This window comes from Pseudazoarcus sp. NS36, from assembly GCF_059703705.1.
The window spans coordinates 387,303-435,138 of sequence record NZ_BAAKJA010000002.1 but is presented as its reverse complement, the minus strand read 5'-3'; the positions used below and the strand labels follow the sequence as shown (position 1 = coordinate 435,138).

46 protein-coding genes, 1 pseudogene and 1 riboswitch (1 of these 48 running past the window's edge) are annotated in these 47,836 nt (G+C 66.2%); of the genes and pseudogenes, 19 read left to right on the top strand and 28 right to left on the bottom strand.

Annotation, left to right across the window (positions count from 1 at the left end; translation table 11 throughout):
- Positions 1-156, top strand: a 156-nt coding sequence (locus AC6H0R_RS05220) for an integrase core domain-containing protein (RefSeq protein WP_497580285.1), incomplete at its 5' end; no start/stop codon positions are given.
- A gap of 203 nt (positions 157-359) precedes the next feature.
- Complete coding sequence (locus tag AC6H0R_RS05215; RefSeq protein ID WP_497580273.1) at positions 360-1,496, top strand: polysaccharide pyruvyl transferase family protein; 1,137 nt, start codon at positions 360-362, stop codon at positions 1,494-1,496.
- A 22-nt stretch (positions 1,497-1,518) separates the two neighbouring features.
- Here the strand turns inward: AC6H0R_RS05215 and AC6H0R_RS05210 are convergent, their stop codons facing one another.
- Both AC6H0R_RS05210 and AC6H0R_RS05205 read right to left on the bottom strand, forming a co-directional pair.
- Positions 1,519-3,726, bottom strand: a complete 2,208-nt coding sequence (locus AC6H0R_RS05210) for a lipopolysaccharide kinase InaA family protein (RefSeq protein WP_497580272.1) — start codon at positions 3,724-3,726, stop codon at positions 1,519-1,521.
- Positions 3,723-4,337, bottom strand: coding sequence for a lipopolysaccharide kinase InaA family protein (locus AC6H0R_RS05205; protein ID WP_497580271.1), 615 nt, complete (start codon positions 4,335-4,337; stop codon positions 3,723-3,725). Before AC6H0R_RS05205 ends, AC6H0R_RS05210 begins: the two co-directional genes overlap by 4 nt.
- 147 nt (positions 4,338-4,484) lie before the next feature.
- On the opposite strand from AC6H0R_RS05205, the gene rpoH reads away from it, so the two are divergent.
- The 3 genes from rpoH to AC6H0R_RS05190 all read left to right on the top strand — a co-directional run bounded on the left by rpoH (position 4,485) and on the right by AC6H0R_RS05190 (position 8,249).
- Entirely contained in the window at positions 4,485-5,330 is an 846-nt protein-coding gene (gene rpoH / locus AC6H0R_RS05200) for an RNA polymerase sigma factor RpoH (protein ID WP_497580270.1), read from the top strand.
- 59 nt (positions 5,331-5,389) lie between these two features.
- On the top strand, positions 5,390-7,222 hold the full coding sequence (gene msbA / locus AC6H0R_RS05195) for a lipid A export permease/ATP-binding protein MsbA (RefSeq protein ID WP_497580269.1): 1,833 nt from the start codon (positions 5,390-5,392) through the stop codon (positions 7,220-7,222).
- A gap of 106 nt (positions 7,223-7,328) precedes the next feature.
- On the top strand, positions 7,329-8,249 hold the full coding sequence (locus tag AC6H0R_RS05190) for a glycosyltransferase family 2 protein (protein WP_497580268.1): 921 nt from the start codon (positions 7,329-7,331) through the stop codon (positions 8,247-8,249).
- A 10-nt stretch (positions 8,250-8,259) separates the two neighbouring features.
- Here the strand turns inward: AC6H0R_RS05190 and AC6H0R_RS05185 are convergent, their stop codons facing one another.
- The 16 genes from AC6H0R_RS05185 to cobT all read right to left on the bottom strand — a co-directional run bounded on the left by AC6H0R_RS05185 (position 8,260) and on the right by cobT (position 25,242).
- Positions 8,260-9,753 (bottom strand): hypothetical protein, encoded by a 1,494-nt coding sequence (locus AC6H0R_RS05185; RefSeq protein WP_497580267.1) that lies wholly within the window; start codon positions 9,751-9,753, stop codon positions 8,260-8,262.
- Entirely contained in the window at positions 9,750-11,660 is a 1,911-nt protein-coding gene (locus tag AC6H0R_RS05180) for a polysaccharide biosynthesis protein (protein ID WP_497580266.1), read from the bottom strand. The genes AC6H0R_RS05185 and AC6H0R_RS05180 overlap by 4 nt, the downstream gene beginning before the upstream one ends.
- 89 nt (positions 11,661-11,749) lie before the next feature.
- Positions 11,750-12,760 carry an MraY family glycosyltransferase gene (locus AC6H0R_RS05175; protein WP_497580265.1) on the bottom strand — a complete coding sequence of 337 codons (1,011 nt, stop codon included), beginning with the start codon at positions 12,758-12,760 and terminating at the stop codon, positions 11,750-11,752.
- The gene (locus tag AC6H0R_RS05170) at positions 12,757-14,187 is read right to left on the bottom strand and encodes a lipopolysaccharide kinase InaA family protein (RefSeq protein ID WP_497580264.1); all 1,431 of its coding nucleotides are present in this window, start codon (positions 14,185-14,187) and stop codon (positions 12,757-12,759) included. The genes AC6H0R_RS05175 and AC6H0R_RS05170 overlap by 4 nt, the downstream gene beginning before the upstream one ends.
- Positions 14,184-14,933, bottom strand: coding sequence for a lipopolysaccharide kinase InaA family protein (locus AC6H0R_RS05165; protein WP_497580263.1), 750 nt, complete (start codon positions 14,931-14,933; stop codon positions 14,184-14,186). The genes AC6H0R_RS05170 and AC6H0R_RS05165 overlap by 4 nt, the downstream gene beginning before the upstream one ends.
- Positions 14,930-15,748, bottom strand: a complete 819-nt coding sequence (rfaP, locus tag AC6H0R_RS05160; RefSeq protein ID WP_497580262.1) for a lipopolysaccharide core heptose(I) kinase RfaP — start codon at positions 15,746-15,748, stop codon at positions 14,930-14,932. The genes AC6H0R_RS05165 and rfaP overlap by 4 nt, the downstream gene beginning before the upstream one ends.
- Positions 15,745-16,869, bottom strand: a complete 1,125-nt coding sequence (locus tag AC6H0R_RS05155; RefSeq protein ID WP_497580261.1) for a glycosyltransferase family 4 protein — start codon at positions 16,867-16,869, stop codon at positions 15,745-15,747. Before AC6H0R_RS05155 ends, rfaP begins: the two co-directional genes overlap by 4 nt.
- Entirely contained in the window at positions 16,866-17,951 is a 1,086-nt protein-coding gene (gene waaC, locus AC6H0R_RS05150; protein ID WP_497580260.1) for a lipopolysaccharide heptosyltransferase I, read from the bottom strand. Before waaC ends, AC6H0R_RS05155 begins: the two co-directional genes overlap by 4 nt.
- Positions 17,951-19,024, bottom strand: coding sequence for a lipopolysaccharide heptosyltransferase II (gene waaF, locus AC6H0R_RS05145; RefSeq protein WP_497580259.1), 1,074 nt, complete (start codon positions 19,022-19,024; stop codon positions 17,951-17,953). The genes waaC and waaF overlap by 1 nt, the downstream gene beginning before the upstream one ends.
- On the bottom strand, positions 19,021-19,971 hold the full coding sequence (gene rfaD, locus AC6H0R_RS05140; RefSeq protein ID WP_497580258.1) for an ADP-glyceromanno-heptose 6-epimerase: 951 nt from the start codon (positions 19,969-19,971) through the stop codon (positions 19,021-19,023). The genes waaF and rfaD overlap by 4 nt, the downstream gene beginning before the upstream one ends.
- Positions 19,968-20,933, bottom strand: coding sequence for a D-glycero-beta-D-manno-heptose-7-phosphate kinase (gene rfaE1, locus AC6H0R_RS05135; RefSeq protein ID WP_497580257.1), 966 nt, complete (start codon positions 20,931-20,933; stop codon positions 19,968-19,970). Before rfaE1 ends, rfaD begins: the two co-directional genes overlap by 4 nt.
- An 81-nt stretch (positions 20,934-21,014) precedes the next feature.
- Positions 21,015-21,734: a diguanylate cyclase domain-containing protein gene (locus tag AC6H0R_RS05130; protein ID WP_497580256.1), complete on the bottom strand. Its 720-nt coding sequence runs from the start codon at positions 21,732-21,734 to the stop codon at positions 21,015-21,017.
- Positions 21,735-21,800: 66 nt separating this feature from the next.
- Positions 21,801-22,823 (bottom strand): nicotinate-nucleotide--dimethylbenzimidazole phosphoribosyltransferase, encoded by a 1,023-nt coding sequence (locus AC6H0R_RS05125; protein WP_497580255.1) that lies wholly within the window; start codon positions 22,821-22,823, stop codon positions 21,801-21,803.
- A 57-nt stretch (positions 22,824-22,880) separates the two neighbouring features.
- Positions 22,881-23,432 carry an alpha-ribazole phosphatase family protein gene (gene cobC, locus AC6H0R_RS05120; RefSeq protein ID WP_497580254.1) on the bottom strand — a complete coding sequence of 184 codons (552 nt, stop codon included), beginning with the start codon at positions 23,430-23,432 and terminating at the stop codon, positions 22,881-22,883.
- Entirely contained in the window at positions 23,417-24,187 is a 771-nt protein-coding gene (locus AC6H0R_RS05115) for an adenosylcobinamide-GDP ribazoletransferase (RefSeq protein ID WP_497580284.1), read from the bottom strand. The genes cobC and AC6H0R_RS05115 overlap by 16 nt, the downstream gene beginning before the upstream one ends.
- Positions 24,188-24,201: 14 nt before the next feature.
- A complete protein-coding gene (gene cobT / locus AC6H0R_RS05110; RefSeq protein ID WP_497580253.1) occupies positions 24,202-25,242 on the bottom strand; it encodes a nicotinate-nucleotide--dimethylbenzimidazole phosphoribosyltransferase in 1,041 nt (346 codons plus the stop codon).
- Positions 25,243-25,380: 138 nt separating this feature from the next.
- Here cobT and bluB point away from each other — a divergent pair, with 138 nt between their 5' ends.
- Entirely contained in the window at positions 25,381-26,106 is a 726-nt protein-coding gene (gene bluB / locus AC6H0R_RS05105; RefSeq protein WP_497580252.1) for a 5,6-dimethylbenzimidazole synthase, read from the top strand.
- On the opposite strand, the gene cobU is transcribed toward bluB, so the two are convergent.
- Complete coding sequence (cobU, locus tag AC6H0R_RS05100; RefSeq protein ID WP_497580251.1) at positions 26,096-26,620, bottom strand: bifunctional adenosylcobinamide kinase/adenosylcobinamide-phosphate guanylyltransferase; 525 nt, start codon at positions 26,618-26,620, stop codon at positions 26,096-26,098. The genes bluB and cobU overlap by 11 nt on opposite strands.
- A gap of 52 nt (positions 26,621-26,672) precedes the next feature.
- Positions 26,673-26,902: riboswitch (cobalamin riboswitch) on the top strand.
- A 115-nt stretch (positions 26,903-27,017) separates the two neighbouring features.
- Between cobU and AC6H0R_RS05095 the strand changes: the two genes are divergently transcribed.
- From AC6H0R_RS05095 to cobO, 4 genes are read left to right on the top strand one after another with little or no spacing between them, the layout of a single operon-like run.
- On the top strand, positions 27,018-28,961 hold the full coding sequence (locus AC6H0R_RS05095; protein ID WP_497580250.1) for a TonB-dependent receptor: 1,944 nt from the start codon (positions 27,018-27,020) through the stop codon (positions 28,959-28,961).
- A 24-nt stretch (positions 28,962-28,985) separates the two neighbouring features.
- On the top strand, positions 28,986-29,966 hold the full coding sequence (locus AC6H0R_RS05090) for a FecCD family ABC transporter permease (RefSeq protein WP_497580249.1): 981 nt from the start codon (positions 28,986-28,988) through the stop codon (positions 29,964-29,966).
- Positions 29,966-30,742: an ABC transporter ATP-binding protein gene (locus tag AC6H0R_RS05085; RefSeq protein ID WP_497580248.1), complete on the top strand. Its 777-nt coding sequence runs from the start codon at positions 29,966-29,968 to the stop codon at positions 30,740-30,742. The genes AC6H0R_RS05090 and AC6H0R_RS05085 overlap by 1 nt, the downstream gene beginning before the upstream one ends.
- Before the next feature lie 32 nt (positions 30,743-30,774).
- Positions 30,775-31,383, top strand: coding sequence for a cob(I)yrinic acid a,c-diamide adenosyltransferase (gene cobO / locus AC6H0R_RS05080; protein ID WP_497580247.1), 609 nt, complete (start codon positions 30,775-30,777; stop codon positions 31,381-31,383).
- 15 nt (positions 31,384-31,398) lie between these two features.
- Here cobO and AC6H0R_RS05075 read toward each other — a convergent pair whose 3' ends face one another.
- Genes AC6H0R_RS05075 through cbiB form a run of 4 tightly spaced genes read right to left on the bottom strand, consistent with a single transcriptional unit; the run spans position 31,399 to position 34,551 of the window.
- The gene (locus AC6H0R_RS05075; protein WP_497580246.1) at positions 31,399-31,701 is read right to left on the bottom strand and encodes a hypothetical protein; all 303 of its coding nucleotides are present in this window, start codon (positions 31,699-31,701) and stop codon (positions 31,399-31,401) included.
- Positions 31,702-31,754: 53 nt separating this feature from the next.
- Positions 31,755-32,636, bottom strand: coding sequence for a cobalamin-binding protein (locus AC6H0R_RS05070; RefSeq protein ID WP_497580245.1), 882 nt, complete (start codon positions 32,634-32,636; stop codon positions 31,755-31,757).
- Entirely contained in the window at positions 32,633-33,628 is a 996-nt protein-coding gene (gene cobD, locus AC6H0R_RS05065) for a threonine-phosphate decarboxylase CobD (RefSeq protein WP_497580244.1), read from the bottom strand. The genes AC6H0R_RS05070 and cobD overlap by 4 nt, the downstream gene beginning before the upstream one ends.
- Complete coding sequence (gene cbiB, locus AC6H0R_RS05060; protein ID WP_497580243.1) at positions 33,625-34,551, bottom strand: adenosylcobinamide-phosphate synthase CbiB; 927 nt, start codon at positions 34,549-34,551, stop codon at positions 33,625-33,627. The genes cobD and cbiB overlap by 4 nt, the downstream gene beginning before the upstream one ends.
- A gap of 54 nt (positions 34,552-34,605) precedes the next feature.
- On the opposite strand from cbiB, the gene AC6H0R_RS05055 reads away from it, so the two are divergent.
- A complete protein-coding gene (locus AC6H0R_RS05055) occupies positions 34,606-36,060 on the top strand; it encodes a cobyric acid synthase (protein WP_497580242.1) in 1,455 nt (484 codons plus the stop codon).
- A 210-nt stretch (positions 36,061-36,270) separates the two neighbouring features.
- Here the strand turns inward: AC6H0R_RS05055 and AC6H0R_RS05050 are convergent.
- Positions 36,271-36,627: pseudogene (locus AC6H0R_RS05050) on the bottom strand (endonuclease domain-containing protein); the annotation flags it as partial.
- A 161-nt stretch (positions 36,628-36,788) separates the two neighbouring features.
- Here AC6H0R_RS05050 and cobA point away from each other — a divergent pair.
- Positions 36,789-37,640 carry a uroporphyrinogen-III C-methyltransferase gene (gene cobA, locus AC6H0R_RS05045; RefSeq protein ID WP_497580241.1) on the top strand — a complete coding sequence of 284 codons (852 nt, stop codon included), beginning with the start codon at positions 36,789-36,791 and terminating at the stop codon, positions 37,638-37,640.
- A gap of 17 nt (positions 37,641-37,657) precedes the next feature.
- On the opposite strand, the gene AC6H0R_RS05040 is transcribed toward cobA, so the two are convergent.
- The gene (locus AC6H0R_RS05040; protein WP_497580240.1) at positions 37,658-37,927 is read right to left on the bottom strand and encodes a ComEA family DNA-binding protein; all 270 of its coding nucleotides are present in this window, start codon (positions 37,925-37,927) and stop codon (positions 37,658-37,660) included.
- Between the two features lie 386 nt (positions 37,928-38,313).
- Here AC6H0R_RS05040 and AC6H0R_RS05035 point away from each other — a divergent pair, with 386 nt between their 5' ends.
- A complete protein-coding gene (locus AC6H0R_RS05035) occupies positions 38,314-39,450 on the top strand; it encodes a M48 family metallopeptidase (RefSeq protein ID WP_497580239.1) in 1,137 nt (378 codons plus the stop codon).
- Here the strand turns inward: AC6H0R_RS05035 and AC6H0R_RS05030 are convergent.
- The 3 genes from AC6H0R_RS05030 to AC6H0R_RS05020 all read right to left on the bottom strand — a co-directional run bounded on the left by AC6H0R_RS05030 (position 39,439) and on the right by AC6H0R_RS05020 (position 43,152).
- Positions 39,439-40,320: a cobalamin-binding protein gene (locus AC6H0R_RS05030; RefSeq protein WP_497580238.1), complete on the bottom strand. Its 882-nt coding sequence runs from the start codon at positions 40,318-40,320 to the stop codon at positions 39,439-39,441. The genes AC6H0R_RS05035 and AC6H0R_RS05030 overlap by 12 nt on opposite strands.
- Positions 40,320-41,477, bottom strand: coding sequence for a DNA polymerase IV (dinB, locus tag AC6H0R_RS05025; RefSeq protein WP_497580237.1), 1,158 nt, complete (start codon positions 41,475-41,477; stop codon positions 40,320-40,322). Before dinB ends, AC6H0R_RS05030 begins: the two co-directional genes overlap by 1 nt.
- Before the next feature lie 82 nt (positions 41,478-41,559).
- A complete protein-coding gene (locus tag AC6H0R_RS05020; protein WP_497580236.1) occupies positions 41,560-43,152 on the bottom strand; it encodes a sensor domain-containing diguanylate cyclase in 1,593 nt (530 codons plus the stop codon).
- Positions 43,153-43,300: 148 nt separating this feature from the next.
- On the opposite strand from AC6H0R_RS05020, the gene AC6H0R_RS05015 reads away from it, so the two are divergent.
- The 6 genes in view from AC6H0R_RS05015 to AC6H0R_RS04990 are tightly spaced (at most 53 nt apart) and all read left to right on the top strand, a layout consistent with a single transcriptional unit that may run on beyond the window.
- Entirely contained in the window at positions 43,301-43,705 is a 405-nt protein-coding gene (locus AC6H0R_RS05015) for an FKBP-type peptidyl-prolyl cis-trans isomerase (RefSeq protein WP_497580235.1), read from the top strand.
- Positions 43,706-43,735: 30 nt separating this feature from the next.
- The gene (locus AC6H0R_RS05010; RefSeq protein ID WP_497580234.1) at positions 43,736-44,401 is read left to right on the top strand and encodes an alpha/beta hydrolase; all 666 of its coding nucleotides are present in this window, start codon (positions 43,736-43,738) and stop codon (positions 44,399-44,401) included.
- Positions 44,398-45,543: a methyltransferase gene (locus tag AC6H0R_RS05005; RefSeq protein ID WP_497580233.1), complete on the top strand. Its 1,146-nt coding sequence runs from the start codon at positions 44,398-44,400 to the stop codon at positions 45,541-45,543. Before AC6H0R_RS05010 ends, AC6H0R_RS05005 begins: the two co-directional genes overlap by 4 nt.
- Before the next feature lie 45 nt (positions 45,544-45,588).
- Positions 45,589-47,427 (top strand): EAL domain-containing protein, encoded by a 1,839-nt coding sequence (locus AC6H0R_RS05000; protein WP_497580232.1) that lies wholly within the window; start codon positions 45,589-45,591, stop codon positions 47,425-47,427.
- 53 nt (positions 47,428-47,480) lie between these two features.
- On the top strand, positions 47,481-47,804 hold the full coding sequence (locus AC6H0R_RS04995) for a rhodanese-like domain-containing protein (RefSeq protein WP_497580231.1): 324 nt from the start codon (positions 47,481-47,483) through the stop codon (positions 47,802-47,804).
- A 12-nt stretch (positions 47,805-47,816) separates the two neighbouring features.
- Positions 47,817-47,836, top strand: partial view of a TolC family outer membrane protein gene (locus tag AC6H0R_RS04990; RefSeq protein ID WP_497580230.1) — the start only. It continues 1,276 nt past the right edge of the window; only the first 20 of its 1,296 coding nucleotides appear in the window; the start codon lies at positions 47,817-47,819; its stop codon lies off the right edge, out of view.

Below are 47,836 nucleotides of genomic sequence, written 5' to 3'. Positions count from 1 at the left end.
ATCCGAATTGCCGCGTGGCGCAGGGACTACAACGAATGCCGACCACACAGTGCCATCGGCAATAACACCCCGGCGGAGTTTGCCGCCAACTGGCGCGCCGGGAAGCAGCAACAAAAGGAAGAAACACTCATCTCAACCCCAGGGCCTACTAAGTAGGCAGCGGTACTAAAACTGGGGGCAGGTCAGCCGGCTTTTCTCTCTGGATTGGCTTCAAGCCGATGCCGCGAAGGTAAGATCGAAACGATTCAATGCAGAGTGTCAGTTGCTAGCGGTAGTTTATTGGTGTCCTCATCTTGACTCGGGGATAAGCCGAAGACGATTTTTGGCTGGGCGGTAGGTTGTGTCGTGGAGGGGCTTACATGAGGGTTTCAATACTAACCCAGCCTTTGGGTAAAAATTACGGAGGGATGCTCCAGGCGTATGCGCTGCAGACGGTCTTGAAGGATATGGGTTGTGATGTTGAAACGCTGGACCGACGAAGGCGCTCAGGGCGCAAGCTCAAGGCTGGATCAGTACTAAAGCGTTTTGTAACCAGCCTTTCTCGCTTGTGTGGTTTTCAGGCTTCAGGGGCCGTTTTTGGAGGCCGTTACAGAAATTTAAGGCGATTTAGAGACGAATTCATTGTGATGTCTTGTCGGATAGATTCGCACGATAAGCTGAAGCAGCACTATCTGGCCAAGTGCTTTGACGTTCTTTTGGTTGGGAGCGATCAGGTCTGGCGGTCGGCCTATTCGCCAGCGCTGCAAGATTATTTTCTTGATTTTTGTGACGAACTCAGCCTTGGAGCAAAGCGTATTTCATATGCTGCTTCTTTTGGCGCTTCCGATTTGGATTTTTCGGCTGATGAGATCGTTACCTGCGGAGACTTGCTCCGCAAGTTCCACGCAGTGTCTGTGCGTGAGGACTCGGGGGTTGAGTTGTGCAGATCCCACTTTGGAGTCGATGCAGAGCTTGTCCTTGACCCTACGATGTTGCTGCTCGCGAGCCGCTACGATCCGGTCATAGAGCGGAATGGGAGTGGAGGAAATGGCAACTCACGATTGCTTGTCTATATTCTCGATCTGGACGATGAGAAGATTGCTCGCGTAGAGGAGGTCTCGCGCCTTCTTGGCGTTTCACCCCAGTACTGGATGGGACGTCCGGAAATTGAGCGCAATGCTCGTCACCGCAAATCAGCGGTTCCACTTGCTGGCGTCGGCGACTGGTTAAACAGCTTCAAATGCTCTGAATTTGTGGTCACTGACTCATTTCACGGGTGCGTTTTTTCAATCCTGTACAACAAGCCTTTCATTGCGTTAAACAATAGGGGTCGAGGTTCGGCGCGCTTCGATTCCCTTCTTCGCACTTTTGGCCTCAGGGAGAGGCTCGTCGATCGTGGCGATTTGATTCCGGAATCGTTGGTGCTGGGGGATGTGTGCTGGGGCAAAGTGAATGCGACGCTTGAGGTGATGCGTGAGCGAAGCATTGGTTTCTTAAAGGGCGCAATCTTTCGTTGATCCCGTCTTTCTGCATGGCCTCTCAGCGTTTCAGCTTCTTGTAAACTTTTGTGCCCCGCAGCCATCGTTTCCAGCGCGTCTTATACTCGTACAGCGCACTGCTTCGGCTTGCGGCCGCAGGTGGGCTGTTTGGCGCGAAGTAGCGTTCCATGAAAACGGGTCGTTGCTCCGGTGCCAGTTTGTGGCAGGTTCGGGAAAGGTCATTCAAGCGCCTGCTTGTCGAGAGCCCTTTACGGAGGGTATGCAGGCGCCCGGTGTCGATCAGGGTGAGCTGCAAGCGCGAGGCGCCGTCGGCGCTGCGCAGCAGGATGTTGCCGCCTGACAGGTCGCGGAAGTGAATGCCGCGGTCGTGCATGGTTTTCAGGTAGGTCGCCAGTTCTTGATACAGCTTCTCCAGCGTCACGCCGGCCGGAAGCGGTGGTGTGCGGGGGTTGGTGGACATGACCGAGACAGCCGATTCGGCGCCATCGAGGTATTCACATACGTACCAGTTCTGCGTGATGTCGCGCCCGCTGCGCTGTTCAAACCAGGCGACAGGGGCTGCAGCGTCGATGCCGCGTCGTAGCAGTTCGGCCGTACCGTTCCAGCTGCGCCGCGCCTTTGAGGGCTTGAGGCGGTCGAGCAGCTTCTTGTGCAGGTGATGCTTGACGGGTTTCTTGGCGACGAGCTTGCCGCTCTGGTTGCGCGGATCGCTGACGGTCCAGATGGCGTTGCGGGCAAGCCGCAGGCTTTCGCGTTTGGTCGGCGGGGCGCCGATGCTGTCGGGGTGCAGTGAGGTGATCAGCAGGTCCGCATCCGCGCGGCAGGCGGCGAGCACCATGCCGTGCCACGTGGCATCTCGATGGTAGTAGTGCCGCAGCTGCGGGAGGTGGCGATGGATGACGACACCGGATAGCGGAGCGGCGGTGTCCAGCAGACGCACCGTGCGGTTTGCTGGCCAGCGCAGATACAGGGGGGATTCTGTGATCAGAGTGGGTTCTTCGTCCTGCTGTTGTCCGTCGCGATCAATCCATTCGGCCTCGGCAAAGTCTCCAGCGCGGTACAGGTCGCAGGTGGCGGCTGCACGTCCGTTGCTAGTCCATGCAACGTGCACTAGGTGTTCAGTGCTGCGGAATGCGTGTATCTCGAGTCCGGATGCACCGCTGTTGAGACGTCCTTCGTAGCGACTGCCGGGAATGGTGCGTGCAAACGCAGTCAGCGCAGCTAGCGCCGGCCGCGCGCGGAAATCCGAAGCCTGCCCGTCGATGCGGGCGTAGTGCGTGATGCGTTCGAGCTTCGGGTACGCAAACTCTCCGTCATCCACCAAACCTTCGCGATGGCACACCAGCGCTCCCCACCAGGCCGCTTCCAGTGCGCCGGAAGCGGCGCACAGCACCATGTAGCGGCTGAGATAGTCGGCCTGCTTCTGCTCGCTGTCGGGCAGGAAGCGCTCGATGCGCGGCAAGGTCCAGAAGGCCGCGGGCGACATCAGGCGCGGTACGCCGAAGTCCGCGCCGATGCGCTGCAACAGGCGGGCTTTGCGGATCAGGTTGAAGCGGATCAGCGGGGCCAGGGTATGGCCGAGGATTTTGTGGTCCCAGCGCTCCGGTTCGGTGCAGCGTTCGGAGAACAGGTTGTCGGTATGGATGTCGGGCAGCAGCCCGCGATCCCGCAGCAGCTGCAGCAGGCCGATGTTCCAGACCGGTTCGAAGTCGGTCACGCTGGGGCCGGCGAGGGGGATGCCGCGTTTGCGGGTTTCCGCGTGGGCGATCTGCCAGGCCTCGAGGAAGCCTTCCAGGGAGTAACCGGCCCAGCGTTTGCGGTTCACTGTGGAGCAGGCTTCAAGGATGCCGATGCGTGTTCCGAAGCGATCCAGCGTCCCGGAAACGAAATTTCGCCACGTTTTTGCGGCGTCAGCGGCCGGCATGGCTTGCGCGGTGTTCGCCGGCTGCACCAGATGCAGCATGACGTCGAAGTTAGCCGCAAGCAGCGCTTCCAGAAAGCGCGCGACGTGGTTCTCGCCATCGCCGTAGCTGAAGTCCAGCCGCACGCGGCGGATGCCTGTTTCACGCAGGATGCGGATGACGGCAGCGTCGGTGGCCGGGTCTGCGTTGGTGGCCACGCCGACACCTGCGAAGCCCTCGGGTACGTGATGCCCGGCCGGGGGGCGGTGCCCTTTGCGCATGAAGAAGCGACCGCGCAGCAGCGCCGAGAGGTTGGCCAACAGAAAGTCTTTGAGCGTGGGTTTCACTTGAGGCGGCTGACTGGCGGCTTGTGGCTGGGATCAAGAATGATGGCACGGTCGAGCCACTCACGCTCCTCGGGGAAGCCTTCCATGCGGTTGAGGTTGCGTTTGCGCCAGAACATGCTGAGCGGACGCCGATGCACGCGCAGGTCGGAGATGTCGATCAGACCGAGCTCGCCGCTGGGCATCAGCACGATGTTTCCAAGGTGCAGCGAGCGGAAGTAAATGCCCAGATCGTGCAGCCGGCGTATGAACAGATTGAGCGCGATGCGCAGGTAGCCACGCTCCATGTTCTCCATCGGCTTTTTCAGCAGGTCGCGCAGCGTCTCGCCAGGTAGCGGGTGGTAGTGCACGGCGTCCCGTGCGATCTCGCCGATGCGGAAGACGTCGATCACCTGCGGGCAGGGAATGCCACGCCGTTGCAGGGCTTCGGAGTTGTCGGCGAAGCGCTGCGCGTATGGATTCCACGCGGCCGAGGAGAGCAGGCGCTTGCGCCGGAAGAGCTTGATGTAAGTGCCGTCGGGCTGCAGCAGGACTTTCTCGCCGTGGCGGTCCTTCTCCACGGACACTGCATTCAGGCGCAGTTCGAGCCATGCCTCTTGAGATATGGATTTCAAGCTTTTCGTCGTTAGTGTGTCAATGCAGTCGGCAGTCTACCGCCTCGTAAGGACGGATGTGTGTCCGTTGATGTCGGGAACCTCCGGTGGTCTTAGCACTCATATCCCGCGAGTGCTAAAATGCCTCGCACAGGAGGTTGGACAAACATGACTCACGCCCTGTCTTTTCCGGTTCCGGCTGCCGCGGGCAGCATCGATCAGTACATTCAGTCCGTCAATCGCATTCCGCTGCTGAGCGAGCAGGAAGAGTGCGCGCTGGCGACCCGGTTGCGTGACGAAGGGGATGTGGATGCGGCGCGTCAGCTGGTGATGTCCCATTTGCGACTGGTGGTGTCGATTGCACGTGGCTATCTTGGCTACGGTCTGCCGCATGCGGATTTGATTCAAGAGGGCAGCATCGGTCTGATGAAGGCGGTCAAGCGCTTTGACCCGACCCGCGGCGTGCGCCTGGTGTCATTTGCGATCCACTGGATCAAGGCCGAGATTCACGAGTACATCATCCGCAATTGGCGTCTGGTCAAGATCGCGACGACCAAAGCGCAACGCAAGCTGTTCTTCAATCTGCGCAGAATGAAGACCGACAGCAATACGCTCAGCCGCGACGATGTCGATGCCATGGCCGCGAAGCTCGGTGTGAAGCCCGAGGAGGTGGTCGAGATGGAGACCCGTCTGACCGGGCGCGACATGCCGCTGGAAGGCTCCGGCGACGAGGACGATGTTTTCGCTCCGATCGCCTATTTGCCCGATCCGCATGCCGAGCCTTCCGATGTGCTTGAGCAGGCCGAGCAGGCGCGTCTGTGCGATGAAGGTCTGCATGATGCGCTGGCCAGTCTGGACGAGCGCAGCCGTGACATCGTGCGCCGCCGTTGGTTGGTCGAGGACGGCGGTGCGACGCTGCACGAGCTGGCTGCCGAGTATGGCGTTTCGGCCGAGCGCATTCGCCAGATCGAAGCCAAGGCCATGCAGAAGATGCGCGGGCTCATCGCCGCCTGACAGGCCGTTCAGGCCTCAACCCGCGTGCGGCGGATGTCCGTGTTAACATCCGCCGCACGATGAAATCCCTCAACGCGCCCAAGGCGCGCTCCGAATCTCCCCCGAACGCATCCTCGGTCAGGATCTACCTGCGGCTGCTCGGCTACTTGAAGCCCTTCATCGGCTGGTTTGCGCTGAGCCTGTTCGGTTTCCTGATCTTCGCCTCGTCGCAGCCGATGATGGCGGCGGTGCTGAAGTTCTTCGTGGACGGCCTGATTGACCCGAATGCCGCGGTGATGTCCGGTATTCCGTTGTTCTCCGGCATGCAGTTCCTGCATGCCGTGCCGCTATTCCTGGTGTGCATCGCGCTGTGGCAGGGCGTTGGTTCCTTCCTCGGCAGCTACTATATCGCGCGGGTCTCGCTGGGGCTGGTCGATTCCTTGCGTCGTGCGCTGTTCGACAACCTGTTGCGCTTGCCCAATGGCTACTTCGATCAGCACAACTCCGGACATCTGATCTCTCGCATCACCTACAACGTCACGATGGTTACGGGCGCGGCCACGGACGCCATCAAGACTGTCGTGCGTGAAGGCCTGTCGGTGATCTTCCTGTTCGGTTTCCTGCTCTGGATGAACTGGAAGCTGACCCTCGTGATGGTCGCCATCCTGCCGCTGATCGGCGTCATGGTGACCAGCGCCAGCCGCAAGTTCCGCAAGCAGAGCCACAAGATCCAGGAGGCCATGGGTGACGTCACCCATGTTGCCTCCGAAACCATTCAGGGCTATCGCGTGGTGCGCAGCTTTGGCGGCGAGGGCTACGAGTCCGCGCGTTTCCGAGATGCCAGTGCCGACAACATGAAGAAGCAGTTGAAGATGGTGCGACTCGGCGCCACCTTTACGCCTTCCCTGCAGTTCGTGACCTACAGCGCGATGTCCGTGCTGCTGTTCCTCGTGTTGTTGCTGCGTGGCGATTCATCGGCCGGCGATCTGGTCGCCTACATCACTGCGGCCGGCCTGCTGCCCAAGCCGATCCGCCAGCTGTCGGAAGTCAGCGCCACCATTCAGAAAGGGCTGGCCGGTGCCGAGACCATCTTCGAGCAACTCGACGAGGCCGTTGAGCCCGACGGCGGCACGGTCGAGCGCGAGCGAGTCGAGGGCCGGGTCGAAGTGCGCAAGTTGAGTTTCCGCTACCCCGGCCACGAGGCGCAGGTCCTGGACGACGTCAGCTTCACCATCGAGCCGGGCCAGATGGTCGCACTGGTCGGCCGTTCGGGTAGCGGCAAGACCACGCTGGCGAGCCTGATTCCGCGCTTTTATCACCACGAGGAGGGCGACATCCTGCTCGACGGTGTGGATGTCGAGGACTACACGCTGCGCAACCTGCGCCGCCACATTGCGCTGGTCACACAGCACGTCACGCTGTTCAACGACACCGTGACCAACAACATCGCCTACGGCGACCTGGCCAGCGCGCCGCGCGAGGCGGTCGAGCATGCGGCAGAGATGGCCTTCGCGCGCGAATTCATTGATCGTCTGCCGCAGGGCTTCGACACGCTGGTCGGTGAGAACGGGGTCTTGCTGTCCGGCGGCCAGCGTCAGCGTCTGGCGATTGCCCGCGCCATGCTCAAGGACGCCCCCGTGCTGATCCTCGACGAAGCCACCTCTGCCCTTGACACCGAATCCGAGCGCCACATCCAGGCCGCTCTTGATCGGGTCATGCGCGGACGCAGTACGCTGGTCATTGCACACCGTCTGTCGACCATCGAGAAGGCGGACCTGATTCTGGTGATGGATCAGGGGCGTATCGTCGAGCGTGGCACGCATGCCGAACTGCTCGCGCTAGACGGCCACTATTCGCGACTGCACGCGGTACAGTTTCGCGAAGGCGGGGATGACGTGCCGAGCGGGAGCTAGTGCCGTGTTTCGTCGTGTAACAGTCGGTCATTCGCCCTGCGGGCTGTTTAGCATCGGTGGGGCCGTAGCCCCAACTCGTGCCTGTTCAACCACTTTTTGCCCCTAGATGCCGACAGACGTTCCGACCGCAGCGCCGCTCTTCAGCGTAGTCATTGCGACCTACAACTACGGACGCTTCGTCGCGCGCGCGATCGACTCGGTGCTTGCCCAGACCTTGCCTGACTGCGAGATCATCGTCGTTGACGATGGCTCGACCGATGACACGCCCGAGCGCCTGCAGGCCTACGCCGGACGGATCGTCAGCGTGCGCAGGGAGAACGGTGGTCAGGCCAGCGCCTACAACGACGGAATCGCATGCTCGCGCGGGCGCTTCATCTGCATTCTTGACGCCGACGACGAGTTGCTGCCTGATGCGCTGCAAGTCTTTGCGCAACACATCCAGGCCCACGGTGAGGCGGCCGATTCACGCATCTTCTACGGCGGCTATGTGTCCGTTTCAGAGGATGGGAGTAAGCGCACACGTTGTGCGGTGGATGCGCCGGACGATGCCGAGCGGCGCCTGCGCCGCTTCCTGCTGCGCAAACTCACCGGCCTGCAGCACTGCAGCAGTGTCATCCCGCGGGCCTTGCTGCAGCGTTTCCGCTACCCGGAAGGCTTGCGCAACAACACCGATATCGTGCTGATCGGGCGGATCATCGCCAATCACCCGGCAATCGCCATCCATCATCCGATGTGCCGCATCCACGATCACAACGAACGGGTGCGCGAACAGGCTGACCGGGTACTCCACACGGGTCTCAAGCCGGTCGATCTGCTCTTCGATGCCCAGTACATGCCGAGCGGCCTGCAGCATCTCGAAGCCCTGTACCGTGCCGAACGCCTGCGCTCGATGGCGGGGCTGCTGTTCAAGGGCGGTCGCTACGTTGAAAGCCGTCGATACTACGCTGCGGCCTTCAACAGCCGTGCCGGCAGCGTCCTCGATGCCAATACCCTGAAGCGCCTGGTGCTGACCTTCGTGCGCGGCTGATTCGCCACGCTCAGTCCGGGGTGTGGCGGTAAACGCGGATGGCGCGACCACGCGCGTCGGCAAATTCGGCCACCGTATCCAGATCGTACGACTGCGCCCATTGGCGCTCGACAGCGTCTTCGCTGCGACCTGACAGCACCAGGTAGTCGATGCGTCCCCGCTGCGCTGCGGCGGCGGCCCGGTCACGGTTGCCGAGGCCGGCATTCGGCCGCTGACTGTAGCCCATGCCGGCCAGATAGGCGACAGTCGGATCCTCGAAGTAGATTCGTTCTGCAGTCAGATGCTGAGCCCGTATCCAGTCCGCACTGTCGGCGTAGCGCGTCTTCGGCGGGCTCGTCGACACCACGTGCGAAAGTGCGAACAGTGCGATCAAGACGACGACCGTCACGCGTATCCAGCCGCCCCGCCCGAACAGTGCCTGCAGGCCCAGTGCGGCCAGCGGGAGACACAGCAGGCTCAGCAAGGCCACGTAACGCGAGGTCAGGAAGAAGCTGTTGAACAGGAATACCAGCAGCACCGCGGTGTACAACGCGAAGCACCACGCGAACAGGGTCGTCTGGCGCAGTAGTGCAGCGGGGCGCTCGACGCGCAGGGCATAGGCGGCTGGAATGCAGAACAATCCCAGATTGCCGATGAATTTCATCGGCAGGATGGACAGCAGGCCGAACACCAGGATGGTGCCCGCCTCGTCCGCCGAGTATTTGTTTAGAACCGAGCCGGCCAGCGCCTCTGCGCCCGCGTGCAGATCCTGCAAGATGCCTGCCGGATGCGCCGATGCAAGTTGCATCGCGATCCGGCTGCCCGGAGCGAGTTCGCCCATGGTCCACAACGCGAGCAGCCCAAGGCCGCCGAGCGCCAGCCCGGCGGAGGCCGTCAGAATGCGCAGGGGCGCACGGTTGCCACGCGGGCGGGTGAGCTCAAAGAGCGGCAGTGCGAGCAGGAAGATCAGGCACTCGGGGCGGAAGACCGCGGCCGCGCAGATGGCTGCCTGGGCGCCGAGCAGGGGCAACAACCGACCGTGCCGTGCCGCCCGCAGTGCCAGCCAAAGCCCCAGCAGCACGAAAAACCATGCGCCGTATTCGCGCATGATGTAGTCGCGATAGGCATTGAGCGAGGGCAGTGCGATGGCAACGGCAAAGGCGGCCCAGCCGGTGTGCGGGAAGTGCTCGCGCGCGCACATCACGACCAGCGCGCAGGTGCCGGCCAGCAGCAGTGCCGAGAGCAGGTAGGCCGCAGTCTGTGCCTCCAGCCCGCTGAGCGAAGAGAGCGTGGCGATCAGCATGGGCCAGCCGGCCCAGTCGAAGATCTGCTGCGAGGCGGCCAGGCCGCCCTGCTGATAGGCAGCGGCGGCCTCGACGTACAGCATGCCGTCGTTGTTTGGCGCAATGCTCAATGAAATCGCAATTGCCGAAAGCAGCAGGCTTGCGAAGAACGCCACCCATGCTGGATCGAGCAGGCGGGCGACGGAACCCAGACGGTTCGCGAGCGGATTTCGGTCGTTCATGCGCGAAGCTCCGCAGCGGGGGCGTATTCGGGTATCAGCGCTTGCAGGGCGGCACGGATCTGTCCGGCGTCTCCGTTGAGGGCGGTCGCGGAGACTTCGTCCAGCGCTGCCTCCAGCTGCGCGAGCGATGGATGGATTTCATGTGCGCGCAGGATGCGCGGGTGGGCGGTGGGTTCGGTGTCGTTGCCGAGCAGCAACTCCTCGAACAGTTTTTCGCCCGGTCGCAAACCGGTGTAGGTGATCTCGATGTCACCGTCCGGATGCGCCGCGTCGCGCACGCTCAGGCCCGACAGTTCGATCATGCGTCGGGCAAGGTCGGTGATGCGCACGGGCGTCCCCATGTCGAGTATGAAAACATCACCGCCACGCGCCATCGCGCCAGCCTGGATCACCAGCTGGGCAGCTTCATAGGTGGTCATGAAATAGCGGGTCACATCCGGATGTGTGACGGTGACCGGGCCGCCGCCCTGGATCTGGCGGCGGAACAGCGGGACAACCGAGCCGGATGAACCGAGCACATTGCCGAAGCGCACCATGCTGAAGCGCGTCGACGTTTGCGTACGGCCCAGCGCGTCGGCCGTGAGCGCCTGCAGGATCATCTCGGCCAGCCGTTTGGAGGCGCCCATCACGCTGCTCGGACGGACGGCCTTGTCGCTGCTGATCAGTACGAAATCGGCGACGTCATGGCGCATTGCGCAGCGTGCCAGTACGTGTGTGCCGAGCGTGTTGTTGCGCAGCCCCTCACCGGGGTTGGCTTCGACCAGTGGCACATGCTTGTAGGCTGCCGCGTGGTAGATCGTGTCCGGTTTCCAGTGGGCGAGCACTTCGTCGATACGCAGCGCATCCGAAACGTCGGCCAGAATCGGCACCAGTCGTGCCTCCCCGGCGAGCGCCGACAGCGACTGTTCGATGCTGTACAGCGCAAATTCGGAACGTTCCACCAGCACCAGGGTGTGAGGCGCCGCCGCGAGAATCTGGCGACACAACTCACTGCCGATCGAGCCGCCGGCGCCGGTTACCAGCACGACCTTGCCGCGTGTGTTGTGCTCCATCAGCGCCGGATCCGGCGCCACCGGGTCGCGCCCGAGCAGGTCGTCTACATCCGGTTCGCGCAGGTCGCTGATCTGCACATGGTCATGCATGAGCTGATCGAGCGAGGGCAGCGTGCGAACCGACACCTGCGCGGCCAGCATTGCATCAAGAATCTCGTTGCGTCGGCGGCGGCTGATCGATGGCAGGGCCAACAGTACGTCGCTGACCTCAAGCTTGTGCACCAATGCGCCCAGCCCTTCCGGCGCGTGTATGGGCTGGCCGTTGAGCACCTGACCGTGCAGCCGCGGATCGTCGTCGACGAAGCCGAGCAGTTGCATGTCGCGGTTGCCCGAAAGCGCGGCGGCAAGCTGTCGCCCGGCCGAGCCGGCACCATAGATCAATACCCGGCGGGCGGGGGCGGCGCGCAAACGGGCGTGATACATGCCGCCGAGCCAGGCATGCGCCAGCGTGCGCGAGGCCGCGACAGCCAGGATCAGCAGTACCGGTTGAAGTACGCCGATCGAGCGCGGGATGCCCGGCACGCCGATGGCAGTGAAGGCCGCGGCATAGAGCAAGCCATAGACCGCGCCGGCGCGCAGTACGGTCATCAGTGAGGCCGGGCCGGAGTAGCGGAAAATCGCCCGATACAGCCCGAACACGATGAACAACGGCAGCGCCAGGGCGACCGAGCCAAGTGCAGCGACGAGCGGGCGGAAGACAGAGTGATCCGACAACTGAACCCATATGTCGAGCCGCAGATAGAACGCCAGCCAGACCGTAAACACGCACAGGCTGGCATCGACGGCCAGCACGATGATGCGCTTGATGATGCGCGGCAGGGTCAGCGTGAGATCGGCGAGGCGGTGAATGGCCATGAGTCAGAGGGGTGGAGAATTGGATGTCGCGGGAGTATCGCTTGTCGGCGTTGTGGCGTGCCGGGCTTTGTATCGTGATTCGTGAGGCGCTAGGCAGCGCCGGCGTCGAAGCGCCATGCCAGCAGCAATAGCGGAGCATAGGCGATGAGCAGTGCAGCACTGCCGTCGATCTTCGCCAGTGCAACCAGAAGGGCCAGTGGCATCAGCCACAGCAGGTTGATCGCCGCCACGCCGGCGGTCACCGGCAGATGGCCGCCAAAATGTCGGGCGGCGCGCTGATAGGCGTGGCTGCGGTGCGCCAGATGCGCCGCCTCGCCGCGCAGCAGACGCCGCAGCAGCGTGCAACTGGCATCGACCACGAACACGCCGAGTAGGATCAGCCAGGCCCACAGCAACTGCAGATCAGCGTGCGCCGCATACAGCGATAGCGCTCCCGCGACGATCCCGAGAAAGCCGCTGCCGACGTCCCCCATGAAGATGCGCGCGGGGGGTAGATTCCAGGCTAGGAAACCGGCTGCTGCCGCCGCCAGGCACAAGGCTGCAAGCGCCGCCCCGGATTGCCCGGCGATCAGGAACAGCACCGAACCACCCAGGCCGACACACACCGCCTCGATGCCAGCCAGACCGTCAATGCCGTCCATGAAGTTGTACAGGTTCAGCAACCACACTAGATACAGCGTGACCAGCGCCGCGCTGATCATGCCGGGGGCGAGCGTGCCCCCGAGTATCGACAGCGTGGGTGCGCCCCCGAGCCAGTACATGGCCCACAGCGCTGCCGCGAAATGCACCAGCAGACGCCAGCGCGCCGCAAGCGGGCGGTGATCGTCAGCAAAACCGATCAACGCCACGACCAGGCCAGACCCGGCCAGCGCGATGCTCAACGCAGGCTCCAGCAGCCCGAGCCCGTGCAGCGCGGCCAGTGCGGAGGCAAAGCTGGCGACAATCGCGATGCCGCCACCCCGTGGCGTCGGAAGCGTATGGGAGCTGCGCTCTCCCGGAACATCCAGCAGCTTGTGCGCCAGCGCGTAACGGCGCACCAGACCCGTCAGCGCCAGCGCAGCCAGCAGTGTTGCGAGGGGCAGCCACAGCAGTGCGCTCATGGGGCGACGGGCGGCAGGTTGGCGTCAAGCCAGCGCACGAGTGCGCTATCCAGCGGCCAATTGCGCAGCAGACGGGCACGATCGCGCGCCCAACCGCGGGCAAAGGCCTCCGGCGACCGGTGGGCGGTTGTGGCGTCAAGGTCGATCAGGCTCAGGCGTCCGGCGTGCCACAACAGATTGGTAGCCTTCAGGTCGCCGTGCTGGATGCGCTCGCGGACCAGGGTCGAGAAAGTCGCTCGCAGCGCCCGCGCGAGATCGTCATCAGGCAGCTGATCCGGTTCCAGCACGTGGTTGAGCTCGACGCCGGGGCTCCATTCCGTGACAAGCCAGGCCCTGCGCCGCAGCGGGCCGAAGCGTTCCTCGATCATGGCCAGGGCGCGTGGCGTATCGATGCCGAAGAAGCGCAAGCGGATGGCTGCCAGCCACGACTGCCAAGCGCGGCTCGGCCGCAGCATGCGGGAGAGGCCATGCGCAGCCCCTTTGATGTTGTAGCGTTTGATGACCAGGGCGCGCTCGCCGAGGCGTACCTTGGCGACGGTGACTGTGCGGCCGTCCTTGAGCAGGGCGCCGCGCTCCATGGCGCCGTCCAGGTCGGCCAGCAGCGGTGCGAGGGCGGCTGCCTCCTCGCGCGCAACCGATGAAAATCGCCGGAAGCTTCTGGTTACGGCGAACAGCGTGCAGTCGCGCAGGCCCTTGGCCAGCAGATCGTCGAGACGGCGATGGCGTACATCTTCGACCGCCGCCGCAAGCTGCGTCAGGTCCGGTCGCAGGCCGCCGCCTGCGGCGTAGTGATCCAGCAATTCGTCCAGGCAATCGTCCCAGGCCGGGGGGAGCTGCGCCAGCAGGATGGCCAGGTTGGCGCGCGCCACGGCCGGGGGGAGCGGCAGGGGATAGCGTTCGACGCTGTCGCCGTCGATGACCCAGGTGCGCCCCTCGTCGATCAGGAAGTTGCCGTAGTGCAGGTCGCTTTGCGTCAGGCCGGCTGCATGCATCTGGCCGACGCGAGTGAGGATGGGCGCCAGCACGGTCAGGCTGTCGGCGTCGCCGGGCGGGCGGCTGGCGGCCTTCCACAGTGCGGCAAGGCTGGTAGCCTCAGCCAGAAAACGTGTCAGCAGCACATGCCCGCCGCCGGCGAGCGCGCCGTTCCATACCATCGGAGGGGTATCGATGCCGGCAGCGATCAGGGCCTTTATGCCTTCGCGTTCGCGCTGAACGTGGCGTTCGGCTGCGTCAGCGATGAAGATCTTCGCCAGCACGCGTGTGCCGTCCAGCAGGGCCTCTGCGACGACGCGTTTGCCCGGCAATACACGCAGGGCGCGCAGCAGCTCGATCTCGCGTCCGTCGGCCAGCCGCAAGCGGCAGGGCATGTCTGGCTCCCGGCCGGAGGCGCGCAGCGTGGCGCTGTCGACAAGTGGCGAGTCACTCATTCGCGTCCCTCGAAAAAGCGCAGGATATGACGGATGCGCTTGCGGTCGGTGTCGTCCAGATGTGCTCGGCCGGTGTACTGACGGTAAAAGCGCAGCCGTTGTGTGCGCGTGAGCTGGTATTTGGCGACCTTGTCAAGGCAGGCCAGATCCTTGATGACGCGGTAACTCAGGAAGGGCTCGATCCAGCGCATGCCGCTCGGGCAATCAATCAGATACACGGTTGGCGTGTCGCCCGACGTCACCAGCAGGTTGCGCCACTTCAGGTCATTGTGGGTGAAGCGGTGGGCGTGCATGGTGCGTGTGATGTCCGCGACCTGGCGCGACACGGCACCTACCCAGGCGCTGTCACGCAGGCGCGCATCGCCATGATTGGCGAGCTGAGCCATGTCCATGGTGTCGCGGATTTCCTCGGTGATCAGTGCGCCGCGCACAAAGGCCCCGCCGCGTCGCTCCAGCCCGTAACCGACCACCCGCGCAGTGGGGATGCCCCAGGCTGCGAAGGCGCGCAGGTTCTTCCACTCAAGCTTCACGCGCGGGCGCGCCAACCAGCGCCGCAGCGGGTTCTTGCCGGCGCCCGTGTAGCGCTTCACGTAATAGCGGATGCCGCCGACCTCGACGCGGGTGACGCTCGATAGTGGGTCGGAGGTAATGCGCTCGCCACGCACCGCAAACACCGCATCCAGATCCGGAAAGACCTGTGCGGCCGGGCTGTCGGCGAAGGCTGTGGTCAGCGTCCAGGTCTTCATTGGCCCGCCCCCGGCGCGAACTTGCGCTCCCAGCGCTCCATCAGGCGCTCGCCTTCGCGTTGCAGGAAGGCCAGCGTCGCGGCTTCGTCGCGCGCGATGTCGCGCAGGGGTCTGTCGAAATAGGCACGCGCAAAACGCAGCCGGTCGCGTTTCGTAAGTCCGGCTTCGAGCGAGGCGAAGTACAGTGCGGCCAGATCCTTGTCGCGCCAGCGCCGTGGGGTGGCGTTGCGCAGCTGGGCGCGGTGCAGGTCGATCAGCGAGAGACGGAAATTCTCCGGCGTCGGTGCCGGGTCCAGGTGCAGCAGGAAATGCACGAGGTAGAAATCTCGGTGGTTCATGCCGCCTGCGTGCATGCGCCGCGCCATGTCGGCCACGCGCGCGATCACCGCGCGGCGCCAGCGTGGATCGGGCGGATTGTCACGCCAGCCTCGGCAGTGTTCGTCGAGCGCGACGGTCGGCGCCAGCGCTTCGGTGATGATGAAGGAACGCCGTGTCGCCGGATTGCCGCCACGCTGGCCGAAGGCCACCGGTGTCATGGTGGCCACGCCCAGCTCTTCGAGCCGGCGGATGGCCGAATACTCGTTCTCCGCGCCGAGCACCGGGACGCGCCCGCGAACCAGGTTCTCGACGATCTCGAACCAGCCCACACCGCGGTGCAGCTTGGCGAAGTAGGCGCGGCCTTCACACTCGAAGCGCAGCGTGCGGCGCGCTTCCAGCTCGCGGAAAGTCTCGCCCTGCAGGGCTTCGACCGCCTCGAACGGGTCGCGGTCGGCCCACAGACGGTCGAAGGGCGGGGCGAGCCACAGCCAGTTCATGATGCGGCTCCGGCAAGGATGAGGTCGGCCGCGCGTTCGGGCATGGCGTAGATGTCGGCGTGCTCGGCCCAGTGCAATCCGTTGGCGGACCACTGCGCGCGCGCCGCATCGTCGTTCAGCATGTCTGCCAGCGTGGTGTTCAGGGCGTCCTGCGCGAAGGGTTCCGCCAGCACCCGGCCGGCCTGGGCTTCTTCGATGTAGCGGGCGTAGCCGCATACCACCGTGGTCAGCACCGGCAGGCCGGCGACTACCGCTTCGAGCAGCACCGTGCCGGTGTTCTCAGCATAGGCCGGGTGGATCAGCAGGTCGGCGCCGAGCAGGAAGCGCGGGATGTCGTCGCGCCCCGGCAGGATGGTGACGCGGTCTTCGATGCGCGCGGCCTTGGCCTGGATGCGGAAGGGGCGCGGGTCGTCCTGGCCGATGACGATGCAGCGGGCGCGCGCGCGCAAGGCGTCCGGCAAGGCGGCAAGCGCGGTGAGGCTGCGGTCCAGCCCTTTGGTACGAAAGCCCGAACCGATCTGCACGATCAGGCGCTCGTCGTCTGTCAGACCGAATTCCCGCCGGAAGTCCGCGCGGATTTCCGCGGCGTTGGCCGGCGCGCGGCGATCCTGCGCGATGCCCGGCGGCAGCAGGTGAAAGCGTGCTTTCGGCGTGCCGTAGTGCTTCTCGAACAGCGGCTGCTGCACGGTCGAGATCATCAGGATTTCGGTCTTCGATTCCGGCGCGAACACCGCGCGCTCATAAGCCGAAAAATGCCGGAAGCGGCCGGACAGCCGGTACAGCCAGCCACGCCGCTCGGCGGCCTTCTCGGCGTAGCAGGGGTCGGCGGCGTAATACACGTCCAGCCCCGGCATCTTGTTGAAGCCCACCACGCGGTCGACCGGGCGCGACGCAAGGTCGAGCTGCACGAGGTCGCTGAACATGCGGTAGCGCGCCGGATTGGTCAGGCCGCGGGCAGGCACGATCTCGATTTCCAGATCGGCGGGCCGCTCGCCTTCCCATTCCAGCGTGTAGACGCGCACTGCATGGCCGCGTGCGACGCAGGCCTGTGCGATACGCAGGAAGTCGCGCTGCAGACCGCCGAAGGGGAAGTACTTGTACAGGCAGAAGGCGAGGTTCACGCGGCAGCCTCCGGGGCGGGACGCTTTGCGTCGGCCACCAGCGCTGTCAGTTCGGCGAACACGCGCTCGGGGTTCAGCCGCGTGAAGCACAATGGCGCTTCGTGCGTGAGGTCGAAGCGCGCCGTCTCTTCCGCCGTCGGCGTGTGCTGGCAACGCTGCGACAGGCAGGGCGCGCAGGGAAAGTCCGAGGCGAGATGGCGCTGGCGCGGCCCCCAGGCGCCGGTCAGGCCCGGGTTGGTGGGGCCGAACAGCGAGATGGTCGGCACATCCAGCGCGGCGGCAAGATGTCCGAGCCCGGTATCCACTGCCACGCAGGCCGAGGCGTTGGCCAGTTCCGTTGCGATGCCGGCTAGCTTCAGGCGCGGCAGCACGGTAGCGCGCGGCAGGCCATAGGCGATGCGCTCGGCCCGCTCGCGCTCGGCATCCGAGCCCCACGGCAGGCGCACCTGCCAGCCAGCGGCGGTGCAGCGCTCGGCCAGCGCGCGCCAGTACATCTCCGGCCAGTGCTTGGTGGGCCAGGTGGTGCCGTGCAGGAACAGCAGCGTCGGCACCGAGGTGGGCGCTACGTCGCGCAGTATGCGAGCGTGATCGAGACCGTAGTCGCAGGCTGCGTCCGGCACCGAGTAGCCTAGCGCCATGGCGAACAGGGCGCGCAGACGCTCGACGGCGTGCCAGCCCTTGGCGACGCTGTGCGTGGTGTCGTAGAAGCGCGCGGCGAAGGGTTCGCGCACCGAGGCGCGGTCCAGGCCATGCACGGGCGCCGTGGTGTAGCGGGTCAGCAGGGCGCTCTTGATCAGGCCCTGGGCGTCGATCACCACGTCGGCCGGGCTGGCACTGATCGCCTGTTTCATGGCGCGCCACTCGCCGCTGCGCCAGGCTTGCAGCGGTGCGCGCCGCCAGCGCCGCAGCGCCACCGGGATGACAGTGTCGACCGCCGGATGCCAGGCCGGGATCTCGGCGAAGTTCTCTTCCACCACCCAGTCGAAGCGCACGCCGGGCAGTGCCCGCGAGGCGTCGGTGAGCGCAGGCAACGTGTGGATGACGTCGCCGAGCGAGGAGGTCTTGATGACCAGAACGCGCATCACCGCCCCGGTTGCGTCACGCCCAGCCCGGCGAGCGCGTCGAGCACGCTGGCCGGCGTGATTTCGGTCAGGCAGCGCAGGTGCCCGAGCGGACAGGTGCGCTTGAAACAGGGTGAGCAGTCCAGCGCCAGATAGCGGATGGCTACGCGCTCCGGTGCGGCCAGCGGTGGCGTGTGCTCCGGCGTGGACGAGCCGAACAGCGCCACCAGCGGCACATCCAGCGCGGCGGCGACGTGCATCAGGCCGGAGTCGTTGGTGACGGCGGCTTCGCACATGGCCAGCAGGTCGACGGCGTCACCCAGCGTGGTGTGGCCGCACAGGTTGCGCACGCCGTCACCGGCGCCCTGCACGATGGCCTCGCCGGCATCGGCATCTTTGCCGGAGCCGATCACCCAAACCTCGATTCCGCGCGCGGTGAGCTCGCGCGCCACCGCGGTGAAGTGTTCCAGCGGCCACTGCTTGGCCGGGCCGTATTCGGCGCCGGGCATGAAGGCCACGGCGCGCTGTCCTTCGGCCAGGCCGAAGGTGTTGCGCAGCTTGATCTGGTTCTGCGCGTCGGCCACCAGTTGCGGGCGCGGCAGCGGGTCCGGCAGAGGCTGCTTCCAGGTGCGCCCCAGCGCGACAAAGCGCTGCACCGTCAGCGGCAGGCGTCGCTTGCTCAGCATGCGCATGTCGTTGACGAACCAGTAGCGCATCTCGCCGCGGAAGCCGGTGCGCGTCGGGATGCCGGCAAAGGCCGGAATCAGCGCGGACTTGAATGAATTCGGCAGCACGATGGCCTGGCTGTAGCCGATCTGGCCCAGCTCGCGGCCCAGCGCCCAGCGCTTGCTCAGATCCAGCCTGCCGTGACCCACCGGCATGATCACGCCGCGCCGCACCTCGGGCATGCGTTCGAGGATGTGCAGCGACCATTCGGGCGCGAGCACGTCGATGATGCAGTTCGGTTCGGCGGCCTTGAGCTGCTTGAACAGGCTCTGCGCCATCACCATGTCGCCGACCCACGACGGACCGACGACGAGGATGCCGCGCACCGGGCCGTCCGGCGCCTCGTCGATGTGTTCGACCTGGCTCACAGCCCCCGGCCCTTGAGCCAGTCGAGATAGCGCGGCACGCCTTCCTCGACGGGCAGGAAGCGGTGCTGGCAACCCGCCGCACGGAGTGCGCCCATGTCGGCCTGGGTGAAGCTCTGGTAGCGGCCCTTGAGGTTATCGGGGAAGGGGATGTATTCGATCTCGCCCGCGCCGTGCCAGTCGATCACCGCCTGCGCCACTTCGTTGAAGGTCTGCGCGCGGCCCGTGCCAAGGTTGAAGATGCCCGACACGCCCGGGTTGTCGAGGAACCAAAGGTTCACCGCGACGACGTCATCGACATGGATGAAGTCGCGCTGCTGACCACCCGGGGCGTAGCCCTCGATGCCGTCGAAGAGCCGTGCGCGGCCGTTTTCGCGAATCTGGTTGTAGAAGTGATATGCCACGCTCGCCATCGAGCCCTTGTGCTGCTCGCGCGGGCCGTACACGTTGAAGTAGCGCAGGCCGACGACCTGGCCTTCGAGCTTGTGCATGAGGCGGCGCAGGTGGCAGTCGAACTGGAACTTGGAGTACGCGTACATGTTCAGCGGCTGCTCGAACTCGCGCGCTTCGCGGAAGGTCGGGCCCATGCCGTACACCGAGGCCGACGAGGCGTAGATCAGCGGCACGCGGGTGGGGGCGCACCAGTCGAGCAGCGACTTGGTGTAGTCGTAGTTCACGTTCATCACGAAGCGCCCGTCCCACTCGGTGGTGGAGGAGCAGGCGCCTTCGTGGAAGATGGCCTGGACCTTGCCGAAATCCTGACCGGAACGGATGCGGGCGATGAAATCGTCCTTGTCCAGGTAGTCGGCGATGTTGGCGTCGTTGAGGTTGAGGCACTTGCGGCCATCGGACAGGTCATCGACCACCAGGATGTCGTCGATGCCGCGGGCGTTGAGGCCCTGCACGATGTTGCTGCCGATGAAGCCGGCGCCGCCGGTGACGATGATCATGCGTGTTCTCCGGAAAATGCGTTTTCGAGCCCGTGGGCGAGTTCTTCTGGGCTGACGCTGGCCGTGCCCAGCTTGCCGACCACGATGCCGGCGGCGACGTTGGCCAGCATCATGGATTGGGCCATCGACTGGCCGCTGGCCAGCCCGAGACCGAGCAGCGCCACCACGGTGTCGCCGGCGCCGGTGACATCGAACACGTCGCGTGCGCGGGCCGGCAGGGTCAGGGGTTCGGCGCCGCGCGCCAGCAAGGTCATGCCACGCTCACTGCGCGTGACCAGCACGGCTTCGAGGTCGAGCGCCTCGCGCAGCGCCTCGCCGCGCGCCACCAGCGTGGCTTCGTCGGCGCAGTGACCAACCACCGCTTCAAACTCGGACAGATTGGGTGTGATCACACTGGCACCGCAGTAGCGACCGAAATCAGTCCCCTTGGGGTCGACGACGACCGGCACGCCTTGTTCCCGTGCGGCGCGAATCAGTGAGCCCACCTGCGCCAGCGTGCCCTTGCCGTAGTCCGACAGCACCACCGCAGCGGCGCCGGGCAGGGCGGCTTCGAAGGCACCTTCGACGCCGGCTGAATCGAGCACCGCAAAATTCTCTTCAAAGTCGAGCCGGATCAATTGCTGATGGCGGCTGATGATGCGCAGCTTGGTGATGGTCGGGTGGCTGGGTGCTTCGATGAAGCGGCAATCAACGCCCGCATCGCTGAGCCGACCCTTGAGCAGGGCGCCGGCTTCGTCGCGGCCGATGAGGCCGACCAGTTCGGTCCGGCCGCCCAGCGAAGCGATGTTGAGCGCCACGTTGCCGGCGCCGCCGGCGCGGAATTCGTCCTGTTCGACCTTGACGATGGGTACGGGCGCTTCGGGCGAGATGCGGTTGGTCGAGCCATGCCAGTAACGGTCGAGCATGACGTCGCCGACGACGATGACGCGGCCGGAGCGGAAATCGGGGAGCGGGGCGGACATTGTGTGGCGCTTGCCTGTGCGGTGGGCAGAAGCGGATTATTTCACGATAAGCGCATGGCGCGGCGGGTGCGCCGCAGCATCTCAGGCGCTCTTTGCCTTGCTGGCGGTCTTGCGACCTTTGCGTGCTTGTGACAGACCATGTTCGGCGGCGCGCAGCAGCGATTCGGCATCGGTTCCGTCGGCCGGGTACAGCGCGCTGCTGATGCAGGCTTCGAGCGTGATGCTCTGGTCGTCGAGTTCGAAGGGCTCGGCAAATACCCGCACGACCGATTCCTTCGCGCGTTCCACGTCTTCGCGCTCGAAGACGCCTTCCAGCGCAATGGCAAAGCGGTCGCCTTGCAGATGCGACACCGTGTCTTCGGCGCGCATTGCCTCGCGCAGTTTGCGCGCTACTGCGATCAGCAGCCGGTCACCAGCCTGTTCGCCAAGCCGTTTGTTGAGCGCGCCGAAGGCCTTCAGGTCGAGCACCACCACGCCCAGGCGCGAGTTGTGACGCTGGCCTCGCGTGATGGCGTGGTCGATGCGTTCGGTCAGCAATACGCGGTTGGGGATGCCGGTGAGCGGGTCGCTCAGCGAGATGTCCTTTTCCAGTCGTTCCATCGAGGCCAGCCGCGCACGCAGCGCATCGACTTCTCGCGAGCGCTCGGCCAGCCGGAGGTTCAGGTCCTCATCGCTGCTCGGGCTGATCGGCAGGGTCTGCGGCATGATCTGGTTCGGATCGCGCTTGAGCAGGCGGGCCAGGGCAAAGCCCGCGGCGACGCCAATCAGCAAACTCAGGAGCAGGGGGAGCAATTCGGGCACGGCCACCTCAGTGTGATGTTCAGTCAAAGCCAAAAATTATACGGGACGGCATGGTTTTGCCTGACATCAACGTCCGCCGCTGCCCTGGCCGGCCGGGGCCACGCCGGCACGTTCGCGCAGACAGGCCGCGGCCGTGCGCAGCAGGGGCACGCACAGGGCTGCACCCACGCCGTCGCCCGGGGCCAGATCGCGGTCGAGCAGCGGGGCGGCCTGGAGGGCCTCGGTGAGCCGCAGTTCGCCCTCGCTGGTGGCACGCGTGGCCAGTACGCAGTAATGCGTGACCGCGGGCGCGATGCGTCGGGCGGCTGCCAGAGCGGTGCTGGCAACAAAGCCGTCGAGGATGACCGTGACGCGTTTCTCGGCCGCGCCCAGCAGCGCGCCGACCATCATCACCAGCTCGAAGCCGCCGAACTCCTTCAGTGCGTCGAAAGGGTCGTCGATGCGTCCAGTGCGCGACAGCGTGCGCGCCAGCAGTGCCCGGCGCCGTGACTGGGCGTCTTCGCCTGCGTCCGGTGCACAGGCCGCGAGCACGTCGATCCCGATGTCGCTCATGCAGTGCGCCACCAATGCCGCGGAGGCTTCTGCGCCGACGCCGATTGCGCCCAGGCCGAGCACATTGCCGTCCTGTGCGGCGAAGTCATGGGCAATCCTGCGGCCGTGTTCCAGTGCGCGTTCGAGTTGTGAGCGCCACATCGCCGGTTCCAGCGCGTAGTTGGCCGTGCCGTGTTCGATCTTGGCGGCCAGCAATCCGGGGCGGGAGGAGAAGTCGTGGCTGACCCCGGCGTCGACAACTGTCAGTGCCAGCGCCATTTCGCGGCATGCGGCGTTGAGCAGGGCGGCGCCCGAGAGCATGCGCTCGACGCCTTGCCAGGTAAGCTTTTGCGGCAGTGAGGAGGCGCCGGCGGCGATGGCGCCATGATCTCCGGCGAAGAGCGCGATCGTCGGTCGCCGGACGGTGGGTTGCAGTGTCTGCTGCACCAGTCCGAGTTGCAGCGCCAGCGATGTGACGCGTCCGCGGGGTAGCCCGTCGAGACGGGCGCTGAGGGTGTCGTGCAGGCTGGTGTCGGGCGGATCGATGCGGAACTGCATGCGGCGGTGCCTCTTCCGGAGCGTCCGGGCCAGTCTAGCACCGTGCGCCAGAAGGTTTCAGCGGTTGAACCACTTCAAGGTGGTGCCCCAGTCTTCAATGTCGATACGGGTGCTGTGGGCAAACGCAAAATCCAGTGTCAGCCAGCGCTCGCGTGGCAGGCCCAGCAGGTGCCCGGCGATGGCGCGCAGCGGCCCGCCGTGGGCCACCACCACCACGGGGGCGACCGGTTCTGCGGCCTGCACATCGGCCAGCCAGGCGAGTGTGCGCGCGGCCATCTCGGCCGAGGATTCGCCGCCCGGCGCGCGAAAGCCGAAGGGGTCGTCGGCCCAGGCGTCGATGGCGCTGCCGAGCGTGTCGTAGCGCTGCAGTTCCCACTCGCCGAAGTGCATCTCGGCCAGCCGCGCGTCGATGCGCGGCGTGCCGATGGCCTCGGCCAGCAGGCGCGCGCGGGCGAGCGGGCTGGCGTGCAGTTCGAACGCTTCCGGCAGCAGTGGCGCGAGCCGTTGCGCGGCCACCTCGACCGGCTCGGCCAGCCCGATATCGCTGGAGCCGTAACAAGTGCCGGGCGTGATGTCCGGGCGCGGGTGTCGGATCAGATGGAGTTCCATGTCGCCAGAATCGTCAGGTAGCAGGCCAGTTCGGTGAGTTGCTGTGCAGCGCCCAGGCAGTCGCCGGTGTAGCCGCCGAGCCGGCGCTGGAACAGGCGCGCGCAGTACAGCGTGACCAGCGCAACAACGATGGCGGTGAGCAGGGCCGTCGGCACGCCAAGCAGCAGCAGCGGCAGGCTGCCAGTCCCGGCGGCAATCGTCAGTTCGCGGCGCGAGAGCTGGCGTGCCAGTGGCTTGGCTTTGGAGAGTTCGTCCTCGCGCACGTACTCCAGCGTGTGGATCAGGCTGGTCGAGGCTAGCCGCGAGAACGCATGTGCGGCAATCAGCGCGGCGGCCAGCGCCCACGCGCCGTGCCCGGCCAGCCCGACCAGCGCCGCGGCCTTTGCGAGCAGCATCAGCACCAGCCCGACCGCGCCATAGGTGCCGATGCGCGAGTCCTTCATGATGGTCAGCACCTGCAGGCGCTCCCAGCCGCCACCGAGGCCGTCGCAGGCGTCGGCCCAGCCGTCTTCGTGGAAGGCGCCGGTCAGGCGGATGGTCACCGCCATCGACAGCACCACGGCCACCGTGGCCGGCAGTACGGTCATGGCCAGTGCTGCCGATGCCGCGCCGGCGATGCCGACCACCCAGCCGACCAGCGGGAAGTAGCGCGCCGCGTGGTTGAGGCGTTCGGGCGACCAGGGCACCCAGGCCGGCACCGGAATGCGCGTGAAGAAGCCGAGCGCGGTGAAGAACAGCTCCAGCTCTGCGCGCAGGCGGGGCGGTAGCTTCATGCGGGTTCGCGGCCCGAAACGCCGGCCGATTCGAAGCTTGCCATGTCGTTCAGAAAGGCCGCCGCGGCCTGCAGCAGCGGGAAGGCCAGCGCCGCGCCCGAACCTTCGCCCAGCCGCATGCCGAGGTCGAGCAGCGGCTCTACGCCAAGGTGGGCGAGTTGCTGCGCGTGGCCGGCCTCATCCGAGCAGTGGGCGAACACGCAGTAGTCGAGCACCTCGGGCACGATGCCCTGCGCCGCGAGCAGCGCGGCGGTGACGATGAAGCCGTCGACGACGATGACCATGCGCTTTTCGGCGGCGCCGAGCATGGCGCCGGCCATCATCGCGATCTCGAAGCCGCCGTATTGCATCAATGCGTCATACGGGTTGGTCGGGCGGCCGCCGCGCCTCAAGGCCTGTTCGAGCAAAGCACGTTTGCGTATCACGCCGGCATCATCCAGCCCGGCGCCGCGGCCGGTGATGCGCTCCAGCGGCAGGCCGGTGAGGCAGTGCGTCAGCAGCGAGGCCGAAGCCGTGTTGCCGATGCCCATCTCGCCCAGGCCGAGCGCATTGCTGCCGGCCGCCGCGGCCTGGTGGGCGAGCTGGCGACCACGCTCCAGTGCGGCTTCGAGGACCTCCGGTTCGATGGCGCGGGTTTCAAGGTAGTTGGCCGTGCCGTGCGCGAGCTTGGCGTCGATCAGCCCTTCGCGCGGGCCAAAATTGTGCGCCACGCCGGCGTCCACCACCGACAGCTGCAGCCCGGCCAGCCGCGAGAACACGTTGATGGCCGCACCGCCGGCGAGGAAGTTCTCGACCATCTGCCAGGTCACGTCCTGCGGGTAGGCCGAGATGCCGGCCTTGACTGCGCCATGGTCGCCAGCGAACACCAGCATCTGCGCATTGCACAGGCTCGGTTCGGTGGTGTTCTGGATCAGCCCGAGTTGCAGCGCCAGTCCCTCGATGCGGCCGAGCGCGCCGAGCGGTTTGGTCTTGGCGTCGATACGCGCCTGCAGGGCGGGGGCGAGACGGCGGTCGAGTGGCAGGATCTCGAAGGGCATGGTGGTCGGCGTTGGGGGGTGAAGCGGCGGATGGTAGCACCGGCCGCTGCCGGCTCACGATGCGGCGGGCCTTGTCCGCATGCCTGCAGGGGGAGTAAAAGACGTGCTCTTCGAACGGGCTGCGACGCAGGCACACACATGAACGACGATCACGGCAACAGCCATCGTTTCAACGACGCCGAGCGGCAGGGCGTATATCGCGCCATCTTCGAGCGTCGCGACGTGCGCGCGCAGTTCCGCCCCGACCCCTTGCCGGACGAGGTGCTGGCCCGCCTGCTGGCGGCCGCGCATCACGCGCCGTCGGTGGGTTTCATGCAGCCCTGGGATTTCGTGGTGGTCACCGACCGCGCCGTGCGTCAGCGCGTGAAGGACGGCTTTGACCGCGAGAACGCCCGCGCCGCTACGCTGCATGAAGGCGAGCGCGGCTTGCTGTACCGCCGCCTCAAGCTCGAAGGCATTCTGGAAACGCCGCTCAACCTGTGCATCACCTGCGACCGCAAGCGTGGCGGCACCCATGTGCTGGGTCGCAGCAGCATGCTCGACACCGATCTGTTCAGCACCTGTCTGGCGGTGCAGAACCTGTGGCTGGCGGCGCGCGCCGAGGGCGTCGGGGTGGGCTGGGTCAGCATCATCGACCCGGACGAGCTGGCCGGACTGCTGGGCCTGCCCGACGGCGTCTATCCGCTGGCCTATCTGTGTCTGGGCTATGTGGATGAATTTCTGACCGAACCCGAGCTGGCGCGGGCCGGCTGGCGCCAGCGGCTGGACCTGCGCTCGCTGGTGCACCGCGATGGCTGGGGTGGCGGACTGGCGCAGGACGATCCGTTGCGGTCCGCCCTGGATGCGCTGAAAGTCAGCCCTTGAGGCTCAGCGGCAGTCCTGCCGCAATGAAGCTGACCTTGTCGCAGCCTGCTGCCACGGCCTGATTGAGCCAGCCGGCTTCATCGCGAAAGCGTCGGCCCAGAGGGGTTTCCGGCACTAGGCCGAGGCCGGTCTCGTTGGCCACCAGCAGCACCGTTCCTGGCAGCGTGGGCAGCAATGCCAGCAGCGCGTCGCGCTCGCGCGCCAGTGCGGGCTCGTTCGCGCTGGTGCCATCGCCGAGCAGGTTGGCGAGCCACAGCGTCAGGCAGTCGACGATCACCACGCGCCCCTCGGCGGCTTCGTTCTGCAGGGCATTGGCCAGTGCCAGCGGCGCCTCGACGGTGCGCCAGTCGGCGGGCCGATCGGTCTGATGGCGGCGGATCCGCTCGGCCATCTCATCGTCCAGCGCTTCGCCCGTAACGATGACGCTGACGGGCCCGCCATGGGCGCGGGCGAGCTGTTCGGCGTGGCGGCTCTTGCCCGAACGGGCGCCGCCGAGAATCAGATGGGAACTCATGCAGGCTCAAGTGGTCGCGGCGTTTCAGGCTATCATGCGCGCTCGCCCCACGAGGGGCGAACGTGTTTCAGGTGCCTGACAGCAGTTCATGCTCGAAGGGTAAACGGGAAACAGGTGAGCGACGGATGCCTCCGCGCGATGCCTGTGCTGCCCCCGCAACGGTAAGTGGAAGCAAGGCGCGTCAAAATGCCACTGGACTACGGTCCGGGAAGGCGATGCGTCGGACGATGCAGTGTCGTCCAGCCCATGAGCCCGGATACCGGCCTGCCACACATCGGCGAAGTTCCGCGGGGTGGCGGCGCGACCTGTTTGACCCGGTTTGCTCACTCCCTGGATCTTCGGTTTTGTTCTGGTTCTGCCGCGCGGGGACGCACGGCTGGCCGTCAGGGAGTTGTCCATGCAGTTCAAGATCAAGCTCGCCGCGCTCGCGGTGGCCTCCGTATTTCCGTTTTCCGTTTCCGCCGAAGAGCGTTCCACCAAACTCGACCCGGTGCTGGTGACCGCAACGGGCGTCGAGATGGCCGACGTCGACGCACCCTACGCCTCCGAGGTGCACACCCGCCGCGACATTGAACGTTCCGGCGCCGCCACGCTGGCCGAATACCTGTCGCGCTATTCCTCGGTGAACGTCATGCCTAACTTCGGCAACCGTTTCACGCCGGCCATCGACATGCGTGGCTACGGCATCGGAGATGGCTACCAGAACATCGTCGTGAGCGTGAATGGCCGCCGCCTGAACAACATCGACATGGTGCCGCAGCTGCTCGGCTCGGTATCGCTGGGCGACATCGAGCGCATCGAGATCACCAAGGGCAGCGGCTCGGTGATGTACGGCGATGGCGCCATGGCCGGCACCATCCAGATCTACACACGTGCGCGCACCGGTGTGACGCTAGAAGGCTATGTCGGCAGCCATGGTGCGAGCGGGTTAAGCGCTTCCGCAGGCATCGACCTTGGACGTTTCGCGATCTCGGCCAGCGCCGAAAAGACCGATCACGACGGCTTCAGCAAGAAGGATGTGACCGGCCACCGCGATGAATCGGAGTCCGATTCGTGGCAGCTCAGCCTCAGCGGCAAGCCGGTGGACCGCTTGCGCTTGAGCTTTGATGCGGGCAAGACGCGCATCGACACGCGCTACCCAGGTGACCTGACTCAGGCGCAGTTTGACGAAGACCCTGCGCAGTACAACGATACGCCTAACCCCTTCACCCTTGTCCCTGACCCCTACACCCAGCAGGATTTCAACTCCGACTACTGGCAGGCCGGCGCTGAGTTCGACCTTAGCCGTGAGCTGACGCTGAGCCTGCGCCACTCGCGCGAGGATAAGGAGTCGGTGTTCGCCTCCGGTTTCGCGTCCGATTACGACTATGACTCCACCGATGTGGCGCTGAAATTCCGCCGTGGCGGTCTGGCGCTGACGACTGGCTTGCAGGCCTTCGACGGTCGCCGCACCGGCAGCGACAACAAGACCGACAAGGACAACCTGGGCTGGTTCGTGCAGGGGCAGTACGAGTTCGACCGCTTCCTGGTTTCGGCCGGCTGGCGCAGTGAGCGCGTGAAGTACGCCTACCGCCCGGATGTCGGCGCGGCAGACAAGGATGACCACAAGCTGTCGGCCTGGGATATCGGCGTGAACTACCGCGTCGACGACGCGTGGTCGGTGTTCGCCAACTACAACTCGGCCTTCCAGGCGCCCGACGTGGACCGCTTTTTCGTCTGGGGCGGTGGCTTCAACGCCTTCATCGACCCGGCGCGCGTGCGCACGCTCAACGTCGGCTTCAACCACGTGACGCCCGCCAACCGCCTGAAGGTCACGGCTTTTCACGCGAAGCTGCATGACGAGATCTACTACAACGCCAACACCTTCACGAACACCAACATCGACCGTTCGCACAAGTACGGCATCGAGGTGCAGGACACCTGGCGCATCAACGAGCGCTTCACGGCCGGCGTGAACTACGCCTGGACGCGCGCGATCATTGATCGTGAGAACGACGGCGGTGGCGCCTTCAACGGCAAGAACCTGCCGGGCGTGTCGCGGCATTCGGCGGTGGTCTCGCTCAACGCCAAAGTCGGCGAGAATGGCAACCTCAACCTCTCGCACAGCTGGCGCAGCAAGGCCTACGCCTCGAATGACTTCGACAACAACAATGCGCAGAAGACGAAGGCCTACCACTCCACCGATGTCTCCTACCGCCATCGCGTCGCGCGCGACGTCGAGCTGTTCGCCTCGGTCAGCAATCTGTTCGAGCGCGAAAACGGCTTGTGGGTGCGCGACGACGCGGTTTATCCGGTCGACTTCACGCGTACGTGGCGAATCGGTGCGCGCGTCTCGTTCTGAGCCTGAGCAGGCGGCGTGCGTCTGATGTCCGGGCGCATCCGTCTGCGGATCATTCTTGCCGCGCTCGCGCTGTCCGGCGTGGGCGCGGTGCTGTGGGCGCTTACCGCCGGTGAGTTCGCCGTTACCCCGTTGGCCGCCATGGCTGCGCTGTTCGGCTCGGGCACGGGTATCGAATCCGATGTCGTGCGTCACTTGCGCCTGCCGCGCGCCATTGCCGTGTTTGCCTGCGGCGGCCTTCTGGCGCTGGCCGGTGCGCTGATGCAGGTGCTGCTGCGCAACCCGCTGGCGGACCCCTACATTCTCGGCATTTCCGGCGGCGCGGCGGTCGGCGCATTGTTCGCGATGATGATCGGCCTGGCGCCATGGATGGTCGACGGCGCGGCCTTCGCCGGAGCCCTGGGTGCCATGTTGCTGGTGTTCGGGCTGGCGCACGGCGATGGCTCGTGGACGCAGACGCGCTTGCTGCTCACCGGCGTGGTGGTGGCCGCCGGTTGCGGCGCGCTGGTGTCGCTGATGCTGTCACTCGCCACCGACACCCGCGTGTATTCCATGCTGTTCTGGTTGATGGGCGACGCCAGCGGTGCCACGCAACCTTGGCCGGCGCTGGTGGTGCTGGGCGTGGCGCTGGTGGTGCTGGCGCCGTTCGCGCGCGATCTCAACGTACTCTCTCGCGGTGAGGACGGCGCCCGTGCGCTGGGCGTGGATGTGCGCATGCTGCGCTATCTGCTGTACGCGCTGGCGTCCATGCTCACGGCCGTGTCGGTCACCATGATCGGCTCGGTGGGCTTCGTCGGGCTGATCGTGCCGCACCTGGTGCGGCTGGTCATCGGCAACGACCAGCGCGTGCTGTTGCCGGCCGCCGCGCTGGCGGGCGGCACGCTGCTGACCATTGCCGACACCGCCGCACGCACGGTGCTCTCACCCATCCAGCTGCCAGTCGGCGTGCTCACTGCGCTGATCGGTGTGCCGCTGTTCCTGTTCCTGCTCTCCAGGCGGATGCGCTGATGGCGGTCGGCGACATCCTGCTCGACATCGATCAACTCGCGCTGCGCATGGGCGAGCGCTGGCTGTGCTGCGCCTTCAGCCAGCAACTGCGCGCCGGCGAGGTGCTGGTCTTGCTCGGTCCCAACGGTGCGGGCAAGACCACGCTGCTGCGCACGCTCGCTGGCCTGATGCCCCCTGCCGCCGGCCAACTGTCGATTGCCGGTCGGGCCGTGGCCGACTGGCCGCCGCGCGAGCTGGCGCTTCTGCGCGGTTATCTGCCGCAACAGCAGCCAGACCTCTTTCCGTCCAGCGTGCTGGAGACCGTGCTGGTCGGCCGTCACCCGCATCTGGGACGCTGGGGTTGGGAGGGCGAGCAGGACGTTGCTGTGGCCGAGGCCGCCCTGCGCGAGACCGGCATGCTGGATTTTGCCGCGCGTGACGTGCAGACCCTGTCCGGCGGCGAGCGCCAGCGCGTTGCGATTGCCGCGCTGCTCGCGCAGGCCCCGCGCCTGATGCTGCTCGACGAACCCACCAACCACCTCGACCTGCACCACCAGATCAGCACGCTGGAGCTGCTGCGCGAGCGCGCTTCGCAGGGCTGCGCGGTGGTCACCGTGCTGCACGACATCAACCTCGCCGCAAGGCTGGCCGACCATGTCGTGCTGTTCGATGGCCGTGGCCAGGTGCTGGCCGGCGCGCGCGACGAAGTGCTGCGCCCGGACGTGCTGGAGCAAGCCTTCTCGCAGCCGATGGACTGCCTCGAACACGCCGGCCGGCGCATCTTCGTGCCGCGCTGACCCCCGTTTTTTTCTGTTTTACCGGAGCATTCATGAGCGACGAAACCGAACGCAACCAACGTCACAACGAGCGCATGAAGCGCAAGAAGCAAGTCATCGACGCCAGCATCGCCAAGGCCACTGAGGAGCGCGGCCTGCTGCTGGTGAACACCGGCAACGGCAAGGGCAAATCCAGCGCGGCCTTTGGCGTGCTGGCGCGCGCGCTGGGTCATGGCATGCGCGCTGGCGTGGTGCAGTTCGTGAAGGGGCGTTCCGACACCGGCGAAGAAGCCTTCTTCCGCCAGCAGCCCGGCGTCGAATGGCATGTGATGGGTGAAGGCTTCACCTGGGACACGCAGGATCGCGCGCGCGACATCGCCAAGGCGCAGGAAGGCTGGGCCCAGGCCCGCGCGCTGCTCGACAACCCCGACATCGGGCTGGTCGTGCTCGACGAACTCAACATCGCGCTGAAGTACGGCTATCTGGACGTCACCACGGTGCTGACAGATCTGCAATCCCGCCCGCACATGCAGCATGTCATCGTCACCGGCCGCGGCGCGCCGGACGAACTCATTGAGGCTGCCGATACGGTGACCGACATGGGTATGGTGAAGCATGCCTACAAGGCCGGTGTGCAGGCGATGCCGGGGGTGGAGTTCTGAGGCGGGGCATGGCCTTTAGCGCATCGGGATGTTGCGTTCGCTCAGTACGATCTTGTTGCCATTGGCGTCGAAACGTACAAGTTCCTGGCGGCCGTTGCGGCACCGGGCGTAGATCGTGTTCAGGACGCCGCCGGATTCAGCGATGCATTCCTGCTTGGGGCGAGGCTGGATGGTGATCCATTGTGGTTGCAGTGAGCTGAGGCCCTGTGCGACGCCTGCGCTGAATTCGCCAACGGCTTTGCCAGCCTGATGCGTTGCCGATTGGGCGAACGTAGGGGTGGAGAGACTTAGGGCGAGTGCGAAAAGAAAGATTTTCATGCACCAAGACTAACCTCATCGGGTATTTCCACCACAGTGGAGAATGCAGGTCGTCAGAAACTTTTCCGCACTTCCTCCAACTGCCCACACAGTTTTTCAGCACCATCCAGAATCCGCGGGCTGTGGCGCTGGATCAGATCCGGCGGGATGTGGAACAGATGGCCATTGCGCACGGCGCTGAGGTCGCCCCAACGCCGCCAGTCATCCAGCCATTCCGGCCGCGAGGCGTCCATGCCGCTGGCGACGATGGCCTGGGGGTTGGCGGCCAGTACGCTTTCCATACCGATGCGCGGGGTGAGTACGGGCAGTGCGGCGAAGACGTTTTCGCCGCCGCACAGGCGCAGCACCGCCGAGATCAGGTGATCGCCGTTCACGGTCATCAGCGGCGCATGCCAGACCTGATAGAACACCCGCACGGGAGCCTGTCTGGCGTACTTCGCTTCGAGTGCCGCACGGCGGGCGCGGAAGGCTGCGGCGGCGGCTTCTGCCGTGGCGGAGGTGCCCGCGAGCTGGCCGATGCGCTGCAGGCTGCGGGCGATGTCGTCGAGCGAATGCGGGTCGTTCACGAACACCGCAATGCCCAGCGCCTGCAGGCGTTCGCGCTCGGACGGGCGGTTGCCCTCGCCCCAGCCGATGACCAGATCCGGGCGCAGCGCCAACACCGCCTCGACATCGACCTTGTGATAACCGCCGACGCGCGGCAGGGCTTTGGCGGCTTCGGGGTAGTCGCTGTACGACACCGCGCCGACCACCTGTTCGCCCGCGCCAGCGGCGTAGAGCAGTTCGGTGACGTGCGGCGCGAGGCTGACGATGCGCCGCGCCGGTTCGGCCAGCCGCACTTCGCGGCCCAGATCGTCGGTGACGGTGATGGCGTCCGCCTGCGCCAAGGCGGGCAGCAGGGCGATTGCCAGCGTGGTGAACAGTCGGCGGATCATCGTGAAATTCCGGTCAGGGCGTGGTCGAGTGCGGTAGCCAGTCGCGCCAGTTCTGCTTCGGTGGCGGGCAGGCCGAAGCGCAATGCCGCTGGTTCGGCGAAGCGTCGTACGAGTACGCCCTGTGCGGCCAAGCGCTCCGTCAGAAGGTCGGCGTGCGGCGTGAGTACGCGCTGGAAAAGGGCGGTGCCGTGCGGGGCGAGGCCGCGGGCGCGCAGCACGGCGGCAAGCTTGGCTGCATCCTGCAAGAGGCGCGCCCGTGTCGCGCCTTGCCAGGCGTGATCGGCGAGCGCCGCGCGCAGTGCGTGGCGGGCCGGGCCGCTGACGGCCCACGGGCCGAGGTGTTGGGCCAGCGCCGCGCGCAGTTCGGCCGGTGCAAAAACGAAGCCGCCGCGTGCCCCGGCCAAACCGAAGAACTTGCCGGGCGAGCGCAGTACGATCAGCCCCGGCGCGCCCGTCTGCGGTACGAGCGAATCCTCCGGCGTGTCGTCGATGAAGGCTTCGTCCACGATCAGCCAGCCGCCGCGTGCGGCGAGCTGCTGATGCCAGTCGATCAGCCGGGCGTGGGCAAAGCGTGTGCCGCAAGGGTTGTTGGGGTTGGACAGCACGACGATGTCGCTGTCGGCAACGGCCGCCTCCAACTCATGCGGCGCGCACGGCTGCGGATTGCGCGCGCGCCAGGCCCAGGCGTGTTCGCCGTAGGCGGGGTTGAGCAGGCTCACGCGCGCGCCGGGCAGCACGGTGGGTAGCGCCTGGATGGCGGCCTGCGTGCCGGCCACCGGCAGTAGCGCTGCGCTGCCGTAATAACGGGCGGCGGCGGCTTCGAGTCCGTCGTCGTCTTCCGGCAGGCGCTGCCACACTTCGGGCGGGATCGGCGGCACCGGGTAGGCATGCGGATTGATGCCGGTGGACAGGTCCAGCCAGTCGCTCAAGGCGATGCCGTAACGCTGCGCGGCTTCGCGCAGACGGCCACCGTGTTCGGGATGCGACTTCATATTGCGGCCAGCACAAGCAGGTTGATGGCCAGCACGACCAGCAGCCACAGCCACACGCCCTTGCGCAGCAGCTTCACCGCACGGCGGATGCTGTCGGCATCGGGAGCCCGCCTGCAGCCGAGCGCGGGGCGCGCCTCGATCTGCCCGTGGTAAGGTGCCGGGCCGCCAAGTTGCACCCCCAGCGAGCCCGCGCCCGCGGCCATCACCGGGCCGGCGTTCGGGCTGCTCCACAGCGGAGCCTGCGTGCGCCAGCAGATGAGTGCGTCGCGCGTGCGGCCGAGCAGGGCGTAGGTCAGCGCCGTGAGCCGGGCAGGAATCCAGCCGAGCACGTCGTCGACGCGCGCGGCAAAGCGGCCGAAGCGCAGATAGCGCGGTGTGCGATAGCCCCACATGGCGTCCAGCGTGTTGGCCAGCCGCGCGAGCAGGGCGCCGGCGCTGCCGGCGATGCAGAACCAGAACAGCGTCGAGAAGACGGCATCGTGGCCGTTTTCGAGCACCGATTCGGTGGCGGCGCGGGCCACGCCTGCGGTGTCCAGCGCGGCTGTGTCGCGGCTGACGATGCGCGCGACCTGCTCGCGCGCGGCATCCAGTTCGCCCGCTGCGAGCGGTGCAGCCACGGCTTCGGCGTGCTCACTCAGGCTGCGGGCGCCAAGGGCGAACCACAGCAGGGCGATGTCGATCGGCCAGTGCGCCCACTCGGTGGTGGCGCGCAGCACCAGCGCGAGTGAGACCCAGGGCAGCACGGTGAGACACCAGGCCACGAGGCCGGCGAAAATGCCGTCGCCGAGCAGGCGGCGTGCGAAGGATTCGATGCCGCCGGCCCAGCGGCCGAAGGCCACGAGCGGATGTAAGCGGTTGGGCGGCTCGCCGGCAATACGGTCGAGCAGCAGGCCGAGAGCGAGTTTGAGGGCGAGTTCGGGCATGGCAGGCGGCGAACATAGCACGCAGTGCCGCGTAAGGAACGAGGAGTGAAGTACATGCAGGCCTTGATGGTGCAGGGAACGACGTCGGACGCTGGCAAGAGCACGCTGGTGGCTGGGTTGGCGCGTGTGCTGGCGCGGCGGGGCGTACACGTGGCGCCATTCAAGCCGCAGAACATGGCGCTCAATTCGGCGGTGACGGTGGATGGCGGCGAGATCGGCCGCGCGCAGGCGCTGCAGGCGCTGGCCGCGCGCGTCGAGGCGCGCATCGACTTCAACCCGATCCTGCTCAAGCCGTCGAGCGACACCGGCGCGCAGGTGATCGTGCACGGCCGCGCCGTGGCGCAGCTCGATGCCCGGGCCTACCACGACTACAAGCGCATCGCGATGGCGGCGGTGATGGAGTCCTGGCAGCGCCTGAGCGACGAGTTCGACTATGTGCTGATCGAGGGTGCCGGCAGCCCGGCCGAGATCAACCTGCGCGAGCGCGACATCGCCAACATGGGCTTTGCCGAGGCGGCCGATGTGCCGGTGGTGCTGGTGGCCGACATCGACCGTGGCGGCGTGTTCGCGCATCTGGTCGGCACGCTGGAACTGCTCTCGGAGAGCGAGCAGGCGCGCGTGAAAGGCTTCGTTATCAACCGCTTTCGCGGCGACATCGGACTGCTGCAGTCCGGGCTGGACTGGCTGGAGGCGCGCACCGGCAAGCCGGTGTTCGGCGTGCTGCCCTACCTGCACGGGCTGTTTCTGGACGCCGAGGATGCGCTCTCCGGCAGCGTGGCGGACAAGGGCGAGACCTTGCTGAAGGTGGTGGTGCCGGTGTTCCCGCGCATCTCCAACCACACCGATCTCGATGCGCTGCGCCTGCACCCGCAGGTGGATTTTCATTGGGTCGGGCCGGGGCAGGACATCCCCGCGGCCGACGTGATCGTGCTGCCCGGCTCGAAGAACGTGCGCGCCGATCTGGCCTGGCTGCTTGAGCAGGGCTGGGACGCGGCGATTCGCAGACATCTGCGCTACGGCGGGCGTGTGGTTGGCTTGTGCGGTGGCTTCCAGATGCTGGGTCGCAGCGTGGCCGACCCGCTCGGGCTGGAGGGCGCGCCGGGCGTCAGCGATGGTCTGGGTCTGCTTGAACTCGATACGGTGCTGGAAGCCGAGAAGCAGCTTACGAATGTCAAAGCCACCTGGCTGGGCGCCGAGGCGCCGGTGCGCGGCTACGAAATCCACATGGGCGTGAGTCGCGGCGCGGCGCTGGAGCGACCACTGTTGCGCATGGCCGAAGGGCGATTTGAAGGCGCCTGCTCGGCCGACGGGCAGATTCTGGGCAGCTATGTGCATGGGCTGTTCGATACGCCGGAGGCGCTGGCCGCGCTGCTGACGTGGGCCGGGGTGCGCGATGCGGTGAGGGTGGATCTGGCTGCGCGTCGGGAGGCGGATATTGAGCGGCTCGCGGATGCGGTGGAGGAGTATTGCGATGTGGAGGGGATGCTGGGCGTCGTGAGGGCGAGTTGATCCGTGTTTGTCTTTGCGACGCGGCAGACCCATCCCCACCCCGCCAGGAGTCTCGGCTTCGCCTCGCCGCTCCGCAGGCAGCGAGCATGCTCGCTGAAACCCCTGTTCCGCCCCCTTGAAGGGGAGGGAGAGAAACAGCTCGCTTGAACAATTTGGGCAGACGAATAAGGTCACCGCCTTCGAGGATGCAGCGAGGCTGCTCCTCCCCCTTCAAGGGGGAGGCTGGGAGGGGGATGGGTCATAGCCGCGCCGAGAAGAGCTCGCCTCCAGCGCCCTCCATATCTTCTCCAACACCGCCTCCATTTCCGTCAGCACCTCGTTGTTCCAGAATCGCAACACGCGAAACCCCGCCTGCTCCACGGCTCGCGTACGCGCAGCATCCCGAGCCGCCGCGTCGAAATGCTGAGACCCATCCACCTCAACGACCAGCCGCCGCTCCAGACAGACAAAATCGAGCACGTATTTCCCGAACGGATGTTGCCGACGAAACCTCACGCCGAGCTGCCCGCCGCGGAGCCGGCGCCACAAAGCCTGCTCCGCTTCGGTCATGGCCCGGCGCAGTCGCCTTGCGTGAGTGCGCCCCTTGGGACTTGTCCGTGCATGCCGAGTCGCTCCCGTCCTATGCTGTCAGTGTGGCGTGCCACTTCGTGCGTTCGCGGACGGCATCAAGCTTGAATTGATCTGCCGTTTGCGGGATGCTCCCGCGCCTGTTCATTCCGGAGTCATTCATGTCGTTTCCCGTCATCCGCAACGCTCGTCCCGGCCCGCAGCCGGGCTGCGTCTATCTGGTCGGTGCCGGGCCGGGCGATCCTGAACTGTTGACGCTGCGTGGCGCCACGCTGGTCGCGGGGGCGGACGTGGTGGTGTACGACAACCTCGTCAGCCCGCGCATTCTCGAGCTGGCGCCAGAGTCGGCCGAGCGGGTGTATGTCGGCAAGAAGGCGGCTGACCATGTATTGCCGCAGGACGACATCAATGCGTTGCTGGTGCGCTATGCCCGCGAGGGGCGGCGCGTGGTGCGGCTCAAGGGGGGCGACCCGTTCATCTTCGGGCGTGGCGGCGAGGAGATGGAGGTGCTGGTCGAAGCCGGCATCACCGTCGAAGTCATACCCGGCGTGACGGCCGCGGCCGGCGTGGCGGCCTATGCCGGCATTCCGCTGACGCATCGCGAGCATGCGCAGTCGGTGGTTTTCGCCACGGGTTTCCTGAAGGATGGCGCGCTCGATCTGGACTGGCCGATGCTGGCGCGACCCGGTCAGACGCTGGTGGTCTACATGGCGATTTCGCGTCTCGCCGATATCTGCAACAAGCTGATCGAGCATGGTCTGCCAGCAAGTACGCCGGCCGGCGTCATCGAGCGGGGCACCACGGACGCGCAACGCGTATGTGTGGCAACTCTGGCCGATCTGCCGCAGCGGGTGCTCGAAGCCGGTATTCGTCCGCCGGCGCTGACGGTGGTGGGCGGGGTCGTGGGTTTGTACCCGAAGCTCGCCTGGTTCCAGCCGGAACCTGCGACGGCCAGAACGGATGTGCCGCACGCCGGCTGTGCCGGCGTGCATCGAGCGGCGGACCAGGACTGACCCGCCGCTCGACTGCGTTATTTCTTGACGGTCTGTCCGACGCTGAGCTGATCGCGCAGTTGTTCGACCGACTTCTCCCCGATGCCGGGGACGTTCACAAGATCGTCGACCGATTTGAACGGCCCCTTTTCGCTGCGGTATTTGACGATGGCAGCGGCCTTGGCCGGGCCGATGCCCTTGACCTGTTCCAGTGCGACGGCGTCGGCGGTGTTGATATCCACGGCTGCGAGCGCCCATAGCGGCGACAGCAGCAGTGCGAAGGCCAGAATTCCGAACAGCTTTTTCATGTGATCGCTCCTTTGTTTGCCGGATGGCATAGGAGTGATAAATGCAATTCAAATAAATGACAAAGAAATTATTTTCCTGGCGTGATGTTTTTCATGCTGATTGAATTTCTTATTCTGTTTCGAGCTTTACGGCAGCTCTGGGAGATTCCATGGGCATGGTTTAGGGGGCGAGGGTTTTTTCGTTCCCGGCCCGGTGCATTGGCTCAGGCGTCGGACTCCAGCTTCGTGCCGTGAGGTGTCGCGTGTGGAGACGGCTGAGTACGCTGTGCAACAGAGTCCGGCCGTCCATCTGCCAGTGTGAAATAATCCCGCCCAATCGGGATGTATACGCACCCTCCGAAAGGATGGGCCTATATTCCGCCCGACATCTCGCCGGGGGGCTTGCCTTGGACGGATACACCCAGTTGAACCAGCGCGCGAGGCTCGCGCAGCGTCTCACCTTGCGGGCGGCTTTGGGCTTGGGCGTTGCGTTGATGGTCTTTGCACTTGCGGCAGGTGCGGCATGCTTCGCGCTGTGGCTGGGGCAGAGTCAGGCCTTTTCTGGGCAGTGGGTTTCGGCGCTGTCGTGGATCGCGCTCAGTGGGCTGGGTGCCTGGGTTGCGCTGCGTCTGGGGGGCTGCCTGTTTGCCTCCAATCCGCCGCCGGTCGGCGTGATGCTGTCGCGTGAGCTGGCACCCTCTCTGTATGCCCTGGTCGAGCGGGTGGGCAGTGACTTCGGTGGTGTGCGCGTCGACATCATCTGGATCACCGGCGACATCAATGCGGCTGTGTTGCAGCGTCCGCGTCACGGTCTGTATGGCCGCATGGAAACGCACCTTCTGATCGGCCTGCCACTGGCGCACAGCGTTTCCGAGCGTCAGCTTGGCGCAATCCTCGCGCATGAATTCGGTCACCTGGCCTGCCAGCGTCGTGCGCTTGCAGCCTGGGCATGCCATCTGCGCGCATGGTGGTTTCGCGCAGTCGACAACTGCATCGAGCGTATTCCCTGTGTCGGAGCGCTGATTGACCGCCTGACGCTCGACGACGTGCTGCAGGCGCAGGCGCTGTCGCGTATCGAGGAGTTCGAAGCGGATCGAGTGGCGGCCGACACCGTCGGTGCGCCCTTGCTCGCACAGACCCTGCTCGAAGTGGCCGCGCGCGAGCGCTTTCTGCGTTGTGACTACTGGGTCAAGGTCATGGCGCAATGCGCTGAGTTGCCGCGCCCGTCCGTGCGGCCGTATCGCGACATGGGGCTGGGCATGGTGGCGGGCTTTCTGCCGTCGGATCAGCGTGGTGGCTGTCTGGGTGAGGATTGCGGCGCGGAAGATGGTCTGCACCCGAGCCTGGTGGAACGTCTGGCTGCACTGCGTGAAATGCCTGCGCTCGAAACGCTGGTCGAGGATTCGGTGGCCGAGCGCCATCTCGGGCCGATGCTGCCGCGACTTGCGTGGGAGCTCGATCGTGCCTGGTGGTCCGTTACCCGTGGCGAGTGGCGCCAGATCTACCGCCGTTCGCGCGTGCGTCGGGCGCGCTCAGTCGCCTGATTGCTGCTGTCGCGCCCGGTCGAGCGCGGCGCAGATCGCTTCCACCCCATCGAGAAAGCGCGGCGTTGGCCGCTGCACGATGTCGGGCGCAATGGCGACGAGCTGCTCCTGGCGCACCGCCGCCAGTTGCGGCCAGCGCCGCCAGTCCTGCAGCCAGCTTGGGCTGTCTGCGTTGGAACCACTGGCGATGATTACTTCCGGGTCGGCCAGCAATACGCTCTCGACGCCTACCGCAGGCGCCAGCGTAGTCAGTCCCTCAAACACGTTCTGCCCGCCGCACAGCGACACCGCCTGCGAGATCAGGTGCTCGCCGTTGACCGTCATCAGCGGTTGGTGCCAGATTTGATAGAACACGCGCAGTCGGGGGCCGCTGTGCTCCCGCGCTTTCAGCGCCGCAATGCGTTCGCGCAGTTGAGCGGCGCGGCGGGTGGCTGACGGGCTGGCCGTAATGTGGCCGAAGGTCTCGATGCTCTCGGCAATGTCGTCGATACGACGGATCTCGTTCAGGTACAGCGGGATGCCGAGACGTTCGAGGTTCTGCAGTTGCGGCATGCGGTTGCCGCTGGCCCAGCCGATGACCAGGTCCGGCTTGAGCGCGAGGATGGCTTCCAGATCGAGGCTGGAATGGCGGCCGATGCGCGGCAGTTGGCGCGCTTCGAGCGGGAAGTCGCTGAATTCGTCTGCGCCGACGATGCGGTCTCCCGCCCCTGCGGCGAACAGCAGCTCGGTGATGTGCGGCGCGATGCTGACGATGCGCCGGGCCGGCCCGTCCAGCCGCAGTTCGCGGCCGGTGTCGTCGGTGAGGTGGATCGTTTGCGCCACGGCCGGCAGCGCCATCAGGCAGGCGAACAGCAGGGGCAGCGCACGCATCAAGCCGGCACTCCCAGCGGGAGTTCGGCCTGCGCAGTCTGTGGCGGTGTGTCGTCGGGCGTTTGCAGCGAGCTCACGCGCACACCGAGCAGGCGCAGGCGCTTGTCCAGCGGCACGCGTTTGAGGCACTCGCCGGCCGCACGACGGATTGCGGCCGCGTCAGCCACCGCCGCCGGCAAGGTGTGGTCGCGCGTGACGGTGGTGAAGTCGGCGTAGCGCAGCTTGATGCCGATGGTGCGCCCGGTGACATTCTTGCGCGACAGATCGCCCGCAACGCGCTCGCACAGCGCGGTGAAGATGCCCGACAGGGTTTCGCGGTCGTGCCGCGGGTGCAGGTCGCGCTCGAAGGTGGTCTCGCGGCTGATCGACTTCGGCTCGGAGGACGTAACCACCGGGCGCTCGTCGCGCCCGTGGGTGGCCTCGATCAGCCACTCGGCGTAGCTGCGGCCGAAGTGCTGGCGCAACAGCGCCGGGTCGGCGCGGGCGATGTCGCCGACCGTCTCCAGCCCCAGTGCGGACAGTTTCTCGGCACTCTTGGGGCCGATGCCGTTGATCTTGCGTGCAGCCAGCGGCCAGATGCGTGTTTCCAGATCTGCCATGCTCAGCAAGGTCAGCCCGTCGGGCTTGTCGAGCTCGGATCCGATCTTGGCGAGCAGCTTGTTGGGCGCCACGGCAATCGAACACGACAGCCCGGTGGCGTCGCGCACCGCCTGTTTGATGCGTTGTGCGAGCGGCAGTGTGGCTTCGTCCAGGTCGCTCAGATCGATGTAGATCTCGTCGATGCCGCGGTTCTCGATGCACGGCGCAATGGCGGCCACCGCCTCCTTGAACAGGCGCGAGCAGTGGCGATAGGCGTCGAAGTCGGCCGGCAGCAGCACGGCGTCCGGGGCGAGCCGGGCGGCCTTCATCATGCCCATGGCCGAGAACACGCCCAGCGCGCGCGCTTCGTAGGTCGAGGTGGTTACCACGCCGCGCCCGACGTAATCGGCCAGGCGCGTGAAGCGCCGCGTCCCGTCGGCAAGCGTTTCCGGTGCGTCGGCGCGGCGTCCGCCGACCACCACCGGGTGCCCGCGCAGTTCGGGATAGCGCAGCAGCTCGACCGACGCATAGAAGGCGTCCATGTCGAGGTGGGCGATGCGACGGGGCGTGGGGCTCATGTGCTGCGGGGCGCGACTGGCGGCGGGTGTGACGATGTGGATGGAGGCGAGGATACGCCGAAACCCGCCCCCGGTGCCTGCTTCAGAGGTCCGGCTCGGAGGGGTAGGTGACGACGCGATTGCGGCCACTTTCCTTGGCCGAGTACAGCGCCTGATCTGCGCACCGGATGAGGGTTTCGGCCGTGGTGATGTTGTCGCCGGGCGGCAGTTCGGCAAGACCGATGCTGACCGTCAGTCGCCCGTCCGGGCTGCCCGCGTGCGGCTGCTCCAGCCCGGCAATGGCAGCACGCAGGCGTTCGGCAACCAGTAGCGCGCCAGCGGCGGGCGTGTTCGGCAGCAGTACCGCGAATTCCTCACCGCCGTATCGCGCGGCGAAGTCCCCGCCCCGGTGGGTGGCGATATGGCTGATCACGGCGCTGACGGCGCGCAGGCAATCGTCGCCGGCCAGATGGCCGTAGAGATCGTTGTAGGGTTTGAAGTGATCGACATCGATCAGCAGCAGCGACAGGGCCACATGCTCGCGCCGCGTCCGGCTCAGTTCCGCGGCCAGCCGGTCGTCGAAAGCACGCCGGGTGCCCAGCCCGGTGAGGCCGTCTTCGGCAGCCAGCCGCTGCAGCGAGAGGTTGGCCGTATGCAGGGCATCGCGCGCGCCGCGCAAGGCATCTTCGGCACGCAGACGTTGCGCCACCATGCGCAGGGCGAACAGGCCCAATACGGCCAGCACGATGGACAGCAGCGCCACGCCGAGTGATCGGGCCCGTGCATCCTTGCTCCAGTCGGCCAGCACCTCGTCGCGCGACTGGGTGACGACCACGGCGAGCGGATAGCGCTCGAGGTGTCGGAACGCCACCAGGTGTTGCTGCCCGTCGGCCAGCGGCGCGCGCAGTACGCCGCGGCCGCGCAGGAGTATCTCGTCACGATAGAGTGGGTCGTCGCCGAGCAGCGTGCCCATGACGTCTTCCGCAAACGGGTGGCGGGCCAGCAGCGTGCCGTTGGACTGCAGCAGGGTGATGGTGCCGGCGTTGCCGATGTTGTAGCCGCTGTAATACTCGTTGAAATGGCTCATTGCCATGGTCGCCAGCACGACGCCGCCGAAGTTGCCATCGAGCTTGTCGACGCGGCGCGACACCGTGATGATCCAGTCGCCGGTCGAGCGGCTGCGGATCGGCGGGCCGACATACACGTGGTCATCCGGGTTGTCGCGGTGGTGGATGAAGTAGTTGCGGTCGGAGTTGTTGAACTGGGTCAGCAGCACCGGCTGGGAGTTCACCACCCAGCGCCCGGCTTCGTCATAGACGAACAGGCCGTGCAGCTGCGGCATTTCGCGTACGGCGCTCATCAGCAGCGGATGCAGGCGTGCCGCGTGCGCTTCATCCATGCCTTCGACCTGCAGCCGTTCGACCATTTGATCCAGGTAGGTGTCGGCTTCCTTGATCTTGTCTTCGGCGTGTTGCGCCAGCGAGCGCGTGAAGTTGGTCAGTACCGTTTCGGCCTGGGTCAGGCGCAGCTCGCGCGACTCGTGCGAGTGGCGGGCGTCGAGCGCGACCAGGGATACGCACAGCACCAGGATCAGCGCGCCGGCCAGCAGCATGGCCGCCCGCCGCGCACGCTGGCTGCGCGGGGCGGTGGCGTCAAGGCGTTCGACGGATTCGGGTGTGTTGGAGAGCTCGGACATTGCAAATGCAGCTTAACTTCAATCGCCGAAATGCCGTCGGGCTTTGTATGAGCAGATATGACTTCCGTCAAGGCAGCGGGCACATGTCGTTGCACGCACTTGAGCAAGCAGGGATGATGGCGACCCGAACCGCTGCGGAGTTGCACCGATGATCCGATCGTTTTTTGCTCTGTCCGTATTCGCCCTGTTGTGTGTCGCGCCGCTGGCCCAGGCCGAGCCGGTCGTGACCGCCAGCGGCCTGGTCTATGAAGAACTGCGGGCCGGCGAGGGCGTCAGCCCCGGTCCGCGTGACCGGGTGCGCGTGCACTATCGCGGCACGCTCGCCGACGGGCGTGAATTCGACAGCTCGTATGCGCGTGGCCAGTCCATCGATTTCGGGCTCAACCAGGTCATTGCCTGCTGGACCGAGGGCCTGCAGCGCATGCAGGTTGGCGGCAAGGCCCGGCTGATCTGCCCGCCGGCCATCGCTTACGGCAGTCGCGGAGCGGGGCGCGTGATTCCGCCCAATGCCAAGTTGATGTTCGAAGTCGAGCTGCTCGACGTGCTGCGCTGATTTTCCTGATACCGAACCGAGGTTTTTCCCATGTCTCTTGACGCCATCGAACACGAAACCGGCAGCAACCCGCAGGCCAGCATCATCGTCATGCACGGCCTGGGTGCCGACGGCAATGACTTCGTCCCGATCTGCGACCAGCTCGACCTCAAGTCGGTCGGGTCGGTGCGCTACGTCTTTCCGCACGCGCCGGTACGCCCGGTCACCATCAACGGCGGCCACCGCATGCGCGCGTGGTTCGACATCCTCAGCTTCGAGCGCGGCAAGAACGAGGACGAACCCGGTCTGCGCGAGTCGCAGGCCGAGGTGGCTGCGCTGATCGATGCCGAGATTGCGCGCGGCGTACCGGCCGAGCGCATCGTGCTGATGGGTTTCTCGCAGGGCTGCGCAATGACGCTGATGGCCGGCCTGCGCTACCCGCAGCGTCTGGCGGGTCTGGTTGGCCTGTCCGGTTATCTGCCGCTGCCCGATACGCTGGCGGCCGAGCGTGCGCCCGCCAACGCCGATGTGCCGATCTTCCTCGCGCACGGCACGGCCGATCCGGTCATCCCCTTCGCACGTGCCGAATTTTCGCGCGACGTGTTGACCGGCCTGGACTATCCGGTGGAATGGCGTCCGTACAGCATGGTGCACACCGTCACGCCGCAGGAGCTGCTGCATATCCACGCCTTCCTGCTCAAAGTGCTGGCTCGATGAATGACGCGACGCCGCGCATCGCGTGGCGTGACGCGGCCGGGCAGGACCACTCCGCGCGCTGGCTGAGCGAGAGCGCTGCCAAGCCGCCCGCGCGCGTGCAGCTGGCCGACGACACCCTGCCGGCCGACACGGCTTACAGGCTGGTGTGCGAAGGCACGGCGCTGCTGTGGGCGGGCGATTATCACAACGCCCGTCAGCTGCTGCAGGCCATGGGCCGGCGCTTCGACCGCAGCCGTGCGAAACGCAAGGCGCCCGTCGACCCGACCGAAGCCTTCAACCTCTATCGCCTGACCCAGGCCCAGCGCGCTCGTACGCTCGGCTTGTTGCTGATTCCGGTCGAGCCGGGCTGGCGGGTGCCACTGGGTCGTGCGCCGGATGTTGCGGCGGCCTGCAGCGAGGCCTGGGGCGAGCTTGCCGAGCCCGCGGCGCTGTCGCTGCGTGAGTTGCAGGGTGCGCTGGGTGCCTATCAATGGCAGCTCAATGGTGTCGAGGTGCCCGCGCTGGGCGAGCGCATTCATGCGCGCTACGGCGTGTTCTCCCCGGTGCGTGGCGAATACGTGGATCTGGTTGCGCAGGCGCCGCTGCCGGCGGGTGCGCGGCGGGCCTTCGATCTCGGCACCGGCACCGGCGTACTGGCAGCGGTGCTGGCGCGGCGTGGCGTGGAGCAGGTGGTGGCCACTGACAATTCGCCGCGGGCGCTGCGTTGTGCGCAGGACAACCTTGCGCGGCTGGGCCTGGCGGAACGCGTCGACGTGCTCGACGCCGATCTCTATCCGACCGGTCGCGCCGATCTGGTGGTGTGCAACCCGCCGTGGCTGCCGGCCAAGGCCGGCTCGTCGCTCGACCGCGCGGTGTATGACCCCGACGGCGCGATGCTGAAGGGCTTTCTGGCCGGTCTGGCTGAACATCTGGAAGCGGGTGGCGAGGGCTGGCTGATCCTGTCGGACCTGGCGGAGCGGCTCGGGCTGCGGGCGCCGGGCGAACTCGAAGCGGCTTTTGCCGCGGCCGGTTTGCGGGTGCTCGGGCGGCTCGACGCGCAACCGCGCCACGGCCGCGCGTCCGACCCGGACGACCCGCTGCACGCCGCGCGCAAGGACGAGCTCACGACGCTGTGGCGCCTGGCGGCCGTCACGTCGCTGTAACCCGGCAGACGAATAATGCGATCCCATTCCGACGGAGATGCCAGCATGGGTCGCATGCACGCAGATGATGTCCTGCCGGCCAGCCCCGGCCGGCGCGGCCGTTCCTTGCTGCAGCGTTCGCCGCTGGCGGCGCTGATCGACGAGGAGCGGCTGCGCTTCGTGTTCCAGCCGATTGCCGATCTGGCGGGCGGTTCCGTGTTTGGCTACGAGGCCCTGATGCGCGGGCCTGCCGGCACGCCGCTGGAGTCGCCGGAAGTCATGCTGCGCTGCGCCGCAGAGGAAGGGCGTCTGCTGGAGCTGGAAGTCGCGGCGGCGCTCGGCGCGATCACGGCTTTTGGCCGGCTCGGCCTGCCTGGCAAGCTCTTCATCAATCTCGGCGCACCTGCCATCGAAGCCTTTGCCGCCGATCGCGGTGCGCTGCTGTTCCGTGCTGCAGTGGATGCCGGGGTGGCGCCGGCGCGCCTGATGATCGAGCTGACCGAGCACGAGCGCGTAGAGCACCCGGAACGCCTGCGCGAGGCGCTGACGGTATTTGCGGCGCAGGACATCGGCCTTGCGCTGGACGACTTCGGCGACGGGCGCTCCAGCCTGCGCCTGTGGTCGCAGCTCAAGCCGGCCATCGTCAAGCTCGACAAGTTCTTCGCGCGCGAGGTGCATCGCGACCCGCGCAAGGTCGACGTGGTGCGCGCCATGCTGACGCTGGCCGAGCGCTTCGGTACGCTGCTGGTGGCCGAGGGCATCGAGACGCCGTCCGAGCTGACGGTGCTGCGCGATCTGGGCTGCCGCTTTGCGCAGGGCTACCTGCTCGGGCGCCCGCTGCCCGTGCCGGCTTTGGTGCTGCCGGAAGAGGTCGGTTCGCTGCTGGCTTCGTCGAAGATTGCGGTGTTGCCCAACGCCATGCCGGATCCGCACCCCGATCACACGGTGTCGCGCCTGATCGTCGCCGCGCCGACGGTGGCGTCCGACGCCTGCAACGAAGACGTGCGCCGCGTCTTCGCGAAGTGGCCGGACCTGCATGCGGTGGCCGTGGTGGAGCGCGATTACCCGGTCGGCTTGATCGACCGTCGCACCTTCCTCGACCGTTACGCCCAACCCTATTTCAACGAGCTGTATGGTCGCCGCGCCTGCACCGGCCTGATGAACGCCCAGCCGCTGCGCGTGGATCGCGCGGTGAACATCGACTCGATGGTGCGCATGCTGGCGGGTGACGACCAGCGCTACCTGTTCGAAGGCTTCATCGTCACCGACGGTGGCCGCTATGCCGGGCTGGCCACTGGCGAGAGCCTGGTGCGTGCCGTGACCGAGCGGCGCATCGAGGCCGCGCGGCACGCCAACCCGCTGACGCTGCTGCCCGGCAACATCCCGATCACTGAGCACATCCGCCGCCTGCTCGAAGCCGGAGCGAGCTTCACCGCCTGCTATTTCGATCTGAACAACTTCAAGCCGTACAACGACCTCTACGGCTACTGGCGCGGCGACGAGATGATCAAGCTGGCAGCCCAGAACATTCTCGATGCCTGCGATCAGGGCCAGGATTTCGTCGGCCATGTCGGTGGTGACGATTTTGTCGTGCTGTTCCAGAGCGAGGACTGGGAGTTGCGCTGCCGCCGCGCCGTGCACGAATTCTCCGGCCGTGCCCGTGCGCTGTTCGATGACGCAGATCTGGCGCGCAACGGTTTCGAGAGTGAGGACCGCCGCGGTTTCCGTGCCTTCTTTCCGCTCACCGCGCTGTCGGTCGGTGCGGTCGAGGTCACGCGCGGCCAGTTTCGCTCCCCCGAGGACGTGGCTTCCGCCGCGGCCGCCGCCAAGAAAGTCGCCAAGGGTTCTCCCGGCGGCTTCCATCTGCAGCTTCCTGTTTCCGCACAACCCGGCAGCGTTCGCTGATTCCGGCGGGCGGGCGCTACAATCGCGCCTGGCCCCGCACAAACCGGAATCCCATGCAGAACCTCGCTCCCGCCGATCTCGCCCGCCGCCTGACCCAGTCTGAAACACCCGCGCCGCTGCTGCTCGACGTACGCGAGCCGTGGGAGTTCGCCACCTGCCACATTGCCGGCTCGCAGCCGATGCCGATGTCTAGCGTGCCGGCCCGCGTCGAAGAGCTCGATCCCGAGGCCGAGATCGTCGTCATCTGCCATCACGGCATGCGCAGTGCGCAGGTCTGCATGTTCCTCGAACGCCAGGGCTTTTCGCGTGTCTTCAATCTCGCCGGGGGCGTGGCTGCGTGGGCAGCCGACGTTGATCCGGCCATGCCCCAGTACTGACCGGAGTTCTTGATGAAGCGAACGCTGATTGT

What these genes read in the sequence shown, in the direction of transcription:
- AC6H0R_RS05055 (WP_497580242.1), top strand. Translation starts at nt 34,606, where the DNA reads ATGCAGGCCTTGATGGTGCAGGGAACGACGTCGGACGCTGGCAAGAGC.
- cobT (WP_497580253.1), bottom strand. Translation starts at nt 25,242, where the DNA reads ATGCCCTTCGAGATCCTGCCACTCGACCGCCGTCTCGCCCCCGCCCTG.
- AC6H0R_RS05005 (WP_497580233.1), top strand. Translation starts at nt 44,398, where the DNA reads ATGAATGACGCGACGCCGCGCATCGCGTGGCGTGACGCGGCCGGGCAG.
- AC6H0R_RS04995 (WP_497580231.1), top strand. Translation starts at nt 47,481, where the DNA reads ATGCAGAACCTCGCTCCCGCCGATCTCGCCCGCCGCCTGACCCAGTCT.
- AC6H0R_RS05215 (WP_497580273.1), top strand. Translation starts at nt 360, where the DNA reads ATGAGGGTTTCAATACTAACCCAGCCTTTGGGTAAAAATTACGGAGGG.
- AC6H0R_RS05090 (WP_497580249.1), top strand. Translation starts at nt 28,986, where the DNA reads ATGTCCGGGCGCATCCGTCTGCGGATCATTCTTGCCGCGCTCGCGCTG.
- cobU (WP_497580251.1), bottom strand. Translation starts at nt 26,620, where the DNA reads ATGAGTTCCCATCTGATTCTCGGCGGCGCCCGTTCGGGCAAGAGCCGC.
- rfaP (WP_497580262.1), bottom strand. Translation starts at nt 15,748, where the DNA reads ATGAACTGGCTGTGGCTCGCCCCGCCCTTCGACCGTCTGTGGGCCGAC.
- AC6H0R_RS05075 (WP_497580246.1), bottom strand. Translation starts at nt 31,701, where the DNA reads ATGAAAATCTTTCTTTTCGCACTCGCCCTAAGTCTCTCCACCCCTACG.
- AC6H0R_RS05180 (WP_497580266.1), bottom strand. Translation starts at nt 11,660, where the DNA reads ATGGCCATTCACCGCCTCGCCGATCTCACGCTGACCCTGCCGCGCATC.
- cobC (WP_497580254.1), bottom strand. Translation starts at nt 23,432, where the DNA reads ATGGAACTCCATCTGATCCGACACCCGCGCCCGGACATCACGCCCGGC.
- AC6H0R_RS05165 (WP_497580263.1), bottom strand. Translation starts at nt 14,933, where the DNA reads ATGAAGACCTGGACGCTGACCACAGCCTTCGCCGACAGCCCGGCCGCA.
- dinB (WP_497580237.1), bottom strand. Translation starts at nt 41,477, where the DNA reads ATGAGCCCCACGCCCCGTCGCATCGCCCACCTCGACATGGACGCCTTC.
- msbA (WP_497580269.1), top strand. Translation starts at nt 5,390, where the DNA reads ATGAAATCCCTCAACGCGCCCAAGGCGCGCTCCGAATCTCCCCCGAAC.
- AC6H0R_RS05175 (WP_497580265.1), bottom strand. Translation starts at nt 12,760, where the DNA reads ATGAGCGCACTGCTGTGGCTGCCCCTCGCAACACTGCTGGCTGCGCTG.
- rpoH (WP_497580270.1), top strand. Translation starts at nt 4,485, where the DNA reads ATGACTCACGCCCTGTCTTTTCCGGTTCCGGCTGCCGCGGGCAGCATC.
- AC6H0R_RS05125 (WP_497580255.1), bottom strand. Translation starts at nt 22,823, where the DNA reads ATGCAGTTCCGCATCGATCCGCCCGACACCAGCCTGCACGACACCCTC.
- bluB (WP_497580252.1), top strand. Translation starts at nt 25,381, where the DNA reads ATGAACGACGATCACGGCAACAGCCATCGTTTCAACGACGCCGAGCGG.
- AC6H0R_RS05170 (WP_497580264.1), bottom strand. Translation starts at nt 14,187, where the DNA reads ATGAGTGACTCGCCACTTGTCGACAGCGCCACGCTGCGCGCCTCCGGC.
- AC6H0R_RS05020 (WP_497580236.1), bottom strand. Translation starts at nt 43,152, where the DNA reads ATGTCCGAGCTCTCCAACACACCCGAATCCGTCGAACGCCTTGACGCC.
- waaC (WP_497580260.1), bottom strand. Translation starts at nt 17,951, where the DNA reads ATGCGCGTTCTGGTCATCAAGACCTCCTCGCTCGGCGACGTCATCCAC.
- cobD (WP_497580244.1), bottom strand. Translation starts at nt 33,628, where the DNA reads ATGAAGTCGCATCCCGAACACGGTGGCCGTCTGCGCGAAGCCGCGCAG.
- AC6H0R_RS05000 (WP_497580232.1), top strand. Translation starts at nt 45,589, where the DNA reads ATGGGTCGCATGCACGCAGATGATGTCCTGCCGGCCAGCCCCGGCCGG.
- AC6H0R_RS05040 (WP_497580240.1), bottom strand. Translation starts at nt 37,927, where the DNA reads ATGAAAAAGCTGTTCGGAATTCTGGCCTTCGCACTGCTGCTGTCGCCG.
- AC6H0R_RS05085 (WP_497580248.1), top strand. Translation starts at nt 29,966, where the DNA reads ATGGCGGTCGGCGACATCCTGCTCGACATCGATCAACTCGCGCTGCGC.
- AC6H0R_RS05190 (WP_497580268.1), top strand. Translation starts at nt 7,329, where the DNA reads ATGCCGACAGACGTTCCGACCGCAGCGCCGCTCTTCAGCGTAGTCATT.
- AC6H0R_RS05070 (WP_497580245.1), bottom strand. Translation starts at nt 32,636, where the DNA reads ATGATCCGCCGACTGTTCACCACGCTGGCAATCGCCCTGCTGCCCGCC.
- AC6H0R_RS05185 (WP_497580267.1), bottom strand. Translation starts at nt 9,753, where the DNA reads ATGAACGACCGAAATCCGCTCGCGAACCGTCTGGGTTCCGTCGCCCGC.
- cobA (WP_497580241.1), top strand. Translation starts at nt 36,789, where the DNA reads ATGTCGTTTCCCGTCATCCGCAACGCTCGTCCCGGCCCGCAGCCGGGC.
- AC6H0R_RS05030 (WP_497580238.1), bottom strand. Translation starts at nt 40,320, where the DNA reads ATGCGTGCGCTGCCCCTGCTGTTCGCCTGCCTGATGGCGCTGCCGGCC.
- AC6H0R_RS05095 (WP_497580250.1), top strand. Translation starts at nt 27,018, where the DNA reads ATGCAGTTCAAGATCAAGCTCGCCGCGCTCGCGGTGGCCTCCGTATTT.
- rfaD (WP_497580258.1), bottom strand. Translation starts at nt 19,971, where the DNA reads ATGATCATCGTCACCGGCGGCGCCGGCTTCATCGGCAGCAACATCGTG.
- rfaE1 (WP_497580257.1), bottom strand. Translation starts at nt 20,933, where the DNA reads ATGTCCGCCCCGCTCCCCGATTTCCGCTCCGGCCGCGTCATCGTCGTC.
- AC6H0R_RS05015 (WP_497580235.1), top strand. Translation starts at nt 43,301, where the DNA reads ATGATCCGATCGTTTTTTGCTCTGTCCGTATTCGCCCTGTTGTGTGTC.
- cobO (WP_497580247.1), top strand. Translation starts at nt 30,775, where the DNA reads ATGAGCGACGAAACCGAACGCAACCAACGTCACAACGAGCGCATGAAG.
- cbiB (WP_497580243.1), bottom strand. Translation starts at nt 34,551, where the DNA reads ATGCCCGAACTCGCCCTCAAACTCGCTCTCGGCCTGCTGCTCGACCGT.
- AC6H0R_RS05010 (WP_497580234.1), top strand. Translation starts at nt 43,736, where the DNA reads ATGTCTCTTGACGCCATCGAACACGAAACCGGCAGCAACCCGCAGGCC.